This is a genomic window from Ferrimonas marina (assembly GCF_900129905.1).
Lineage (GTDB): Bacteria > Pseudomonadota > Gammaproteobacteria > Enterobacterales > Shewanellaceae > Ferrimonas > Ferrimonas marina.
This window is the reverse complement of record NZ_FQXG01000010.1, coordinates 111,143-163,436: the sequence shown is the minus strand read 5'-3', so window position 1 is coordinate 163,436 and position 52,294 is coordinate 111,143. Positions and strand designations below refer to the sequence as shown.

Below are 52,294 nucleotides of genomic sequence, written 5' to 3'. Positions count from 1 at the left end.
TATCTGCCGTGGGCGTTTGAGAATTGAGAGGGGCTGCTCCTAGTACGAGAGGACCGGAGTGGACGAACCTCTGGTGTTCCGGTTGTCACGCCAGTGGCACTGCCGGGTAGCTAAGTTCGGAATCGATAACCGCTGAAAGCATCTAAGCGGGAAGCGAGCCTCAAGATGAGTTCTCACTTGGACTTTAAGTCTCCTGAAGGGCCGTGGAAGACTACCACGTTGATAGGCAGGGTGTGTAAGCGTTGTGAGGCGTTGAGCTAACCTGTACTAATGACCCGTGAGGCTTAACCATACAACACCCAAGTGGTTTTGTGAGTCGGATATCCGGCGCTTGTAAGAACGAGAATTTAAAAAGCTTTATCCAAATTGATGTTTTTTGCTTGGTGGCAATAGCATCGTGGTCCCACCTGATCCCATGCCGAACTCAGAAGTGAAACGCGATCGCGCCGATGGTAGTGTGGGAGTTCCCATGTGAGAGTAGGTCACTGCCAAGCACCTATTCAGAGAAAGCCCAGCCTAGCGGCTGGGTTTTTTCGTAACATTGCTGATATAGCTCAGTTGGTAGAGCGCACCCTTGGTAAGGGTGAGGTCCCCAGTTCGACTCTGGGTATTAGCACCATATTCGAAGAACCCGGCCTTTGGCCGGGTTTTTTCGTTTCTAACGACCGGGTTTTGTCACTCGTCCTGGCCCATTGTCGCAAAATGACAGCGTCGATTCCGTCGCGGCTTTCCCTGCATTTGCCGACCACTTGGTGCAATTGCCAGCCTGATCGCGTCACTTTATCTGCCTGGCGATCCTGAGTGAGTGGCTCTCTCTTTACTGCGCTTAACAAAGTGGTTACAAAGGGGTTATGGATGCGTTACACCTTCCCGGTGGCATGGATAGCCAGGTAACCCTGAACCAGGGCACCCTGATTGGTGATCTCCAGTACCCCGCCTTCGATCTTCGCTTACTCAGCCACTACCTGGCTGAGCAGCTCGGCGAGGCCTATCGTCAGCGTTTGCTCGAACATCTCTGCCTGACTTCACAAGAGCTGGAGAGTCGCCAGTTCGTGCTGGCCTGGCAGATGCTGGAGGGCTTGAGCCTGGCTGCCCGCTGGTTACCGGGGCCTGCAGCCGGGGTGCGTTTCGGCCAGGGCTTTCGGCCTGGGGATCTGGATCTGTTGCAGGCATCGTTCAGCCGCTGTGCGACCCTGGGCGAGTTGTATCGCACCATCAAGCAGCAACCTACCCTGGTTGGCAGCTTTGCCGATGTGCTGGAGTACAGCTCGGCGCAGCGCTTCAGCGTGCGTAGCCTTAATGTCGCAGACATCGATCCGGTAACCTTCGCGTTCCTGTTTGAGCACAGCATCAGCTCAATGCGCAGCATTGCCCAGAGCCTGTGCCAGCGCGAGGTGCCTTTTCTGCAGGTGCATCTGCCGCTGCCGGATCCCGGGCCCACGGCAACTGCGCTTTACCAGCAGCTTCTGGGCTGTCCCGTACTGTTTGAGCAGCCCGCCTTTGAGTGGCATATCGCCCAAGAGGTGTTGGACTATCCCCTGACCTGGCAACCTGCCCCTGGGGTAGAGCTGAGTCAGGCAGAGTTCTCTGCCCCTTCTTTGATCGATCAGATCCAAAGCCATCTGTTCCAACACCCGGACGCCTTTCCCAGTCAGGAGGCGTTGGCGGCCCAATTGGGGATGTCGACTCGAACCTTCCGCCGCCGGCTCAAGGAGCTGGGCACCTCCTATCAGGGCCTTCAAAACCAGGTGCGCTGCCAGTTGGCGCTGGCCTGGCTGCACGATCACCGCTACCCCATCGAGGAGATCGGCGAACGGCTGGGCTTTCGCGATGTCAGCAACTTCCGCCACGCTTTTAAGCGCTGGCTGGGTCGGGCACCCGGCCAGCTGTTTGAGATCCCCTAACTACTGGCAGGCCCCCAGCTCCGGTGGCATGGCATCAATCCACTCCATCACCAACTCTACTGCTCGGTCGTGTATCAATGCCCGCCCTATCGGCGGCATTCGGTCCTTGGCGTCCAGCTGTGCCATTCGGTAGGGCAGAATAGAGGCCTCTCCATTGCCAGGAACGATGTCGTAATCGAGGCCGGCAGCACCGCCGTCGTAGCCGGGGGGCTGTTTACAGATGCCGTATTCCATGGTGGTGTGATTGACAAAGTAGCCCAATCGAAGTCCCGAGATACTGGCAAAGCCATCGGCCCGGTGGCAGTGGGCGCAATTGATATCCAGGTAGCCTTTGGCCCGATCCGTTAGTGAGGCGCTACTGTCCTCTAAAGCCGGAGCGGTGGGGATCTGCTCCCTGGGTGGGGCCTGGTCGAGCCAACCCTTCGCCAGCCAGTCTTCGAGCTGGTTGTCGCTGTTTGGACCCGGCCGGTTTAGCAACCGAGCCTTGATGCCGATAGGCTGGAACCGAACGGTGTCACCCTGGGTGATCTGGTGGCAGGTTTTGCATTCAGCCTGGGAGGGGACGCTGTAGGTGAAGGTCAGGGTCTGGTCCTGGTGGGTGAGTTGGTGGGCGACCAGGGCACCAGGCAGGCTCAGCTCCGCCTCGCCTTCGCTTTGCCAGACATAGGGCAGGGCGACCCAGCCGGCCTCCCGGTGGATCAGCAGCCGGGTCTCAATCAGGGTTTCATTGCCGGCGCCGCGCTGGGCGGTGTCAAAGGGCAGGGCGAAGCTCTTCACCAATACCGTCCCCACCGGCATGGTTAACACTGACTCCGGCTGGTAGCTCATCTGCTCCCCCTCCGGCAGATAGAGAAAACGGTACTTGCTGGCGTAGTCGGAGAACAGCTCTGTGGTCAGCAGGTAGTGCTGCCCTGGGGTTCGGGGATCTTGGGTTGGATTGGTGGGGTCGATGAAAAGACCGTACTGCGACAACCGCTCGCAATCCTCGTTCATCAGCGCTTCCCAGTTAACCTCACTGGTGGTGCTTGCGCAGGCGCTTAAGGGTTGCTCTGGCTCGGTGGCTGTTGGTGGTGGGTCGCTGGGCGTTGGGGTTACCGGCGGGCTGGGCTCGTCGCCCCCTCCGCCACCACAGGCGGCCAGCAGCAACGCCATCAGGGGTAGGTATCTCATGGGCGCAATCTCAAAAAAAGAAGGCCGGCATCGCGCCGGCCTTCGTTATCGCGGTTTAGCCTGAGCAGGCTGCTGCGGGTAGGCGCTTGATCCACTCGTGGATCAGGGCCACACCGGCATCGTGGGACAGCGAGCGTCCAATCTCCGGCATCATGTCGCCGGGGTTGGTGCTGTCCATGCGGAAGTGGAGGATGGAGCTCTCCGGATCCCCAGGGACGATGTCGTGGCTCAGGTGACCACCACCGTAGGCGGTCGGCGCCTTACAGGTGCCGTGGGCCTGCTCGTTGCCCTCGTAGGGACGCCAGAACTCCAGCACCATGCCGGTGTTGGAGGCGTTACCCTCGGGACGGTGACAGTGGGCACAGTTGATGTCCAGGTAACCCTTGGCCAGGCCCATGATCTCCGCATCGCTCTTGGCCATCAGATCGCCCTCACCCAGCAGTCCGTACTCCGGCACCTTGTCGACGGTGGCCATATCGGCGGGCAGACCGGTGAGGATCCCGTGGCTTACCCACTGGCTCAGCTGGTTGACCGGACCCATGCCGTAGTCATAGTCGCTGTTGAGGTTGCGCGCCTTGGGTCCGATGGGGGCAAAGCGGGCGATGTCGTCCTCACCTTTGAGCTGGTGACACTGCTTACACTGGTTGATGTTGGGCACGCCGTAGCTGAAGGTGAGCTCCTCGCCATCGTGAACGATGGACTGCTGGATGATGCCACCCGCCTTGGTCAGCACCGCATCGCTCTTGTCGCTGGTCCAGATGTAGGGCAGCGCACTCCAACCGGTTTCCCGCAGGATCAGCAGTCGGGTTTCCAGCAGCTCCTCGCCCTCGGCACCGGGCATGGAGGAGTCCACCGGCATGGCGAAGGTTTTCACCAGCACGGAGCCCACCGGGAAGTCGAACGCTTCACGCTCGGTGTAGGCTGCTGCCTCGCCACCCGGTACAAACACATAGCGGTACTTGGTGCTGTAGTCGGTGAACAGCGCGGTGTTCATCTCGTAGGGCAGACCGCCACCGTTGGCAATGCCGGTGGGATCCATGGCATCGGCGAACAGGTTGTAGTCGGACAGGTTGGGGCAGTTGGCGCCTTGCAGGGCCGCCCAGTTCACCTCGCTGCCACTGGCACCACAGAGATCCAGGTTACCGTCGCCGGTCAGGCCGCCGGTGCCTTCGTCGATCCCTTCCTCGTCACCGAGGAACTCGCTGCCGCAGTTCTCCTTACCGTCGTCGATGCCACAACCGAACACCTGATCACCGAAGGTGACGGTGTGCACCGGCAGACTGGTCTGGGCGCAGTTCATCAGTTTGTCCTGCTGGTGCTCCAGCAGCACGTCCGGGGTATCCAGATCGGCAGCGGAGTGATCACCGGCGTAGAGCTGGCCCAGGGTGACGTTGCCGTTGTTGCTGACACAGACGTTGTCGCCGCCGTCCATGGCAAAGGGCGGTTCCTTGAAGTCGACACCGCCATAGGGCATTCCTTCAGTGCCATCGTCGAAGAACAGGCCACTGTTGGCGATCGCCTCACCCAGGCCATCGTAGAGGACAGAGGGGAACACGCCGTGGATGGCATCGTAAGCGGCGATGATGTCGGTGATCAGCTTGCCGTTGGGGTTGCTGCCACTGTTGCTGATGGTGTTGCTGTGGACATGGATATTGCGAGGCACCGCACGCCAGCCATCCTCGATGACGCCACCGGGCAGGGCGTAGTTCATCACGAACGCTCCCTGGATGTCGGGCTCGGCGACAAAGAAGCTGGTCATGGTGACGGCCATGGTGTCGTGATCATCGATGACATTGTTGAAGATCTCCACGTTATCGGTGGAGAGGATGATCACCCCGGTACCCGGCGGAACGATGTGCACACCGGCCGGGTTGGCGCTGGCGTTGGCAAAGTTCGGGGTGTTGTTGCCGACAATGGTGTTGTCGAAGATCCGCACGCTGCTGCCGTAGTAGCCGTTACCGATAGGCAGGTCGAACACCAGCACGCCACCGGTGTTGCCGATCGCTTCGTTGTCGTAGACGTCGGCGTACTTGGAGTTTTCGATCTCAATGCCCGCGACGTTTTCCTTGGCGATGTTGCGGCGCACCACGATGTACTCGGACTGGCCGACGTAGATCCCCGCATCCGCACTGCCACGGACGTAGGTGTCTTCGATCAGGATGTTCTTACACTCCACCGGGTAGAGGCCGTAGGCACCGTTCTCCGGGGTGAGTTCGCCGGCCCAGATGGTGGACAGGCGGCGCAGGATGATGCCATTGGAGTTCTTCAGCTTAATGCCGTTGTTGGCGGCTTCGTTGACCTGCAGATCCTGGATGGTGATGTTGACGGCGTTCTGGACGAAGATGCCGTCGCCACCCACGGAGTCGGAGAAGTCGAGGATGGTCTTGTCCTGGCCGTGACCCATGATGGTCACGTTCTTGGCGAACACCCCGTCGCCGTCGGCATCACCGTCGAACAGCAGGGTCCGGTCCGGCTTAAAGGTACCTTCAGGCAGAACAATCACGTCGTCACTCTGGGCGTTGATGAAGGCATCGAGGATATTCTCAGCTACGTTGCCTTCGGCGCTGACCATGATGGCCCCTTCGGGGAAGGATGGGCCTTCTTCGACCGGCGGTGGTGCCGGCGCGGCCGGCTCGGTAATGGTGACTTCATCGTCATCGTCGCCACATCCAGTCAATGGCAGCACCAGCGCGCTCACCAAGGCCAGAGGCAGCCACCAGCGTGGTTGCTCTCGCATACACTTCTCTCCCTGTGTTTGTTGTAGTTGTCAGGGGATAAATTCGAACAGGTGTTCAATAAAATCAATGTGCGAAGTGGCCAAATCCTGATCACCAGTGTGGTTTTGGTTGCATGGTAATGAAGTTGCGGTGATTTTTGTGTGCGCAATCGTTGGTGTTAGGTTATTGCTCGGCGGATTGCTGATCGGTTGGCCATCATTGTTGTGAGTCGCGTCGATAAACCGGTGAAAGGTCGGGACATTGCTCTTGACTGGTGGCAGTATCCTCTGTTTGAACCAGGTACAAAACCGATAAAAACGGAAATAACTATGAGCTCTCAAGCCGAAAACGGGCGCATGACCCGCATTCTTGATGGCATCGAACGGGTAGGTAACAAACTGCCTGATCCAGCCATCCTCTTCCTCACCCTGATGATCGCCGTCTGGGTACTGTCCGCCATCTTCTCCACCATGTCCTTCGATGCCGTTGACCCGCGCACCGGCGAAGCTGTGGTGATCAAGAACCTGCTGACCCCCGACGCACTGACCCAATTTTTGACCTCCATGGTCACCACCTTCACCTCCTTTGCCCCGCTGGGTGTGGTGCTGGTAGCGATGCTGGGTGTGGGTGTGGCTGAGCATTCCGGCTTCATCAACACTGCGCTGAAGAAGATGCTGAAGATCACCCCGGCCAAGTTCATTACCCCGGCTGTGGTCTGTGTGGGCATCATCTCTCACACCGCGACCGACGCAGGCTACGTAGTGGTTATCCCGCTGGCTGGCGTTATCTTCTACGCCATCGGCCGTCACCCCATTGCCGGTATCATGGCGGCGTTCGCCGGTGTTTCCGGTGGCTTCTGTGCCAACTTCATTCCGTCCGCGATCGATCCGCTGCTGCAGTCCTTCACCCAGGCCTCTGCGCAGACCCTGGATCCGACCATCCAGCTGAACCCGCTGAACAACTGGTTCTTCGCGGCGTCCTCTACCCTGCCGATCATCGCGGTGATCTGGTACCTGACCGATAAGGTGATGGAGCCGCGCCTGAACAAGAACACCCCCATCGATAAGGGTGTTGAGCCGCCGCAGATGGACGAGATCGGTGAGCGTGAGAACAAGGCGTTCCGCTACGCTGGTTTCGCCATGCTGGCCGCTATGGGCTTCATTGCTGCGGTTTCCATTCCGGAATCCTCCACCATGCGTGCGCCGAACGGCGAACTGACCGACTTCAGCGCGCCGCTGATGCAAGCCATCGTTCCGCTGATCTTCGTCTTCTTCGTGATCCCGGGTGTGGTGTTCGGCTACATGAACGGCACCTACAAGCAGTCCGGTGACGTCATCAAGTCCATGACCAAGGCGATGGAAGGCATGGGTGCCTACATCGTATTGGCGTTCTTCTGTGCCCTGTTCATCGCGGCCTTCGCCTCCTCTGACCTGGCGGTACTGCTGGCCGTTAAGGGTGCCGACTTCCTCAAGTCCCTGGGCATGCCGGCGGCAGTGACCATCGTCGGTATGATCCTGCTGGTAGGCTTTGTGAACCTGTTCATGGGTTCCGCCTCTGCCAAGTGGGCGCTGATCGGTGCGGTACTGGTACCGATGCTGATGGAGCTGGGCATCTCCCCGGACCTGGCCCAGGCTGGCTACCGTATCGGTGACTCCTCCACCAACATCATCACCCCGCTGATGCCGTACTTCCCGCTGGTTGTGGTGTACTGCCAGAAGTACGTGAAGAACACCGGTGTGGGTACCCTGATTGCGGCCATGCTGCCGTACTCCCTGGCCCTGCTGACCATCTGGACCGTATGGCTGCTGCTGTACTGGGCCACCGGTCTGCCGCTGGGTCTGGGTGCTTCCTACACCTACGGCTAAGCGCCGTTGTCATGAAGAAGGGTCGCTGCGGCGGCCCTTTTTTGTGCCCGGCGTTTAGGTTGTTAGCTCTCTGGGTCGGTTTGCTTGCGGGTGGGGCGCAGCCACAACGGGCCAAGGTGAAGTGCGCCAGGCAAGGGATGTGGGCTCAGTTCGAGCCGGGGCCGCTGGGCGATGACCAGCTCAACCCGCTGTACCCCACTGTGTCGCCAGTAGTGGCGTGACTGGCTGACGTGGCGGCGATGACGCCAGGCCAGCGCGAACGCATCACGCCAGCGTGCCAACGAGACCCTCAGGGTCTCATCGGCAAAGTGCAGCTCAAGATGAATGTCGGCCTGAGACAGCGCCAGGCATCCCTCAAGCTGGAGGGTGCGCATTCGGGCTCAATCCAGGTTGCGAGCGCGGATGCTGATGGCGCCGTTAACCTTCCACGGCGCATGCTGGGTGCTGTTTTGTGAGTCGCTGGGAACCATCACCTCGATGTTGTCGAAGGCGTAGGTCAGTTCGGCGTTACGCTCGTTGAGCTTGTCGTACAGGGCGGCGGCCAGTTCGGGCCAGTTGGTGGTCGGGTTAGACATGGGTGACTCCTGGGTTTTGTCCGCTGTGTGTCGCGGCTTTAACGCAGGGCATCGCCGCCCGGTTCAGTCAGGCAGTCGCTGTTGCTTGACCCATTCCACCACAGCCTGACGCGCCACCTTCAATCCCGCGCTGTGCAGGGTATCGGGCCAAGCCAGGTAGTGGCGGGGGCGCATAAAGCGCGGCAGTTTCTTCATTACCCGCTTGTTGAGGACCTCGGCTTGCCACTGGCCACGCACCACCGCCACCGGCAGATGGCCAAACTCGGCGTCTTCCACCGCCACCACTACCGCCTCTTCGACCCCATCGCAGCGATTAAGCACCGCCTCGATCGCCTCTGGCTGGACGTTCTCACCGCCGCTGACAAACATGTTGTCGACCCGGCCCAGCACCTTGAGCTGCTCTCCCACCCACTGACCGCGGTCCCGGGTGGCAAACCAGCCGTCGTCATCAAAGGGACGGGTGAGGGTGCCATTGCGATAGTAGCCGAGGAAGCGGCAATCGCCCCGCACCTCGATCTGGTCCTCCTTGAGGCGCACCTGGCGCCCCGCCAGGGGAAAGCCCGACAGCCCCTGGCTGTTGGCGGGACCGGTTGTGATCTGGCTGCCCATCTCGGTCATGCCGTAGCTGGTCAGGGCCCGCAGCGGCAGATTGGCGAGCGGTTCGAGCAGGTTGGGTGCGATGGCACCTCCACCCAGTAGCAGCACCTTGAGATTGGCCAGCAGGGTCAGGCCCTCGGGCTGATCCAACAGGCGCTTGAGCTGGGTGGCCACCAGCGAGAGGTGGGTGGGGTGCTGGCTGGCCAGGCAGAGGGCTGGGTCCTTGTGTTCAGGCAGGACCAGGGTGGCGCCGCAGCCGAGGCAGCGCCACAGGATGGCCAGGCCACCCACATGATAGAGCGGCAGCGACAGCAGCCAGCGGTCACCCAGCGCCAGCGGGGTCTGGTCCTGGCTGCCCTCTGCGGCGGCCAGGTGCTGCAGGGTGTGGTGCATCGCCGCCTTGGGGTGGCCACTGGAGCCGGAAGTGAGCAGTAGGGTCACCGGCTGGCTGGCGTCAAAGCGCCACAGCACCGCCTCGTAGCCCGGGGTCAGGTCCAGCCCCGGCGCCAGCTTGGCGTCGCCTTCCGGCTGCCACAGCCACTGGATATCGAGCTCGGCCACCAGCTGGGCCAGTTGCGCCTCGGGAAAGCGGGTGGAGAGCGGAACGAACACTGCTCCCAGCCGCATGCAGGCGTAGAGCAGCTCAATCGCCTCAACACGGTTCTCCGCTAGGTAACCCACATGATGGCCTGGTTTCACTCCCTGACGCTGCAGATGGTGACACAGGGCGCTGACGCGCCCATCCAGCTCAATGTAGCTGAGTGGGCCCTGGGGGCCGTCTACGGCGATGGCGGCACCGAACCGGCGGGCGGCGGTGTGCAGCGGGCAGGTGATCAGGCTCAAAACAGGCGCTCCAGTTCGGCTTCCGGGATCAGGGGGCGGTCGCGTTGCCATAGGTTGGGCTGACACAGATCCGCGGCGGTGGCGTCCAGGGTATCCAGCCCCGGTGGCTGCTCCGGCGTCAGCTCCCGGGCCAGTGCCGCCAGTGCCGCCAAACCCAGGTTGCTCTCGAAGCTGGAGGAGAGGATGCAATGCACGCCATCAAGCTCGGCTTGTTCGATCAGTTGCTGCAGCTGCGCCAGCGAGCCGATCAGGGTGGGCTTGAGCACCAGGGCGACCACGCCCGGCAGGCTCTGGTATTGGTAATCCGCCGCTTGGGTGGTTTCATCCAGGGCGATGGGCAGCCGATGCTGCTGGTACAGGCGCAGGCTGTCCATCAGATCGGCGCAGGGCTCCTCGACAAAATCGAAGCGATCGGTGGGAACCGAGGCGGCAAAGGTGGCAGCCTGCTCATAGCTCCAGCCGCGATTGGCATCGCCACGCAGGCGCAGGTGAGGGCGCTCGGATAACAGCTGATGTACCAGGGTTATCTCCTGCTCCAGCGGATGGCGGGCCAGCTTGAGTTTGACCCGTTGCGGCGGGGTGTCCAATGCGTTGAGCTGGGCCAGCATCTGCTCTGGCGTGCCGGCCAGCAACGGCACCGGCTCGGGGATCAGCGCCGTGGTGTTGTCGGCCAGCCAGCGGCCACTGTCCAGGGCAAAGCGTGCGGCGGCAGGCAGTGCTTCCGTACTCAGCTCGCCTTTGCAAAAGGCCAACAGGGCGTCGCGGTTCTGCGCCAGCGAGTCCTGGGAAAATCCGGGGAGCGGGCAGCAGTCACCGTAGGCCGTGCGCCCCTGGTGCTCAAACTTGAGCAACAGCCCCTGTCGCTCACTGAGCTGTTGGCCGGCGAAGCGGATTGGGGTATCGAGGGGAAGCTGGTACTGAAACAGGGCGGTGGGTTGCATTGGGATCCACGGTGGCAACTGGCGATGGCCGCAGTGTAGCAAGACCCGAACGGATTCTCAGGTGAAAACCCGTGGATGGTGCAAGGGGCTGAAGGCAGAAGTTTGAGGATTGAACGACTCAGCGTTGCAGCAGTGCCTGAGCGAAGGCTTGTGGGGCGGTGGCATGGATGTTGTGGCCGGCGCCTGTGATCACCCGGTGGTTCAGCGTCGGATATTGCGCTGCCCAGGCTTGGCCCAGGGCGGTGAACTTGCTGTCGCGCTCGCCGGTGAGCAGGGTCAGGGGGCGGGTTGAGGCCAGGGTACGCAAGTCCTGCTGATGGCCGAGACTGGTGCCCAGGTAGAGGGCGGAGAGGGCTTGGGGATCGTTTCCTCGTCGCGCCTGGATCATCGCCTGGCGCCGAGCCGGTGCCAGATCGGCAAACACCCCCTGCCGATACCATTGCTCGAGAAACTTGTGCAGCGGCAGTTGTTGCAATCGGTCATGCCACTGTTGGTCCGCCGTCAGGCGCTGCTGCTTCTGCTCGGCTTCGGTCAGCCCCGGGTGGGCTGACTCCAGGGTGAGGCTGAGTAAGCGTTGCGGTGCCTGTTGGTCCAGCTGCTGAGCCAGGTGCAGGGCGATGCGACCGCCAAGGGAATAGCCCAGCAGATGGAAGGCCGGCAGGGCGGAGAGGCGCGCCAGCAGCCGTTGAACCACCTCATCGAAGGCCGGTGGCGGGCCGAGTTGGATGTCCCGGCTCTGGCCATGACCGGGCAGATCGATGGCATGGCAGTGAAAGTGCTGGCCTAGCTGGCTGGCCACGGGCTGCCAGTCGTCGGCACTGCCGAGAAAGCCGTGCAGCAGCACCAAGGGGGGGCACTCTGGCTGCCCCCAGCGGGTCACGGCCAGCGGCTCAGGCATCGCGGATCTGTTGTGCCAGGGCGACGATCTGCTCGGCGGACTCACCGGCGGGGACGATCACCTCTATCAGGCTGGCACCGGCATGCTGCAGGGCCTGACTGACGCTGTCGGTCAAGGCTTCCAGGCTGTTGGGGCGGTGGTAGGGCAGACCAAACTGCTCTGCGGCCCCGGCGAAGGTGAGGCCGTGACCCAGTCGATAGTAGTCCTGGCGCAGCTGCTCATTGGGTACCGGCAGCAGGTTGAAGATGCTGCCACCGTCGTTGTTCATCGCCAGGATCACCAGGGGGCGGTCGAGCTGGCGAGCCAGCACCAGCGAGTTGAGATCATGCAGCAGCGAGATGTCGCCGATGGTCAGCACCGTCGGGCCGTTGCTGGCCAATGCCACCCCGCAAGCGGTCGCCAGCAGGCCGTCGATGCCGGAGGCACCGCGATTGGTCCAGAGGGTAGGAGCCTGCTGACGCGGTTTGGCCAGCATGTCGTACAACCGGATCGGCAGACTGTTGCCGATAAACAGCTGGGCCTGGTGCGGCAGTTCGGCGGAGAGCCAGCGGGCACAGCTCAGTTCGGTCAGTGGCCCGCGCTCCTGTTGCTGCAACAGGGCTTCGACTCGCTGATTGATGGCCTGCAGATCCTCACCCCAGCCGGCGTGGGCCGAGGGGCCCCAGGGCAGGGTGGGCAACAGGTTCAGGCTGCCAACAAACTGGCGCTTGTGGCGGTGGTTCGGGTCCAGGTTCTGACGCTGGGGCAGGTAGTGCCAGAACGCCCGCCAGGGGTGTTCGCCGATGAAGCTGAGCAGGCGCTTGGACAGCAACCTTCCGCCCACCAACAGCAGGTGCTCGGCCTGACTCAGCAGGTCCTGAACGTCCTGCCGGTGCAGCATCTGGTCGATGTGGTGCACCACCCCGGGCAGCTGGCGCAGCTGTGACTGGGAGTCGGCGAGCAGTGGCCAGCCCAGCTGGCGGGACAGTGCCAGTAGTTGGCGCGGGTCCTGTTCCGGGCCGAGGCTGCCCACCACGATCACCCCCTTGGCGGCGGCAAACTGCTGGCAGGCATCACGATCCGGCAGGGCCGATTGGCTTAAGTTCGGGTTGTCGGTCCAGGGGCGATGATCGCTGCGCCACTGGGCGATGGGGCTGAGGTAGTCGCTGAAGTCGCTGCGGGTGGCGTCCGGGTAGAGCGGCTCGCGGTACATGCAGTTGATGTGCAGCGGGCCGGACAGATCGGCCATCGCCTGATCGATCTGGGCCAACAGCGCCTGGGGTGGCAGGTTGAGATCTGCCGCCGGCAGATCCAGCCGCCGGGCGTAGTCGGCGAAGATGGCGGGCTGGCGGATCGCCTGGTTGGCGCCGCAATCGATCAGCTCCGGTGGCCGGTCGCCGGACAGCACAATCAGCGGCACCTTGGTCTGGGCGGCCTCGATGATGGCCGGGTAGAGGTTGGCCACGGCGGTGCCGGAGGTGGTGATGATCGCCACCGGGGTTTGACTGGCCTTGGCCAGCCCCAGGGCAGCAAAGGCCAGGCCGCGTTCATCCAGGTGAGTATGGCGCTGCATCCCGTCATGACCGGCGGCGGCCAGGGTCAGGGGGGTGGAGCGGGAGCCGGGGGCCAGGCAGAGGTGGCGGACCCCGAGGCGATGGAGCTCTTCGAGCAGCAGGCGTGCCCAGAGCAGATTCAAGTCGGCGCTGTGGCTCATAGGCCGTTCAGTATCCCCAACACGGTGGTGAGTTTGTTGTTCAGTTCCTGCCACTCCGCTTCCGCGTCGGAGTCCGACACGATGCCGGCACCGGCATAGAGGGTGACGTGGTCCGGGGCAAAGCGGGCACTGCGGATCGCCACCGAGAACTCCGATTCGTGGCTGCCCAGATAGCCGCAGGCGCCGGCATACCAGCCGCGCTCAAAGCCTTCACGCTGGCGGATAAAGCTCATCGCCGGATCGCGGGGCAGGCCGCCCACCGCCGGGGTGGGGTGCAGTGCCTGCAGCAGTTGCAGATCGTTGACGCCGGCCTTGAGTTCGGCGCGGATCCCACGGTGCAGGTGCTGGATATGGTTGAGCTTGAGGATGGTGGGACTTTCTTCCACCCCGACGTACTCGGATAGAGGCGTCAGCTGCTGCTCGATGTGTTCGCGCACCAGCTGGTTCTCATGGCTGTTCTTGCCGTCATTGAGCAGGGCATTGGCCAGGGCCTGATCCTCGGCCTCGGAGAAGCCGCGGGTGGTGGTGCCCGCCAACGCCTCGGTGGACAGCTCCCGACCGAGACGATGATAGAGCCGCTCCGGTGAGCAGCTGATGAAGGTATGACCGGGGGCGAACTGGAAACCGTACTGGTAGCTGCCCGGATTTAGCAGTTGCCAGGCGTGCAGCACGGTCCAGGGGTTGGGCAGGGCGCTGGTCTGCAGCTTGGATTCCCGTGCCAGCACCACCTTGGGGGTGTCCTCGGCGAAGCTCGGGTGGGTCACCTGTTGCACCAGGTCCTGCCAACGGGGCCATTGGGGGGTGTCGGCCCGTTGCAGTACGTGGGCCGGTCCCAACGGTGGCAGCGGTGCTACCCGGTCCAGATCGTCCAGAGCCTGGCGTGCCTGGGCCAGCTCGGCCTCCCAGTCTTCGGCGTTGCCGCAGAGGGTCAGGCGGATCTCCGCTTCCTGCTGCTGGCGGCGCAGCTCGATGCGCGGCAGCACGAAGCGTGCCTGGCCAAACTCGGGCCAGGCGGGTTGCTTGGGATCAAAGGCGATGCCGCCGTACAGGCGCAGATCTTCATGGTTATCGGCACGGAGAAAGTCGCCATAGAGGCGGTCCAGCCGCTCGGTGCTGGGCATCTGGGGCAGGTAGAGATCCTGGGCGGCACCGATGGCCGCGATCTCTTCACCGTCACGGCGGCCGCGCCAGTACACCTTGGGCAACTGCTGTTGGGCAGCCAGCCAGGCGATCAATGGCGGGGCATCAACGGCTTCACTCAGCTGCAGACAGCGGAACGCCGGGCGATGGAGCTGGAGTTGATCCAGGCGCAGGCGCAACCGCTCGACCGCTGCGGTCAGTGAGAGCTCCGTCACTTGATAACCACCTTAGAGAAAAAGACTTAACTGGCAGAAAGTAAGAGTCTCGGACGACTGCTGTCAAGTTGACCAGGGTCAGGTTGTGATCCAGTAATCAGACCAGGGCGACCCAGTAAAGGCTGCCAGCACTGAGCATAATGGCCAGGGAAGCGGGCACGCCGGGGCGGCCCAAATGGATGACATTCCACACCACTTTGACGCAGGCGGCGGTGGTCATCAGGATCAGCGCCAGGCGCAGCTGGTGCATCCACAGCAGGTGCAGGATCAGGGTCACGGCGAGCACACCAAAGAGGGCGGTGGCAACCCGTTCCAGTCCGCTTTGCAGCTCCACCATGGCCCGCTCGGTTTGCAGCTGGGCGGACTGGGTCTGTTCGGTATGGAACAGATGCCAGGTCAGGCCACACCAAGCCAGCAGCCCCAACACCATCAGCGGGATCACCTGGAACCAGGCACTGGTGCAGCACAGCACGATCACCAGGGGACGAGCCCAAAAGTGAAGGCGAGCAGCAGGACAGGTAGGTGAGATGGCCATAGGGGCTCCGTATCTGGAAGTGCGGCTATTAGAGCCCCTGATGGTGGAAATGTCGTCGCTAAGGTTCGGTTCTGGCGCTGATTATGTGCACTGGATCGGGCTTGTGATCGAGTCGTGAGTGGAACTTGATTAGGCTGTTGCCCGCGGGTTTGGTCGAAGGGGTGTTTGTTAACTCAAACGACACTGCGCCACCGCCTGGTGCCAGCCCTGGTAGCTGCGTTGACGTTCGTCCTCTGACATCTCCGGCTCAAAGCGCCGTTCGATGGCGTCCGCCAGCTGATCCAGGCTCTGCCAGTAGCCGGTGGTCAATCCGGCCAGGTAGGCAGCACCAGCGGCGGTGGTCTCCCGGTTGTGGGGGCGCAGTACCGGGGTGCCGAGCAAGTCGGCCTGGAACTGCATCAGGAAGTCATTGGCCACGGCACCACCGTCGACCCGCAGCTCGGTCAGCGGGCAGGGACTGTCCTGCTGCATCGCTTCCAATAGGTCACGGCTTTGGTAGGCGATCGCCTCCAGTGCGGCGCGGACGATGTGGTTGCGATTGCAGCCCCGGGTCAGGCCAACCAACGCCCCTCGGGCTTCGGCGTCCCAGTAGGGTGCACCCAGGCCGGTAAAGGCCGGTACCAGGTAGGCCCCGGCGGTATCACTGACCGACTCCGCCATCGCCTGGGATTCGCTGGCATGGCGCAACAGGCCCAGCTCATCCCGCAGCCACTGCACGCAGGCGCCGCCCATGAACACCGAGCCCTCCAGGGCGTAAGCAGCCTGATCCGGGCCGGAGCAGGCCAGGGTAGTGAGCAGGCCATGCTGGGATTGCACCGGTTGGTCGCCGGTGTGCATCAGCATAAAGCAGCCAGTGCCATAGGTGTTCTTGGCCATGCCCGGGTGGGCGCAGCCCTGACCGAACAGTGCGGCCTGTTGATCCCCGGCGATGCCGGCCACCGGTACCGAGGCGTGACCGATCTGGGCATGACCAAACAGCGACTGGCTGCTTTGTACCTTTGGCAGCAGGCTGGCGGGGATATTGAGGGCCTCCAGCATCACCGGATCCCACTGGCGGCGGTGGATATCGAACAACAGGGTACGGCTGGCATTGGTCCAGTCGGTGGCGTGGACTCGGCCACCGGTCAGATTCCAAAGCAACCAGCTGTCGACGGTGCCAAAGCGCAGCTCACCGCGCTCAGCCCGCTCGCGGGCGCCGGGCACATTATCCAGCAGCCAGGCCACCTTGGTGCCGGAGAAGTAGGGATCGAGCACCAGCCCGGTAGTGTCCCTGACGTGCTGCTCCAGGCCCTTTTCTTTCAGTTGCTGACAGAGCGGCTGGGTGCGGCGGCACTGCCAGACGATGGCGTTGTGGATAGGTTCGCCGGTGATGGCATCCCAGATCACCGTGGTCTCGCGCTGGTTGGTGATGCCGATGGCGGCGATCTGCTCGTGCCGGACGTTGCTGCGCGCCAGCACCTCGGTCAGGGTGGCGCGCTGGCTGGCCCATATTTCCATTGCATCGTGCTCCACCCAGCCGGATTGGGGGTAGAACTGCTGGAACTCCCGCTGGGCACTGCCCACCACTTTGCCCTGGGCATCAAACAGCAGGGCACGGCTGGAGGTGGTGCCCTGATCCAGGGCGAGGACGAATTGGGGTTGGCTCATGGGGCGCTCTCAAAGGCGGAACAGATTCCCTCATCTTAGCGAAGGTATGCCGACATATCAGTGCGTTGTCATCACAGCTTGGGGTTAAAAGCGAAAGCTCAAGCCGAGTACCGGGCCCTGCAAGGTAGCATCAAAGCGGTAGAGGTTGCTGTCGCCGCCTTCGTAATCAACCCAGAATGCGCGATAGCCGAGAAACACATTGCCCCACTGGGCAAAGCGAAACTTGGCCAGGGCCTGCAGATTAACGCTGCTGTTATCGCTGCCGCCATAGCCCAGATCGGCGCGGCCACTGAGCTGCCAGCGATCGGACAGTTGATGCCAGACTCGACCACCGACAAAGCCTTGCCACCAGTCGTCACCGCCGTTGGTGGCGGGGATCCGGCCACCATCACCGAAGCTGGCGGAGACACGGACGTCGTGGTCCAGGTAGCGCGCACCGCCGAGCAGGTCCCAGCGGGTGGTGCCGCTGTTGCCCAGGGTCTTGGCCACGCCCAGCTCAAACAGGGTACTCTCAAAGTCGACCCGGGCTTCCAGGTTGTTGATGCGGGTGGCGGGGCTGAGGTCGAAATACTGGTATTCGGCAAACAGCGCCACCGGCCCCACCGGGCCCTCCAGTCTCAGGGTGTAGGCCCCGTCCAGGTTATCCAGTACGTCGTCACGAAAGTCGAGATCCAGCGGGGCATCGCGGCTGCCCAGGGTGGCGTCACCACTGAGGCTGGTGCCCCAGATAAACAGCGGGGCCAGCTCGAATTGGCGGTCGGCCATGGCCGGACCCGTCAACAGGAGTAATGGCAACAGTGATAGGGCCGAGCGAATCATGGCAGCACCTCCAGCTTGGGATGCCACAGCATAGGCCAGTCTTGTCCGGTTGGGGCTCAGTCGGTTTGGTCCGGGGCCAGGTGGGGCAGGGAGCGGGCGTAGAGATCCACGTGCTGGGCCAGCCCCTCCACCACCAGTTGCTGGCGCTGACCCCGGCGGCTGATCTCCACCACAACCGGATTATCACTGCCGAGACTGTCCAGCCGCGCCTCCAGTTCATCCCGGGTAAACAGGGTTTGGCCGTCGATGGCGATCAACCGATCACCGTATTGCAGGCCGGCCTGGCTGGCGGCGGTGTCCTGGGTCACGGCGCCGATGAACAGCCGATTGGGCAGGCCGGCCTCAAACAGTGCCTGGCTGTAGGCGCTGTCGTCCAGATCCCGCCGCGCCTGCTGCCACAGGCTTCGACGCGCCTCCACCAGGCGAGCGTCCATGGCCCAGCCCTCGGCCAGCGCCTGGCGCTGGATCGCCGCATCCGCTTGCTGGATCTGGGCCAGTTGGGCCTTGGCTTGATCCAGTGAGCCGGCAGAAGCACTGGGTGCCGCCGCTGGCTTAGGTGCGGGCTTGGCTGGCGGCCGGCGCTGGCCATTGAGCTCAACATGACGGGCGATGTCGCCCTGGCGGGCGGCCTGGACCATGGCGATCAACAAGTCGACCTCCTGCTCCAACTGTTTGGTTAATCGCTCGCCTTCATCCAGGTCAGCTCGAGCTTGATGGAGCAGAGCCAGGGACTGAGTCCTGGTCAGCGCCTCTACCTGTGGGTATGACAGTTCGGAGAGCGGCGGCAGAGGCTCAGGCAGAAGCTCAGGGGCCTGCCACCACATTGTCAGTGCGCTGCCCATACCCAGCCCCAACATCCAGATCAGAACGGCTCTGATGTTCATTGTTGCCCCCCTGTAGAGATATGCCCTCACGCTACCGCGTCAGCCTCTTACCAAGCCTTGATCTTGGCCAAGGGATGAAAGAAGCCTGGTTCACCGACGGTTAAATGCAAAAAAGGATGGCCTGAGCCATCCTTTTTATTCTTAGCAGCGACTTAACGCGTTAGCGCATGGTCACGAATTCCTCGGCAGAGGTGGGGTGCAGTGCCACGGTGGCATCAAAGTCCGCCTTGGTGGCGCCCATCTTCACCGCCACGGCGAAGCCCTGCAGGATCTCGTCCATGCCAAAGCCGATGCCGTGCAGACCGACGATCTTCTCCTCAGGACCGGCACAGACCAGCTTCATCTTGGTCATCTGGCGGTGGGCGGTAACCGCAGTGTACATGGCGGCAAACGAGGAGGTGTACACCTTGACGTTGTCGTCGCCGTACTGCTCACGGGCCTGGGGCTCGGTCAGACCCAGGGTGCCGATGGCCGGGTGGCTGAACACCACGGTGGGTACCAGGTCGTAGTCCATCTTGGCTTCCGGCTGACCGCCGAACAGGCGCTCAGACAGGGCACGGCCGGCTTTCACCGCCACCGGGGTCAGCTCGATGCCGCCCTCCATGATGTCGCCGACGGTGTAGATCCCCGGAACGTTGGTGTTCTGGTAGGCATCCACCGGGATAAAGCCACGCTCGTTGACCTTCACGCCCGCCGCTTCGATGTTGATCTTGTCGGTGGCCGGCTCGCGGCCGATGGCCCAGATCAGGGTATCGACGTTGAGGCTGTTGCCGTTCTCCAGGTGCAGGGTCAGGCTGCCGTCCGCTTCCTTCACCACCTCTTTCGGGATGGAGTGGGTGTGCAGGGTCGGGCCTTCCTGTTCCATCAGCTCCACCAGGGTCTCGGTGACCATGGGGTCGAAGTTACGCAGCGGAGCGTGCTTGCGCACCAGCAAGTGAGTCTCACTGCCCAGGCTGTGCAGCACACCGGCCAGCTCCACGGCAATGTAGCCCGCACCGATCACTGCAACGCGCTTGGGTTGCTCGGTCAGGGCAAAGAAGCCGTTGGAGTCGATGCCGTGCTCGGCACCCGGGATGGCCGGGATGGTGGGGCGGCCGCCTACGGCGATCAGGATGTTGTCGGCGGTGTAGTGCTCGCCGTTAACCTCAACGGTCTTGCTGTCGACAAACTTGCCGAAGCCTTTCACCAGGGTAACGCCGTTGCTGTCCAGGCCGCGGTTGTAGCCGCCGTGGATCCGCTCGATGTAGGCCTCACGGCTCTGCACCAGCTTGCCCCAGTCGAACTTGTTGACGGTCACATCGAAGCCGTAGTCCGGGCCGTACAGGTTCATCGCCTCGGCGACTTGGGCGCCAAACCACATCACCTTCTTGGGCACGCAGCCGACGTTAACGCAGGTGCCGCCCAGATGTTGGGCTTCGATCAGCAGCACCTTGGCGCCGCGCATGGCGGCGCGGTTAGCGGAGGCGATGCCACCGGAGCCGGCGCCAAGAACGATGTAGTCAAATTGCTGTGCCATGGGAGATCCTTTACTTGGGTTGTGCCGCCGCAGCGGCACCGAAAATTGCGTGGCCTATGTTTTACTCTCAACTGGGGGTCGGGTCCATCGAAAACAAGGGATTGCCCTTATCGGTCTGGGCGGTTAACCATCCCGGCTGACCAGGATGGCGGTGGCCTCGCATTGTGAGGCGTAGTGGCAGCCTGCCACGCCCAGGGCCTGATCCTGACAGCGATGCAGCACGATGCCGTTGCCACCCAGGGCGGCCGCCTGATGCTTGAGTTCGGCGATGGCCCGGCTGCGGGTGCGGTCAAACTCCGGCGGTTGGCGGTCCCCGAGACCGAGACCGGGGCCGCGATCGACGCAGCCCTCGCCCCGCAGGGAACCGAGGATCGCCGTTTCATCCCGATTCAGCTGGGCCTGGCCGTATTCCTTCACCCCGGCGTTGGCAGCCAGGCTGGGGCCGAGTTGGCCCAGGTTGGTGCTGAACTGCACCCCCTGGCAGCCACTGAGCACCAGTGTCAGCCCAAGCAGCAAACCACGGCCGTAGCGCCGCCCCGTTGTCACCTGTTTCATCCTTTTCACCTTCCCTGTGAACTCGCTAACCAGCGTGAGAGTCACCCAGCCTGACAGGGGAGGGGAGCCGAGTCCAGCAGCGCTCAGCCACAGCGGCTGTCGTCTCCGCAGCCCGTGCTGCCGCAGCAGCCGTTGGCTGCCGGCAACGGGGTGCAACGCTGGATGTCTGCCGCCGGTTGGGCCGGTTCACAGCAGGCTGGCTCCAGGCTGTTGGCACTGCAGTCGCAGGACTGGCAATCCCATTGGCAGCGGCCCAGCAGGGTCTTGTCCGACAGGTAGTAATCGGCAAAGGCCCGGTCGAACTCGGCACTGACGCTTCGCTCGGCCAGACCGGTGGTCAGCACCGCCTGCTGCCAGGCCTGCACCTTGGGGAAGCCAGCGAGGAAGTCGTAGCCGCTGTGCTGACGGATGAGGTCGGCCCGGTGCAGCAACGGCAACCAGGCGATGTCCACCATGGAGAGGGTGTCGCTGTTAAAGAAGCGATGCTGATCCAGCACCTGCTCCACCTTGGCAAAGGCCCGGGCCAGCTTTTCGCTGCGCTGCCTCAGGGTGTTGCTGTCTTTGCTGCTCTGGGCGCTGCATTGCACCAGGTACTGCTTGCTGCCCAGGTAGCTCCAGGCCCGGTTCTGCGCCTTTTGCACCGGGCTCAGTTGCGGCTGCAGGGCGGGGTAGGCCTCCTCAAGGTATTCGACGATGGCGTCGGACTCGAACAGCACCTCGCCCTGCTCGGTCAGTAGCAGCGGCACCTGGCCATTGGGGGCGAGATCGAGAAACCACTGGGGTTTGTCACTCAGGCTGATGTATTCCACCTGGTAGGGAATCTGCTTGGCTTCCAGCAAGGCGGTGACGCGCTGGACGAAGGGGCAGATGGTAAAGCTGATCACTTTCAACATGGCAAAACTCCTTAGCTTGTTAGGGCCGAACTGTTGTGTCTGGTTGTAAGACGGGGGCCCGAGCCAAAGGACGCAAAAATGTTCGTCATCGTGTTTGCCGCTGGGATGCGCGTGTTGGGCTGTGATCCGGCGCACACCCTGTGAACGCCGACGCCCTGCAGTGACGGTGATTTGATCTCGATCAGGGATGAAAGAGATTGTGAGAACGATATTGATTCCCAGTTACGTTGCGGTTGCAGGCCGCGTTTGCACGCAGAGGGAAACAGTATGTGTCGAGTTCAAATGGGGGCCGCCCTGGTGCTGGGGCTGGTCAGCGTCAACGCCGCCGGGTTTGAGTTTGCCCTGGGGGCGGACAGTCGCTACGTCTCTGAGGGACGCAATAACCTGGAGCATGGTGGCATTCAGTGGCTGGAGGGCAGCCAGGATCTCGCCTCAGGGTTGGTTGTTTCTGGCGCCTACGGTTCGGCGCTCTCCAGTACCCAGGAGTACGACGAGCTCAATCTCGGGTTGGGCTACGAGTTCGCCCTGGCAGATTGGGCCCTGGGGCTGGGTTACACCCGGTTGGAGATGTTTGAGGACGAGGAGAGTGACAACGAGTTCAGCCTGGGCGTGGCCTGGGAGGGGCACCCCTGGCTGGTACCCAGCCTGGAGCTGGTCTATAGCACCGAGGCCGCCGGTAGCTTCGTTGAGCTGGGGCTATCGAGCGAATGGGCCCTGGGGGCTAACTGGGTGCTGGCCCCCTACCTGGTAGTCGGCCTGGACTATGGCTATGCCGATGAGGTGCACCGGGGCTACAACCACACCGCCATAGGTACCGAGCTGGCCTGGCAATTCAGTCCTCGATTGGGGCTGAACATGGTGCTGGAGCATCAGCAATTGTCAGACAGCGTCGAGTTGGTGGACGAGTCGGAGTATGGCCAGAGCTGGGTCGGTGCCCACCTGGTGATGCGATTCTAAAAAGCCTGTCAGCGGCCCCTTGAGATGCTGCCGTGCACCTCACTGCCGCGCTGGCACAGGCACTGGGTTCGGTCCCACTCATCCTGCCACTGACGGTAGCTGCCGTTGTCGCACTGCTGACGCAGCTGCTTGCAGTTGGCCCGGTCGATACTCCACTGATCCGGTGCCGTGGTTCGGCCGGCCTGGCAGCCAGAGAGCAGCAGGGTCAGCAGAAGGGCGGAAAGGAGGTGACGCATGGCGGCTCCGGTGTCGGCGTGGCCCGCCACTCTAGCAACTTCCCCGCTCCGGCCCAAGCTGTCATTCCCTGCCGTCACCAAGGCCGGCGTAGGGGATCCCGGCCATCGTCACCAGTTCGCGGTCCAGGGTCGCGATGTCCTCCAGGGTGAACTGGGCGAGATGATCGTGGCCACAGGCCCGGGCCAGCATCTGCATCAGCTCGGTGGCGGCCTGCAGGAACCGGCCCACCCGCTCGGCCCCGGCGATGGGATCCAACCGCTGGCGCAGTTTGGGATCCTGGGTGGCGATCCCTGCCGGACAGCGGTTGGTGTTGCACATGCGGGCACCGACGCAGCCCAGGGCCTGGATGGCACTGTTGGCCAGGGCAATGCCGTCGGCTCCCAGGGCCAGGGCTTTGACGTAGTCCGCCGGGGTGCGCAGGCCACCGGTGATGATCAGGGTGATGTCGTCGGCGTTCTGGTTGTCGAGATAGCGCCGGGCCCGTGCCAGGGCCGGAATGGTGGCGACGCTGATGTTGTCACGCAATAACTGCGGGGCGGCGCCGGTGCCACCGCCCCGGCCATCCAGGATCAGGTAATCGGCACTGGCATTGAGAGCAAACTGGATATCCTGCTCGATGTGGTTGGCTGAGAGCTTGAAACCCACCGGGATCCCCCCGGTGATCTCCCGCACCCGATCGGCGCAGCGGCGGAAATCCTCCGGCGTGGCGAGATCGCGAAAGTGAGCCGGTGAGATGGCATCCTGGCCCGGGGCCAGGCCCCGTACCGCGGCGATCGCCTCGGTCACCTTACTGCCCGGCAGATGGCCACCAACGCCGGTCTTGGCCGCCTGACCCGCCTTGAAATGAAACGCTTGGACCCGCTCTAGCAGATCCTCTGAAAAGCCAAACTTGGCGGATCCCAGCTCATACAGGTAGCGGCTGTTGGCGCGTTGTTCGGCCGCCAGCATGCCGCCTTCGCCGGAGCAGATCCCGGTGTTGGCCAGCTCCGCCCCGGTGGCCAGAGCGACCTTGGCCTCTTCCGACAGGGCACCGAAGCTCATGTCGGACACCAGCAGGGGGCGGGCCAGCACCAGCGGCTTTTTGGCCCGGGGACCGATCACCAGTTCGGTGGCCACCGGGGCACCGTCCAGCAACGGCGAGCGGGCCAGCTGGGCGGTCATCAGCTGGATGTCATCCCAACTGGGCAGGCGTTGGCGTGGTACCCCCATCGCCACCATAGGGCCGTGGCTGCCCGCGCCTTCGCGAGCCAGCTTATGGATAAACGCCACGTGGGGCTCTTCCGGGGTTGGCTCGGCACTGGGAGCACCGCCGCCCAGTTGCAGGGGCTGACCAACCTGGACGTCGCTGACCGCCTTGTGGCTGCCATCGCAATAGGGCTCGTCGCCGGTTTGCTTACACTGGCACAGCCAGGCTGCCCCGGTCTCATCCGGGGTAAAGGCCTGGGGTGTCAGACCGGTGCCCTTATGGCTGCCATCACAGAACGGTTGGGTACTGGAGCGGCCGCAGCGGCAGAACCAATACTCCTTGCCCGCTTCCAGTTTGACTTCGATGGGACGATTGGCGGCGACCACCGGCTTTTCCATGGGGTTTGCCTCATTGCTGTAGTGTTGAAATAAAGGGTAGCGAAGGATCCGGCGGTTGAAGTTGTTCCTGTTCGTCCCCAGATCGATTGTATCGTTGCCCCATCGGGCACCCGGGCCCACGACAGAATCAAGGAGCTTTCATGTCCAACCCCCTGCTGGATCCTCAATCCCTGCCGGCGTTTTCCCAGATCAAACCGGAGCATGTACAACCCGCGGTGGAGGCGGCCCTGGAACATTGCCGGGACACCGTTACCCAGACTTTGGCGGCCGGTGGCCCCTTTGACTGGGACAGCCTGATCGCTCCGATTGATGAGGCGGAGGATAAGCTGTCGCGGATCTGGTCGCCGGTCAGCCACATGAACTCGGTGGTCAGCACCGATGAGCTGCGCGCCGCCCACGATGCCTGTCTGCCGCTGCTGTCCGAATACAGCACCTGGCTGGGCCAGCACAAGGGGCTGTACCAGGCTTACAAGGCACTGGCGCAAGGGGAGGGCTATGGCGAGCAGAGCCCGGCCCAGCAGAAGGTGATCGACAATGCGCTGCGCGACTTCGAGCTGTCCGGCATCGGCCTGCCGGAGCAGGAGCAGCAGCGCTACGGTGAGATTGTTAAGCGGCTGTCCGAGCTGTCCAGCCAGTACTCCAACCAGCTGCTGGACGCCACCAACGCCTGGACCAAGCTGATCAGCGACGAGGCGGAGCTGAAAGGCCTGCCGGAGTTTGCCCTGGCCGCGGCCAAACAGGCGGCGGAGCAGCGTGAGATGGAGGGATACCTGCTGACCCTGGAGTTTCCCTCCTACCTGGCGGTGATGACCTACGCCGATGACGCCGAGCTGCGCAAAGAGGTGTACACCGCCTTCAGCACCCGGGCATCGGACCAGGGGCCGCACGCCGGCGAGTACGACAACGGCCCGCTGATGGCGGAAACCCTGCAGCTTCGCCACGAGCTGGCGCAACTGCTGGGCTTCGACAACTACGCCGAGAAGTCCTTGGCCACCAAGATGGCCCAGACCCCGGAGCAGGTGGTCAGCTTCCTCAATGAACTGGCCCTGGCCTCCAAGGCCCAGGGCGAGACCGAGTTCAAGACCCTGGCGGAGTACGCCAGCAGCGAGTTTGGCCACAGCCCGCTCAACGCCTGGGATGTGACCTACTTTGCCGAGAAACAGAAACAGGCTCGCTACGACATCTCCGATGAGCAGCTCAAGCCCTACTTCCCGGAGGATAAGGTGCTGTCCGGCCTGTTCTACACCGTCGAGCGCCTGTTCGGCGTCAAGGTGGTGGAGCGCGAGGGGATCGACAGCTGGCACGATGACGTGCGCTTCTTTGACCTGCTGGAGCAGGATGGCAGTGTGCGCGGCAGCTTCTACCTGGATCTCTATGCCCGCCAGCACAAGCGCGGTGGCGCCTGGATGGACGACTGCCAGGGCCGTCGGGTCACCCTCAAGGGCGATCTGCAAAAGCCGGTGGCCTACCTGACCTGCAACTTCTCCAGCCCGGTGGGGGATCAGCCGGCGCTGTTCACCCATGACGAGGTGGTGACCCTGTTCCACGAGTTTGGCCACGGCATCCACCATATGCTGACCAGGGTTGGTGCCGCCGGTGTCGCCGGGATCAACGGCGTGCCCTGGGATGCGGTGGAGCTGCCCAGCCAGTTCCTGGAAAACTGGTGCTGGGAGGAGGAGGCGCTGGCCCAGATCTCCGGCCACTTCGAGAGCGGCGAGCCGCTGCCCAAGGCGATGCTGGATAAGATGCTGGCGGCCAAGAACTACCAGAGTGCGATGATGATGCTGCGTCAGCTGGAGTTTGGCCTGTTCGATTTCCGCATGCACCTGGAGTACGCCGGTGAGGACAACGTGCAAAGCATGCTGGACCAGGTGCGTGACCAGGTGGCCGTGGTGAAGGCGCCGTCGTTCAACCGCTTCCAGCATGGCTTTGGCCACATCTTTGCCGGCGGTTACGCGGCGGGCTACTACAGCTACAAGTGGGCTGAGGTGCTGTCCGCGGACGCCTTCTCCCGCTTCGAAGAGGAGGGGATCTTCAACCCGGAGACCGGGGCGGACTTCCTCCACCACATCCTCGAGCAGGGTGGCAGCCAGGAGCCGATGGCGCTGTTCACCGCCTTCCGTGGCCGCGAGCCCAGCACCGAAGCGCTACTGCGCCACAGCGGTATCCAGGGCTGAGTTTTCCCCTGAATACCAAGCGAAGCGGAGTCAGAGTGATCTGGCTCCGTTTTTCGTTTTTCACCCTTTGCAATTGTGACGCGGAGGTTGCACTTTGGCCCGTCGACATGAGGTCGTTGTGAGGAAGCTATGGATGCTGTTTGGCGCCGCTGGATAGGCGTGTACAAAGGGATGTATGCCCTCGGGTTGATGCTGGTGGCCTACGCCCTGTTGCTCAGCGTTAACCTGATTGAGCCACTCTACCGGGGGGCGCTGAGCTTCGAGCCGGGGATCCTCGGCGCCGCCGGGCTGCTGATCATGCTGCCCTATCTGGCCATCTCGGCCCTGCCCTGAACCCCTTTTCCCTTTCTTTGCCCCAAACCACAAAGTTGGTTCGTCTGTTCTTCTTGCGCTGCGACCGTTTGCCCTAACACGGTTTTATCCGGACGACCATGACAAAAAAGGCGTACTTTTCCTGAGAATATACTCGCAAGTATATGTAAAAAAAGAATAATTGGTTGATTACTGTGATCGGACCCTCAGATAGATGAAGGTGATTTTGCTTTGATATTCCCGGGTGGACTGCGGAAGGAGTGAGCAATGGACTTCCGCCAGTTGGGTAAACATCGAAAGGAATAATAAAGATGAACAAGTCGGAATTGTTCAAATCCCGTGAGCAAAGGATCCTCACTGCCGCATTGAGCACTGCGCGCAGTAAAGGGGCACTGGATTTTCGTATGGCGGATGTGGCGCGTGTTGCCGAATGTTCCGTCGGTACTTTGTACGGCCACTTCCTCAGCAAAGAGGACATGATGGCCGCGCTGGTCCAGGTGGCCCTGCAGCGTCGTCAGATCTGGTTCAAGCAGGTTCAGGAGATGCCGCTGTCCCCGTTGGAACAGTTCGTGGTTCTGCTGCTGTCTGAGCGTACCCGCCTGGTGCAGGACGAGGTCCTGGCCCAGCTGGAGATGCTGGTGAGCTACAGCGAGCTGTGGCGTCGTGCCGCCGATCAGCGCCAGATTGCGCTGCGTCAGTCGGTCAACGAGCTGGGCGATGCCCTCAAGCAGGTGCTGGCCTCCGCCAACAGTGCGCTGGATGAAGCCCAGCTGGAGCTGCTGGCCGAGCGTGGCCGCGCCCTGATGGTGGGTATCCAGCTGCAAAGCTCTCGCCAGACCCTGGCCCCGGCCAAGGTGCTGGGCGACGACCTGGTGATGATGGAAGCGCTGGTGGCGATGCTGACCGCTGCCGGGCTGCCGAAGCCGGACGCCGGCTGGCAGCAGCGCTGCGTGGAAGCGCTGGCGCATTCGGATCTGCAGCTGGCCAGCCCGCTGTTGTCCGAAGACGCAGCCTAAGGCGAAGCGCAGCAAAAAGGCCGGCATTGTCCGGCCTTTTTTGATCCGCAACCGCCGCAAGCCTTGGGTTATACTCCCCGCCATCATCGCCAAGCCAAAGCCGGACTATGACCCCCATCTACCTTGATCCTGACCACCTTGAAGCCCTGCAACCCATCGCCCAGCGCTGGGGATTGCAGCACGACGCGTCGGCGCGTTTTCAGCTGAGCTTCGACCAGGACCGCCTGGGGGTGCAGGATCGCCAGCAGCCCAAGATGGGCGCGGTGGAGGTGGATTGGGTTGGCGGCGCCTCCGGCCATCGGCGCAAGTTTGGGGGCGGCCGCGGCCAGTCCATCGCCAAGGCGGTGGGGCTGAAAAGCGGTGCCACCCCCACGGTGCTCGACGCCACTGCGGGCCTGGGCCGGGACGCCTTTGTCCTGGCCAGCCTCGGCTGCCAGGTCACCATGCTGGAGCGCCACCCGGTGGTGGCGGCCCTGCTGGAGGATGGATTGCGGCGGGCTGCGGCCGATGCGGAGATCGGCCCCTGGGTGCGAGAGCGCATCACCCTGTTGCCGGGCAACAGCCTGGAGGCATTAAGCCAGCTGACCCTGCAGCCGGAGGTGGTGTACCTCGACCCCATGTACCCGCACCGGGCCAAATCGGCCCAGGTGAAAAAGGAGATGCGGCTGTTCCAGGACCTGGTGGGGGCGGATCCCGATGCCGATGGCCTGTTGGCCCCGGCGTTGGCGCTGGCCAGCAAGCGGGTAGTGGTGAAGCGACCGGATTACGCCGAAGACCTGGCGGGGCAGGCCCCCACCATGGTGATCGCCACCAAGAAGAATCGCTTCGATGTCTATGTCCAGGCCGCCCGTTGAGTGTGAGTGGCTGAAGGCGCCCCAGGCCCCGCTTGCCTCCGCCTTTTACCGCAGCCAGGGCAGCAAGGAGAAGGTACGGGGTGACGAGCAGGTTGCGGTGGCCCGGTTAGATGGGCAGATCATCGCCGCCTTGCGCATCAGCCCTAGGGACGGCCACTGGCTGTTGCGGGCGATGTTAGTATCGCCCGAGCTGCGCCGGCAGGGCATCGCCACCGAACTGCTCAGGTTTGCCCTGGCGCAGCGGGCCGAACCCTTGTGGTGCTTTGCCCTGGCAGCGCTGGCCCCCTGGTACCAGCAGCGGGGATTTGAGCCGGTGTCGGCGGCGCCCGCGGCCATCGAGGGTCCCTACCGTGCTTACGCCCAGCGCCAGCCGCTGACGCTGATGTGTTGGCAGCCGGCTCACGTCAGGCTTTGAATCCCTCCGTCTCCCTTGTCACAATGGCCAATGGATTGATAAAGCAAAGACGAACAAGGAGTTACCCATGCTGTCCCAAGCCATGATCGATAAGCTCAACGAGCAGATTAACCTGGAGTTTTTCTCCTCTAACCTCTATCTGCAGATGAGCGCCTGGTGCGATGACAAGGGATTCGAGGGGGCGGCGGGCTTCCTCAAGGCACACGCTGACGAGGAGATGGAGCACATGCGTCGGCTGTTTACCTACGTAACTGAAGCCGGTGGCATCCCCCTGCTGGGCGCGATCCAGGCGCCGCCGCACCAGTTCGACTCCCTCGCCGGTCTGTTCGAGCAGACCTACCAGCATGAGCAGTTGGTGACCCGTAAGATCAACGAGCTGGCCCATACTGCCTTTAGCAACCAGGACTACTCCACCTTTAACTTCCTGCAGTGGTACGTGGCCGAGCAGCACGAGGAGGAGAAGCTGTTCAAGTCGATCATCGATAAGATCGAGCTTGTAGGCGGTGATGGTCAGGGCCTGTACCTGATCGACAAGGAGCTGGCCAACATGGCCAATGAGGAAAGCGCCAGCATCATGCAGCCGCAGCAAGGGGCCTAAACCGGGATGACCCGCTTGCCCCGTCGGCAGCTGCTCTGGTTTGCCCTGCTCAACCTGCCGCTGTCGATGCTGATGTCGCCCACCGCGGCGATGCTGCCAGCCTTCTACCTGGAGTACACCGCGGTGACGGCGGCAGGGCTGGCAACCGCCACCCTGGTGGCCCGAGTGTTCGACGGCATCACCGATCCGCTGATCGGCTGGCTGTCGGATCGCTCCGGTCGGCGCAAGCCCTGGATGCTGCTGGGGGTGGGGGTGATCCTGCTGGGCCTGTGGCCGCTCTATCAGCCCGGCACAGAGGCGGGCATGGGCCACCTTCTCGGCTGGTACCTACTGGTCACCCTGGGCTGGACCCTGGTGGAGATCCCCCATAGTGCCATGGGGGCGGAGCTGAGCTCCGATTACCATGAGCGCAGCCGGGTGGTACTGTGGCGTCAGCTGCTGGGCTTTGTCGGTGGTCTGCTGTTTATGGCCACCCCCATGCTGGTGCTGGGCCATCATGGCTTTACCCCCGAGGCGTTTCGTATCCTCGCCTGGGTGATTGGCCTGGCGCTGCCGCTGTTTCTTCTCTTGCTCTGGTGGGGCGTGGCGGAGCCGCGAACCCATACGGTGCGCCGCCCCGGTGTGAAAGACCTTTACCGTGTGCTGTTGCAGCTGCCGCTGTTGCGCTACTTCTTGCTGACCCAGGTGCTGTTTGGCCTGGCCACCGGTGCGGTCGCCTCGCTGTTTGTCATCTATGCCAATTTCTACCTGGGTCATGGCGATGCCATCGCCAAGATCGCCATGCCGATGACCCTGGCGATGGCGCTGGGCCTGCCACTGTGGCTGTGGGTGCTGCGTCGGGTGGAGAAGCACCGGGCCTGGACCCTGTCCGGTATCGGCATCATCAGCTGCCTGCTGGCGATCTCGACCCTGCAGCCGGGCCCCGCCTCGCTGGCACCGATGATCGTGCTGATGGCCCTGTTTGGCCTGTTCCTTGGGCTCTCCTCCCTGGTGTTGCCCTCCCTGCTGGCGGATCTGGTGGATTACGACCGCTGGCGTACCGGCGAGGACCGCGCCGCCATCCTGTTTGCCTTCCAGGCCCTGGTGACCAAGTTGTGCCAGGGCGTGGGCGGCGCCATCGCCCTGGCCATCCCCGCGGCACTGGGTTTCAGCGGCAAGGCGGCGGTTAGTGGCAAAGCGGTATGGGGGCTGAAGCTCGGCTTTGTCGCCTGGCCCTGTTTGCTGCTGCTGCCGATGATGGCCCTGGCCTGGCGCTACCCCCTGGGGCGTCACCGACAGGGGATCCTGGCCCGGCGCTTGGCCCGCCGGGATGACAATGACACACTGAAGCCAACCACTGCCCCTGCGAGTGCACCATGAACGACCTGGAATTGATCCGACAGCTGGATCGTCAACTAGTGGACGATTACCAGCTGGCCCGCAACTACTGCCTGGATGTGCCCACCTATGCGCTGGTGCACCTGCGTTCGGTGGCGCACAAGATCACCACCGAGCTGGGGCGCCGGGCCGAGGTGGAGTTTCGCAGCAAGAATTTGTATGACCGGATCGAGCAGCTGGCCAAGGGCAAGCAGATCGACATGCGACTGGCCCGCAAGCTGCACAAGCTGCGCAACGACGGCAACAAGGGCGCCCACCCGGAGAAATACCGGCTGTCGCCTGAGCAGCTGGTCCAGTTGGCGGCCAAGAGCGTCAAGGACACCGCCCGGCTGGCAGCAGAGCTGTTCCCGCTGCTGACCGGCCAGCCCGCCCCCCACTGGCAGTTTGAGCCGGTGGACGCCGAGGCAGGCCGCGAGCTGTGCTACCGCGCAGTGATGCAGGACGACGCCGAGGCGCAATACCTGGTGGGCTTGTCGCTCAAGTCCCGTGGTCTGATGAAGCGTCAGCGCGAACACTCCTTTGCCCTGGCCAACAACAGCACCTCGGTGGATCTGGAGCCGTCCCAGGACGATCTGCGCCAGGCCGCCCACTGGTTCGCTCGCGCCGCCGATCGCCACGCCGGCGCCCGGTTTGAGCATGGGGTGGCACTGCTGCATGGCTACGGCGAAGGGGAGGGCAGTCTGGCCCTGATCCAGGCCGCCGCCGAGGCCGGCAATGCCGATGCCCTGGCGCTGCTGGGCTACTTTGCCCAGACCGGCAGCCATGGCCACGCCCTGGATCCGGCCCTGGCGGAGCGCTACCTGCTGGCGGCGGTGGAGCAGGATCAGCCCGAAGCGATGGCCAACCTGGCGGTGCTCTACTACCAAGGCAGCCTGGGGCAACCGGACTGGCAACGGGCCCGGCACTACGCCGAGCAGGGGGCTCAGGCGGGCTATCCCCATGCCCAGTACCAACTGGCGGTGATGCTGTTTGCCGGCGAGGGCGGTAACGCCGAGCCGGAATCGGCGCTGCAATGGCTGCGCCAGGCGGCGGAGCAGCACTACCCGGAGGCGCTGGCGGATCTGGCTCAGCGCACCCTTGATGGTGATGGGGTGGAGGCCAACCCGGCGGCCGCCGCGTCGCTCTACCGCGAGGCGATCCGTTTCGGCCGCCTGCCCCGGGCGATGTTCGAGCTGGCCCTGGCCCACTTCGACGGTGAGGTACCGGACCGGGACCTGGCGGAAGCAGCACAGCTGCTGCATGGCGCCTACCGCTATGCCCCCAAGGGCAGCGAGCTGGCGGAGGCGATCTGGCAGCTGGCGCCGGAGCTGGTACGCCAGCTAGATCGGGCCGAGCCGGAGGATGAGGGCGCCGCCGAGGCCTTGGCCCAGGGCCGGGCGCTGTTTGACCCGGTGGGCTATCCACTGGGAGATCGGCACTGATGGCCGGCTTGCGGGTGGCCCAGGGGCCAAGGTTGAGTCTGCACCGATTCGACCCGGCCGACGCAGAGGGCTTTCTGGCGATGAACGCCGATCCCGAGGTGATGCGCTTCACCGGCGATCCGCCCTTTGCCAGCCTCGCCCAGTGCCAGGCGTTTCTGCGCGATTATGACCACTACCGCCGCCACGACTTTGGCCGCTGGACCCTCTACCTCAGCGACGGCCGCTATGCCGGCTTCTGTGGATTAAGACACTGTGAGGGCGAGGTCGACTTAGGGTTCCGCTTGCCCCGGGCGCTGTGGGGCCAGGGGCTGGCGGGGGAAGCCGCCAGGCTGTCGCTGCAGCTGGCCTTTGCGCATTACCGGCTGGATAAGGTGGTGGGCCGCGCCCGCTGTGAGAACCAGGCCTCGCTGCGCCTGCTGGCCCGGCTGGGCTTTTCTCAGATAGGTGAGTTTGAGGATCAGCATGGTCGCTGGCAGTGCTGGGAACTGAGCCAGAAAGATTGGCTTAAAGACTGAGATAGAACGTTTTTCCGGTAGTTGGGTCAGACTAAAGAGACCCGGTACCGCTGCTGTACCCACAAGTAGAATATTTCGTAGGAGACGATTATGGGGATCCGCTCTGCCCTGGTGGGCGTGGTGGCTTTGCTGGCACTGCCCCTCGGTGCCGTCGAAGACACCACCCAGACCTTTACGCTCGACAACGGCATGACCGTGATGGTGGTGGAGAACGACACCATCCCGAATGCCAACATGTACCTGTTCTGGAAGGTCGGCTCCCGTGACGAGGCGCCGGGCACCACCGGCCTGGCCCACTTCTTCGAACACATGATGTTCAACGGCTCCAGGAACTACGGTCCCAAGATGTTTGACCGCACCATGGAAGCCGCCGGGGGCGCCAACAACGCCTACACCACCGAGAATCTGACGGTTTACACCGACTGGTTCCCCGCCAACGCGCTGGAGGTGATCTTCAGCCTTGAGGCCGATCGCATCGGTCACCTGGATATCGACCCAGAGGTGGTAGAGAGCGAGCGCGGTGTGGTGGTGTCCGAGCGACTGACCGGATTGGAAAACTCCAACTGGCGGATGCTGCAGGAGGAGGTCAAGGCCACTGCTTTCCGAGCTCACCCCTACAGCTGGCCGGTGATCGGCCATGAGTCCGACATCCACGCCTGGACCCTGGAAGACCTGACCGAGTTCCACCGCATCTATTACGCCCCCAACAACGCGGTGGTGGTGATCGTCGGCGCGGTGGACACCGCCGAGGTGAAGCGCCTGGCCGAGCAGTACTTCGGCCCGATCCCGGCGCAGACCCCACCGCCGGCCATTCGCACGGTGGAGCCCAAGCAGAGCGGCGAGCGCCGGGTCTATGTGCAGAAGCCGTCGGCGTCCACCCCCAACCTGATGTTGGCCTACAAGGTACCGGCCACCCGTCATGAGGATTACTTCGCCCTGGAGATGGCCCTTTCCATCCTGGTGGATGGCAACTCCGCCCGCCTCAACCGGGCGCTGGTGGATGAGCAGCCGCTGGCCCTGTCGGTGGATGGCTACATGCCGATGAGCTTCGATCCCAACCTGTTTTACCTCTACGCGGTGACCAACCCCAGCGCCGATGCCACGGCCCTGGAGCAGGCGATGATCAACGAGGTGAATCGTCTGGCCACCGAGCCGGTGAGCGAGATGGAGCTGGCCAAGGTGAAGAACCGCAAGCTGATGGCCTTCTACGAGAGCATGGAGACCATCAATGGCCAGGCCAACACCCTGGGCACCTACGAGCTGTTCTTTGGCGATTACCGCAAGCTGTACGCGACTCCGGAGGCCTACCAGGCGGTGACCGCCGCGGATATCCAGCGCGTCGCCCAAACCTACCTGATCAAATCCCAGCGCACCGTGGGTGTGCTGGCCGCACAAGAGGACAGTGACCAATGAAGCGCGTATGGATTGGTTTAACCACCCTGGCACTGACCGCCTGTGCCGCCACCCAGGCGCCCTCCGGTGAGAGCGTCGCCACCAATGCCCCGGCCGCTGAAGCAGCCCCCTTTGTTGCGCCCAAGCCCAAGGCCGAGGGCCCGGCCTTTAACCTGCCGGAATACGAGGTGGTGACCCTCAGCAACGGCCTGACCCTCTACCTGATGGCGCGCCACCAGGTGCCGATCATCACCGCCTCGGCGGTGGTGCGGGCCGGGGCGGTCAACGACAGCGAGCCGGGCATGGCGGCCCTGACCGCCGAGGGCCTGCTGCTGGGCACCACCACCACCAACAAGGTGGTGCTGGAGCAGGCGATTGAAAGCCTGGGTGCGGATCTGCAGGCCTACAGCGGCAAGGAGGGCACCACCCTCAATGGCCGCTTCCTGGCCAAGGATATGGAGACCATGCTGCCGCTGATGGCGGAGGTACTGACCCAGCCGCGCTTCCCCAGTGGCGAGGTGAAGAAGGCCCGGGATCGTTACGTCGCCCAGCTGGCCCAGCAAAAGGAGCAGCCGCGGGCCGTGGTGGGCAGCTACTTCGATAGCCTGTTCTACGGCAGCCACCCCTACGCCAATGCGGCGATGGGGGAAGCGGAATCGGTCTCGGTGCTGGACGCCTTCGATCTGAAGATGTTCCATGGCAGCTGGTATCAGCCCGGTAACACCGCCCTGGTGGTGGTGGGTGACTTTGACCGGGACGAGATGCTGGCCCTGGTGGAACGCAGCTTTGGTCGCTGGCGCGATAACGACACCCCGACCCCGCCGGATCTGACCCAGCCGGTATCGACCCCGGAGCAGGCCCGGGTACTGCTGGTGAACAAGTCTGATGCCCGCGAAACCACCTTTATGATCGGCGGCCCGGGGATCCCCCGCACCGATCCCGACTACGTCGGTTTGCAGGTGGTCAACACCGTGCTGGGTGGGCGCTTCACCTCCTGGCTCAACGATGAGCTGCGGGTCAATGCCGGCCTGACTTACGGTGCGCGCTCCCGCTTCAGCACCCTGGGGCAGCACGGCAGCTTCGTGATCAGCACCTTCACCGCCACCGAGACCACCAAGGAGGCGGTGGATTTGGCTCTCACTACCTACCGTCGGCTGTGGACCCAGGGGCTGGACCAGGCCACCCTGGATTCCGCCAAGGCCTACGTGAAGGGCCAGTTCCCGCCTCGCTTTGAGACCTCGGATCAACTGGCGGGGCTGCTGTCCCAGATGCACCTCTATGGCCTGGGGCCGGAGCAGATCAACGCCTTCCAGGCCGAAGTGGACGGCCTGACCTTGGATAAGGCCCAGGCGCTGATTGAGCGTCACTTCCCCAAGGACAACCTGCAGTTTGTGATGGTGGGCAAAGCGGAGGCGATCCGCCCCATTGCTGAGCGCTATGGTCAGGTGGAGCAGGTGGAGATCACCGACAGCGGTTTCCAGTTCTAAACCTGAGCCGTTGTTAACGCTGGGCCTGTTTACTACGGTGAACAGGCCCTTTTGTTTGTTGGGGCGTGACGCTCGATACGAGGCCGGTTCAGTGTCGGTGGTATACTGTCGGATTGTTTCCCCCATATTTGTTGGAATCCCATGAGCCTGAAACAGGAACTGCACCAACTGAGCAACAAGCTCAGCGCCGCCAAGCGCAAACTGGACGCCGCCCACGGTCGCGGTGACCAACCGATGATCGATCGCTTTAACGAGGAGGTGAAGGCCCTCAACAAGCGCATCGACAGCATCAAGACCACCCAGAACCGTCGCCTGGACCAGGAAGGCAAGAAGACCACCTCGCTGCCTTTTAAGCGGGTGCTGACCAAGGCCGAACAGGCTGATCTGGGCAAGCTGAAGAAGTCGGTCCGTGGCCTGGTGGTGGTGCACCCGATGACCGCGCTGGGCCGTCAGCTGGGTCTGGAGCAGATGACCGGCTTTGCCCCGAAGAAGTTCTAACAGGAAGTCTCGCGCCGACGCAGGCTGAGTCACAGGGGGCGGCACTGCGCGGTGTTTGCAGGAAAGCACTGGAAGCAAAGGAGTGTCGCCATGACGCCACTGATCCTCGGACTGTTGCTGTTTTTTGTGCCCCACCTGCTGGTGGGAACGCCGCCAATGGTTCGGCTCAAAGCCGCCATCGGTGAGGGGCCCTACAAGGGGCTGTTCTCCCTGCTCAGCGTGGCGGGGTTGGGCCTGATGATCTGGGCCATGCCCAAGGCGCCGGATGGGCTGCTCTGGTACCCACCCTTGTGGACCCGCCATATCGCGCCCTTGCTGATGCTGCTCTCCTGCTACCTGATCCTGGCGTCGGTGCTGGGGGGCAAGATCACCGCCCGCACCGCCCACCCTCAATCCCTGGGTATCCTCTGTTGGGCCAGCGCCCACCTGCTGGCCAACGGCGAGGAGAACGCCTTTCTGCTGTTCGGCAGCTTCGCCCTGTACAGCCTGATCAGCATCTGGCGCCAGGATCGGCGCGGGGTGCGGGCCCGGCTGCGGCGGGGACGATTGGGCAGCCGCCACGAGCTGTGGCTGGCAATGCTGGCACTGGGGCTGTACCTGACGCTGCTGGCGGCCCATCCCCACCTGTTCGGTGCCGCCCTGGCCTAACCGTGCCGCCAGCCTCGCTAAGGCCGATGACTTTGGTATAGTGGCGGCAATGTCCTTATTGGAGAACCGCTATGGCCATCATCCCGAAGAATTACGCCTCGCTGGAGCAGGGCTACCGCGACAAGGCGTTGAAGCTGTTTCCCTGGGTGTGCGGCCGCTGTGCCCGGGAGTTCCAATACTCCAACCTGCGTGAGCTGACGGTGCACCACATCGATCATGACCACACCAACAACCCCAGCGATGGTTCCAACTGGGAGCTGCTGTGCCTGTTCTGTCATGACAATGAGCATGAGAAGTACACCCAGGCGGCCCAGTATGGCAGCACCCTGGAGGCCGGCGAGGATCTCAAGCGCGACGCCGCCACCCACAACCCCTTTGCCGATCTCAAGGCGATGATGGCGAAGAAGGGTTAAGGGCTAAGGCTCAGAAAACCAAAAAGGCACCCATTGGGTGCCTTTTTCGAACATTGCTGGCGCTATGGCGAGAGCGCACCCAGCAGCAGGGCGATGAGGGCCAGATAGGGCAGGGGGCTGGCCCACCAGCGCAGCGGTTGCCGGGCCTTAACGGCCACCTGCTCGCGGCTGTCGTACTGAATGGGATAGCGGTGTGCCAGCGCCAACAGCAGCGCCAGCACGACTATTCAAAGCGGCTTCATCGGGGCGAACATCAAGCCCAGCAGGGCTGCGATCATCGCCATCACTAACAGGGCCTTCATCCATGGCTCCCATGCGGTGTCTTAGTGCCAAGCTCCCACAGCGCAGAGCCGGTCGCAACCGCTACTGGGTTTCCACCTTGATCAGATCGCGGGCTGCGGGCAGGCCACCGGCCCCTTCGGCCTGCTCGATGGCGTTATGGATCGCCTGCTCCATCACCTCGGCGGCGATCACCCCCAGGCTGTTGACGTTGACCGGGCCGATCTCACCGGTACCGGCAGCGAAGATGGCGTCGCCGTCGTTCAAGGTGTGCACCGGGCGGATTGCCCGACCGTATCCATCGTGGGCCATCTGCGCCACCTTGAGGGCCTCGGACTTGGTCAGGGTGGCGTTGGTGATGATGGCGCCGATGGTGGTGTTACGCCCGACAAAGCCGGGCTCGGCCGCACCCTGGATGATCAGCTCGGTGCCGGAGACATAGCCGGTGCCTTCGTCATTGCGGGTGCCTGCCAGGATCTGGCCCTGACGGTCGTAGACATCGCCCCAGGCATTGACCGCCACCACAGCGGAGACCACCAGGCCGTTGTCCAGTGCCAGGGTGGCGATCCCCAGGCCAGCCTTGGTGGCGTGGGCCATGCCACGGATCTTGCCGACGCTGGCACCGGTGCCGGCACCGACGTTGCCCTGTTGGGCGCTCTCCCGGTTGGCCGCGCGGGTGGCGGCGGCGCCCATGGCGAAGTCCGGGCGGGATTTGGCGTCACCCAGGCCAAGATCAAACAGCACCGCGCCGGTGACGATGGGCACAAAAGCCACGCCGGTATCGAAGCCGATCCCCTCTTTCTCCAGCTGGTGGGCGACGCCACTCATGGCGTCCAGGCCGAAGGCGCTGCCACCGGTGAGCACGATGGCGTGGACCTTATCCACCAGGTTCTCTGGCTTGAGCAGATCGGTTTCCCGGGTGCCGGGGGCAGCACCGCGCACGTCCACCGAGGCGGTGGCGCCGGCGTCGAAGCGCAGCACGGTGATCCCGGTGAGGCCCTCGTCGTCGCTCATCTGGCCCAATTTAACCCCTTTGATCTGGAACAGATCGGCGCTGTTGGCCCAGCTCAGCGGGCTGAGCAGAACCAGCATGGCCATGATTAGCCAATGTTTCATATTGATTCTCATGCGAAAAAGCGTGGCCAAAGGGTAGTGGCCCGGGAAGGGGAAAACAAGCGGCGGCCCTGGGGCCGCCGTCTCTTCACCAGTGAGATCAGTGCCTGGCTAACTGCTGCTGGACGTTATCCGGCACCACGTCGTAGCGGGCAAAGGCCATGCTCATCTGTCCTTCACCGCCGGTCATCGCCTTAAGGCGGGTGGCGTAATCATCCAGGGCCGCCAGGGGCGCCTCGGCATTGATGTCCACCTGCTGGTTGGCCAACGCCTGGGTGCCGCACACCATGGCCCGGTGAGCACTCAGGTCGCCGGTGATGTCACCCACCTTGTCCTGCGACACCTGCACATGCATGTCGACGATGGGCTCAAGGATCACCGGATGAGCCTGGTGCACCGCTTCCAGGAAGGCCTTCTTACCGGCCATATGGAAGGCGATCTCCTTGGAGTCTACCGGGTGATGTTTGCCATCCAGCACCGTGACCCGGATGTCCTGCATGGGGAAACCACCGATCACTCCTTCATTCATGGCCTCCAGCACGCCCTTTTCCACGGCGGGGATAAACTGACTGGGGATGGCACCCCCCACAACCTTGGAGGCGAACTCAAAGCCCGCGCCCCGAGGCATCGGCTCGATGCGCAGCTCCACCTCGCCAAACTGGCCGGCACCGCCGGTCTGTTTCTTGTGGCGGTAGCGGGCTTCGCTGGCCTGGCAGATGGTTTCCCGGTAGGCCACCGCGGGCTTCTCGGTATCCATATCCAGGTTGAACACCTTCTCGGCCTTCTCCAGGGCGATCTGGACGTGCAGATCCCCCAGCCCCTGCAGCACCGTCTGGTTCTCTTCGGCGGCATGGTGGATGTTGAGGCTGGGATCCTCGCTCACCAGTTTGTGCAGCACCTCGGCCAGCTTCTGTTCGTCGCCGCGCTTCTTGGGACGCACGGCCAGGCCGAACAGCGGCTGGGGCAGGGTGGTCTCCACCATGTGGAAGTTATCCTCCTCATGGTTGTCGTGCAGGATGGCCCCCACTTCCAGGCCATCGATCTTGGCCAGGGCGACGATGTCGCCGGGCAGTGCCTCGGGCACCTCAACCTGCTTCTTACCCTGCAGCTTCACCAGGTGGGTCACCTTGATGGGCTTGCGCTCGGTGCCAACGAAGATCTTCTGACCGGTGAACATCCGCCCCTGGTGGATGCGGAATACCCCCAGTCGACCCAGGAAGGGATCGATGGCGATGCGGAACACGTGGGCCAGAAGATGGGCATCGGCCTCGGCGCTGATCTCCACCGGTTGGGCGTCGTCGCCCCAACCATTGATGAACTGCGGCGGGTTGGCTTCCATCGGGTTGGGCATCACCTCGGCCAGCACCTTGAGCAGGTGGCCGATGCCGATGTCGCCCTCGGCGCTGGCAAAGCAGACCGGTACCAGTTCACCTTGGCGCAGGGCCTGCTCAAGCGGCGCATGCAACTGGGCCGGCTCGACTGACTCGTCCTGCTCCAGGTAGAGTTCCATCAGGGCTTCGTCCTGCTCGACCACGGTGTCGATCAGCTCGTCGTGGCTGCTCTTTACATCACCAAACAGGGTGGCGGCGTTGTCGTCCGGCTCGAAGTAGCAATCCACCACGGATTTGCCATCTTCGGCGGGCAGGTTCAGCGGCAGGCAGCCGTGTCCGAACTGCACCTGGATCTGGTCCAGCACCCCGGCCAGCTGCGCTTCGTTGCCGTCGATGTGGTTGATCACAATAAGGATCGACTTGCCGTTGCGACGGGCGTCTTCGAAGGCGCGTTGGGTAATGGGTTCGATGCCTCGACCGGCGTTGATTACCAGCAACACACTCTCCACTGCCGGCAGCACCATCTGGGCGCGGCCAAAGAAGTCGGGCAGTCCGGGGGTGTCGATAAGGTTGATGTGGTGATTCTGGTGGTCGAGTGAGAGGAAGGATGCTTCTAGGCTATGGTGATGCTGGATCTCTTGGGCGGTGAAGTCGGCATGGTTGGTGCCGTCGTCGACCCTGCCACGGTGATGGATTGCCTCCGCACGGAAGAGTAGGGCTTCGATTAGACTGGATTTGCCACTGCCGGTGTGTCCCAGCAGGGCGATATTCCTAATCTGTTCGGTGTGTTGAGCGGGCATACGCGCCTCCTTGGTCCTGATTCCCGTCCCTTTCGACTATAGGAGCGCGGCGTAGGACAAGAGTTGACCGGGATCAGTTTCAGGTTCGATTCGTTTCGGTCCCACGTGTAATGTGGTGAAGATCCAGAATAGACCCCACGACAAAATTTGGGAGGAAAGCGCGATGACCGAGGGCCCCTATTTCTCGTCCGCCAGCCTGGGCTTTCTGCAAACCCTGGCCAGCCATAACGAAAGGGAGTGGTTCAACCAGCACAAGGCGGATTACGAGGCCCTGGTGCGCGGGCCGGCGCTGGATCTGATCGCCAGCTTTGCGCCAAGGCTGGAACAGTTTGCTCCGCGCTTTCGCGCCATCCCCAAGAAGGTGGGCGGCTCGCTGATGCGCCCCTACCGGGACACCCGCTTCAGCAAGGACAAGGCCCCCATCAAGCTCAATGTGGGCATCCAGTTTCGCCACGATCTGGGCAAGGATGTGCACGCTCCCGGCTATTACCTGCATGTTCAGCCGGGCCAGTCTTTCCTGGGCGTCGGCACCTGGCGGCCGGAGCCCAAGGCGTTGGCGGCGATCCGCGAGGCGATCGACACCAGCCCCATCCCCTGGCTGGCGGCCCGGGATGACGGTGAGTTCATTACCCGTTTTGAGCTGCAGGGCGACAGCCTGATCCGCCCCCCTAAGGGTTACGACAAGGACAACCCGATGCTGGAGGATCTTAAGCGTAAGGATTTCATCGGAGTGATGGCGCTCAGTGATGAGCAGGTGCTGGGGGATCCACTGCTGGACCTGATGGAAGAAGCCTTCACCGGTGCCGACCCCTTTATGCGCTTTCTCTGTCGCGCCATGGGGGTGCCGTTCTAGTATCCAAGCGCGCTGAGCAATCAACAAATAAACGCCGGCACAAGGCCGGCGTTTTGGATGGCAATGATCTTAGTGCACCGGCAAGGTGCCCTGGATTAGGGAGTTCTGGTAGGCCTCTGGGTAATCCTTCAGGTTCATCGGTCGCAGGAAATTGATGCGCGGTGCGAAGTAGATCTCGGCTGTGTCTGCGACGCCGTCTCGGTCTTGATCTTCGTAGGCGGTCTCCGATTCGAGGATCACCTGGTAGCCGTCCGGAGTGACCGACAATGGCCACCAGTGGCGCTCATATACGACCCCTTCGGCATAATCCCAACGTCGCTCGATCTGCACCTTGCCGCTATCGTCTCTCGACCAGGAGTAGATGTTTGAGCTAGAAGCGTGGCCCGAGACGAACACGTCTAGATCATCAATTTGGTCATCACTGATGTAATGAAAGGTGCCGTCCGCCAAAAAGCGGTAGGTCCAGAGGTAGTCGAAATTCAGCAGTTCACCCTGCCAGCGGTCGGCAATCCAGGCTAAGGGGTAGGAGGCCAGCACCAGGGGCAGCTCCTGCTCCAGTTCCACGCCCCAGGGTGTGTCGGTCTCGACCTGCTGGGCCATCAGGGCGACCAGGCGATGCTCCACCTCGTCCCGCTGGGCATGCTGCAGGGCGTTCAGCAGTGGCGCTTCCCCCTGCAGCGGGGTGTAGGTCAGCTGCCAGCCATCCAGTGACTGCACGCTCAGTACGCCCTCTGCGGCACTGTAGCTGCCGTAGGGGGTACCATCCTCAAACAGCACGTTGCCATCGTCGGTCAGGGTGACCAGTCGCTGACTGAACCAGGATATATTGCCAAATTCGTTTTCGATGGGCAGATTGAGGGCCCAGTTGCCAACTGCCTCGAACGGTACCTCTGACTGCGGCGAGAGAATCACCCGGTAGAAGATCTCCTCCTCCAGGGCAACGGGATTGGTCCCCTGCCAGTCAAACGGTGGATCGTAGAGGGCCGGCTCCACCTCGAGCTCGGTGAGACTGCGGTGTACCACCCAAGGAGCAAGGTCCAGGCGGCTGAAGGATTCGCTCAGGGGGCGAAAATGTATCACCACCTGGTCGCTGGCTGAGTTGTTGATGTGTTCCCAAAGGACGGCTTCTACGTCTTCTCCAAAACGTTGATCGATAAGGGCGTATCTCAACATGAACCCGGACCAATAGTCTTCTTTTTGGTTTTCCAGGGTCAGGGTCGAGCCGCTGCTGCTCATCATGCTGACCGTGGTGGGGAACAGGTGCTTGGAGGTGTTGGTCTCGTCGAGGCTGCCGTTGCCCTCCTCGTCGAGCTGCAGCACGGTGGCCTGCTCGGCCAGCCAGCCGTATTGCGAAGCCGGACTGAACAGTTGCGGTGCGTCGGGGGTGATGGCCAGCGGCATGCCGTGGCGCTCCAGCTGGGCCTCGATGCTTTGAGTGATGAGCGGAACAACCTGCTCCTGCCACTGCTCGGTGCCGTATCCGTCCATCGCCTCGAGCTGTGCCTGGGCACTGTGGTAGGGCATGGTCAGGTCAAACAGGGTCAGCAGGGTTTGGCCTTCGTCCATCGGCAGCAGTTGCTGCTGGGCGGTAAGGTCCAGGTAGGCGGCAAGGGTCACTGCCTGTTCCGGATCGGTATGGGTGGCCAGTTGATCCAGTTGCTCGACTGAGTTCAGTTCCTGCTGGAACCGACCGGTCATCAGATAGTGCGCCGTAGTCAGTGGCGTCAGGTGAACCCGGGCTTGTTCGTCGTGGTTAAGGATCAGATCCTCGCCGGAGTTCTCCATCGCTTCCTGCAGCGTGGCGATGTGGCTGGCCCAGGCGATGTGGGCTTGATCTCCCTCTCCTTGGGCGCGCAGCACGACCCAGGATTGGGGATCCAGATCGCCCTCTTGAAATTCCTCAATGGCGACCTCGAATTGACCCTCTTCGTCGATGGTTGAGCTGAAGCCGGTCATGCGGGTGTCTTCCCCTGCGCCGGTGAGCAGCAGCAGATCGATGGTGCCACCGCTGAGCTGATCTACCTGTCCCTGGACAGTCCAGGTGATGGTCGGTGGTGGTGGCGGCTCGGGTGTGGGGGTTGGTGTGGGGGTTTCGTTGTCGGAACCTGAGCCGCCGCATCCTGCCAGGCCCAGTATGGTTGCCAGTAACATCCTTGTTTTCATATCAACATTTTCCTGATTGCGATTCCATTGCAGTCACTGCGGTATCTAATCTAGGGATTCGCACAGCCTGGAGCAATGGCTTTGTTTGAGCGGCATTCAGTGCTGGTTGAGTCAATTCGAAAGGATGGCGTTAACGCCTTGGTGTTGTGGCACTATGCTAAGAAGGCAGGGTATGGGATTTTGGACAAAGGAGAGGACGATGATCAGGTTTGGGATGGCACTGTTGCTGGCGGCACTGTTGGCTGGCTGCGGTGGCCCGCAGGTGCAGGTGTATCAGGCCAAGAACACCAGTGACGAGTTTGTGGACTCCAGCACCCTCGATGGTGAGGTGTTCTATCGGGAGCGGATCCTGTTGGCACCCGGCACCGTGATGAAGGTGATCCTGGCGGATGTCTCCAAACAGGATGTGCCGGCCCAGGTGCTGGCCAGTCAGGCTTTCGAGGTGCAGGGCGCGCCGCCGTTCCCCTTCGAGCTGAGCTTCGATCATGACCTGATCGAATCCGGCCGCACCTATGCCGTCTCGGTACGAATCGAAGAGAAGGGGGAGCTGCGCTTTATCACCACCTCCCACAAGTCGCCGTTCAACGACGAGTACCTTGAGATCTTTGTGGAGGCGGTGGCGGAGGTGACGCCCTAGTCACCGCGTGATAGCCAACGCCAGAAACCAGCGCGCCGCCCATTGGGCGGCGCGTTGCGTTTACCACATCAGATCATCGGGGATCTGGTAATCGGCGTAGGGGTCGTCCTCGTCCACCGCGTCCTTGGCCTTGTCGTTGAGCAGCACGATGGCGCTGGCGTCCCGCTGGGCCACCTTCTCCGCTACGGCAGTGGCGATCAGGTGGTATTTGTCATCCAGGGTGGCGATGGCCAACTGGCCATTGACCAGGCCTTGCTGCAGCGCCGGGGTGACGAAGATCTTGGTGATGCGACCATTGTCGGAAAAGTTGTAGGCCAGCTCGCCCTTGTCCCGGGACTGGGCGTTGACGGTGATCAGCTGGCGGATCTGCGCCTGGACCGCCTTCTTATCCGCCTCAGCCTTGCGCTCAGCATTGAGCTGACGATCGCGCTCAGCCTGATCAACCCGCTTCTGAGCGGCGTCAGCCTTGGCTTCGTTGATCACCTTCTTACCGGACTTGAGGGCGCGATGCTTGGCCTTGTTGGCCTTCTTCGCGTCGTGCTTGCTGACCAGGCCAGCCTTCATCAATTGATCTTGCAGAGACATGGTGCACTTACCTTTTCGAATATCTCAATGATTGTATCAGGGCTGGGCGCCTAAAGGGCACCGTCAAAGTCCAGCTGGCGCCAGGCCTCGTAGCTGACGATGGAGACGGCGTTGGCCAGGTTGAGGCTACGGGCGCCGGCTTTCATCGGGATGCGGACCCGCTGCTCGGTGGGGATCGCCTCACGAACCGCCTCCGGCAATCCGCGGCTCTCCGGGCCAAACAGCAGCACATCGCCCTGCTGGTAGCTGGGCTCGGTATGGGGCCGCGAGCCCTTGGTGGTGAGGGCGAAGACACGACGGCCCGCCATTGCCGCCAGGAAGCTGGGGTAATCGGGGTAGCGGGTGACGTTGGTCAGCTCCGCGTAGTCCAGACCGGCGCGGCGCAGCTTCTTCTCCTCCATATCGAACCCCATAGGCTCAATCAGGTGCAGCCGGCAGCCGTTGTTGGCGCAAAGCCGGATGATGGCACCGGTATTGGGGGCGATTTCAGGTTCGTACAGGGCGATTTCAAACATGGTTGAGTTCCAGCGTCGGTTTCGCCGCTCGTTGTACCTTTCCGGCGAGGGGATCGCAAGCATAGAAGCGGTAAATCGATTAGGCTAAAACTATCCCCAACTCACAAGGAGTTCCAGTGACCGACGCGTTCCATCTGCCTGATCTGGTCAGTGCCGACTGGCTGCAACAACACCTGCATCACCCCGGTTTGAAGCTGCTGGATGCCAGCTGGTACCTGCCTGGCAGCGATCGGGATCCAGTGGCTGAGTGGCGTGCGGCACGATTGCCAGGGGCACGCTATTTCGATTTTGACCAGCGCCTGGCGGCGCCGGGGCCCTTGCCTCACATGCTGCCGGAGCCGGCGCAGTTTGCCGCTGAGGTGGCGCGACTGGGGATCAGCAACGATGACGCGGTGGTGGTCTACGATGGCAGTGGCATCTTCTCCTCGCCACGGGCCTGGTGGATGTTCAAGGCGATGGGACACAATGGGGTCGCGGTGCTGGACGGTGGCTTGCCTGCCTGGCGCGCCGCAGGTGGTGAGTTGGAGTCCGGTCCGGTCTCGGCTCCCCAGCCTGGCCGCTACCTGGCTCATCGGGTCGAGGCCTGGTACGCCGATCAGCGCCAGGTGGTGGCCTCATTAACCCAACCGGGACACCGTGTGGTGGATGCCCGCAGCCCGGCCCGGTTCCTGGGACAGGCGCCGGAGCCCCGGCCCGGGGTACGGCGCGGACGGATGCCCGGTGCGCTGAATCTGCCCTATGACCGGGTGCTGGAGGGCGGCCATCTGCGCAACCAAGCCGAGCTGCGAGAATGTTTTGCTGCGCTGGGCCCGGCCCAGACCGAGTGGGTGTTCAGCTGCGGCTCCGGCGTCACCGCTTGCGTGCTGGCCCTAGCGGCGACGCTGGCGCAACAGAGCAAGGTGCGGGTGTACGACGGCTCCTGGGCCGAATGGGGGGCAAACCCGAAGCTACCCCTGGTGGTGGGCTAGCTCGGTGGCTAAGCGCGGTGGATTCGCGTGACTGAGTCAAAACCTGTTGGTTCAAACCGCCATAGCGGATGGATGCTGGTCGAATAGTGCTTAGCTGTGTCCATTACCGTAGGCCGGCAAATAAAAGCTGACGCAGAGCCCATTGGGCGGACGGTTCTGGGCGTCGATCCGCCCCTGGTGGGCCTCGATCGCCGCCTGGGCGATGGCCAGCCCTAAGCCCCAGCCGCCACTGTCGCGATGGCGGGCTTCATCGACCCGGTAGAAGGGCTTAAAGATGGTGGCCAGATCTGATTCCGGCACCCCAGGCCCATCGTCCTGGATATCGATGACGATCTCTTCTTCCTCAACCTTCATGCTGACCACCACCCGGCTTTCGGCGTAGCGCAATGCGTTGCGCAGGGGATTTTCCACCGCCCGTTGCAGCAGGGTATCCAGGCCGTAATAGCGCACCGAGTCCGGCAGCTCGACGGTGAGCAGCTTGCCCATCTGCTCCGCCTCGAAGCGGGCATCGTCGAGGATGGGGGTCAGGGTCTGGACCAGGTCCAGCTCGGTTTTTTGTTCGGTGATCTGCATGTTGAGCCGGGACAGCGCCAGCAGCTCGCGGATCATGTCTTCCAGGTTGCCCGCTTCCCGGGCGATGCGTTGCAGCTCCGGGGTGTCGCCCTGCTTCTTGCGGGTCAGGGCCATCGCCAGCTGCATCCGGGTCAGCGGCGTACGCAGCTCATGACTGATGTCGGAGAGCAACCGCTGCTGGCCCTTGAGCATGGTGCTGACCGAGTCGGCCATGTGGTTGAAGCTGGCACCCAAGTGGCCCAGTTCATCCCGCCGTTTCAGGGTGGCGGGGGCGACACGGGCATCCAGGTCCCCCATGGAGAGTGCATTGGCGGTCTGGCGCAGCTGGCGCAGCGGCTTGCCCAGGTGCCAGGACATAAAGCCAAACACCACACCGGAGAAGGCGATGGAGACCAGCAGGAAACTGCCCGGGTGCTCCATCAGGTAGAACAGCATAGGGCGGGTGTTGACCGCTTCCTGCAGGCCAATCAGGTAGTACTCGCTGTCCTTGAGATAGACGATCTGGGGGCCAAACACCACGGCATTGGGGAAGCGCCAGCTCATGGCGCTGCGGTAGCTCTCTTCGGCCAGCAGGAAGTGGCGCACCTCTTTGGGGACGTTGCGCGGCGCGGTGCTGACCGGCTGGCCATTGGCGTCCAGCACGAAGTATTGGATCCGTTGCTCCCGGTCCTGCCGGGTCAACTGTTGGCGCAGCAACTGACCGATGCTGTTGAGGGCACGGCCGTCGGCGATCTCCATGTCGGTGGCGATGCGCTCCAGGGCCTGGGCCTGATAGGGCTGGATCGGCTCCCGCTCAAGCTGTTCCTGCAGGTAGGGCAGGCCGATCACCAACACCAGGATCAGTGAGGTGGTCAGCCAGAATGCCAGGAGCAGTTTGAAGAAAAGGTGATTGGGCAGTTGCATCAATCGAGCCAGATGTAGCCTTTACCCCGTACGGTTTTCACCCGGGGGCGGCCATCCTTGCGCTCTGGCAGTTTGCGGCGGAGGTTGGAGAGGTGCATGTCGAGGCTGCGATCGAAGGGCATCAGCTTCTTGCCGAGCACCTCCTCGGACAGCATCTCCTTGCTGGCCACTTCACCGCTGTGGCGCACCAGCTCCAGCAGCAGATTGAATTCGGTGGCAGTCAGGACCAGCTGTTCGCCATTGGCCCAGGCTTCCTGGCGACGGGGATAGAGGGTGAGATCGCCCTGCTCCAGGGTGTCGGTTTCGCCCTTGGCGCCGTCTCGATTGCGCTCACCGGTGCGGCGCAAGATAGCGCGGATCCGGGCGATCAACTCGCGGTCGTTGAAGGGCTTGGGCAGGTAGTCGTCGGCGCCGATCTCCAGCCCGACCACGCGGTCAATGTCATCGCCTTTGGCGGTCAGCATCAGCACCGGCACATCGCTGGATTGGCGTAGCTGGCGCAGCACGTCAAAGCCATTCATGCCCGGCAGCATCACGTCCAGCAGCACCAGGTCGTGCTCGCCGGTCTGGGCCGCGGCCAGCCCGGAGGGGCCGTCCTGGCAGATGGTGGGGTTGAAGCCCTCCAGCTCCAGCAGCTGTCCGAGCAGCTCGCACAGGTCGTGATCGTCCTCAACCAGCAAAATCCGACTCATGACATTCATCTCTTCAATCAATTCGGGGCCAAGCCTAACTGATGCTTAAAAGTCACCCAAGCGCCATTTACACTGTTTTACCTGAAATTCTTTGGTAGGTCATGCCTTTCTATTGGCTATCCGGGGCCAAGCGCCGCTGGCCTAAGTCAATGTTAGACCATGGCGATCTGCCGCTTTGACAGTGGCAGATAAACGAAAAACGGTGCCCCAAATGGGGCACCGTTATGGTGTTGACAGAGTCGATGGTTATCCACTGCCGGCTCAGCTCTCCATATCCAGCTCCTTGAGCTTGCGGGTCAGGGTGTTACGGCCCCAGCCCAACAGCCGGGCGGCATCCTGCTTATGGCCCTGGCTGTGGCGCAGTGCCACCTGCAGCAGGGTGCGCTCAAACGCCGGTTGAGCCTGGCTGAGCAGGTTGGCTTCACCATTGGCCAGGGCCTGTTCGACCCAGCTGGCCAGCTGCGCGGTCCAATCATCCAGCTCGCCGACGCTGCCGGGCTGTACCGTGCTGGTCAGCTCCGGCGGCAGATCATCCACCAGGATCTCCTGGCCTGAAGCCATCACCGTCATCCAGCGGCAGGCGTTCTCCAGCTGGCGTACGTTGCCGGGCCAACTGAACTGGCTCAGGCGCTTTTCTGCTTCGCTGCTGAGCCGTTTGGGATCGCCCCCCAGCTCCTTGGCGGCCCGGGCCAGGAAGTGGCGGGTTAGCGCGGGGATGTCCTCGCTGCGCTCCTTCAGGGCCGGCAGCTGGATGCGGATAACGTTGAGGCGGTGGAACAGGTCCTCCCGGAATTGACCCTCGGCCACCCGCTGCTCCAGGTTCTGGTGGGTAGCAGCAACGATGCGCACATCCACCTGCACCGGGCTGTGGCCGCCGATGCGGTAGAACTGGCCGTCCGCCAGGACCCGCAGCAGCCGGGTCTGTACGTCCAGCGGCATGTCACCGATCTCATCCAGGAACAAAGTGCCGCCGTTGGCCTGCTCGAAGCGGCCGATGCGCTGGCCGCCGGCGCCGGTAAAGGCGCCTTTCTCATGGCCAAACAGCTCGGACTCAATCAAATCCTTGGGGATAGCCGCCATGTTCAGCGCCACAAAGGGGTGTTCGGCCCGGGGGCTGTGCTTGTGCAGCGCGCTGGCCACCAGCTCTTTACCGGTACCGGACTGGCCGTTGATCAGCACGCTGATGGAGGAGCGGGCCAGGCGGCCGATGGCGCGAAACACCTCCTGCATCGCCGGGGCTTCGCCGATGATCTCCGGCATCGCCTCGGTGCTGGCCTTGGCCTTGCGCACCCGGCTTTGGGCGTGCTCCAGGGCACGGCGCACCAGGGAGAGGGCATCCTCAATGTCGAACGGCTTGGGCAGGTACTCGAAGGCGCCGGACTGGTAGGCCCCGACGGCGCTGTCGAGATCCGAGTGAGCGGTCATGATCAGCACCGGCAGATCCGGGAACTCCGCCTTGACCCGCTGCAGCAGCGTCAGGCCATCGGTGCCGGGCATGCGGATGTCGGACAGGATCACTCCAGGCTGGCTGGTGCCCAAAGCCTGCCAGAGGGATTCGGCATTGGCAAAGCTGGCGCAGCTGATCTCGGCGCGCTTGAGGGCACGCTCCAGTACCCAGCGGATGGAGCTGTCGTCATCCAGGATCCAAACTTGTTCGCTCACGGCGCCTCCTTACGAAAAATCAGTGGCAGTAGCAGAGTGAATTCGGTGTGCCCGGGCCAGCTCTCCAGATCGATCCGCCCTTGGTGTTGGCTAACGATGTTTTGGGCGATGGAGAGCCCCAGGCCGCTGCCCTCGGCTTTGCTGGTGACCATGGGGTAGAACAGGGTGTCGCGCACATCGCCGGGGATCCCCGGACCGTTGTCGATGATGCTGATGGCCACCACCTGGCGGTGGCGCACTCCGGCGATGGTGGTGGCGCCCTGGCTGCGGGTGCGCAGCACCAGCTTGCCGCGGTTGTTCATCGCCTGCAGGGCGTTGCGCATGATGTTGAGCAGGGCCTGTTGCAGCTGCTCGTGGTCCATCAGGAAGTCCGGGATGGAGGGATCGTAGTCGCGCTCCACCTCCACCTGGCCATTGGATTCCAGCTCACACAGGGTGCTGGTTTGCTCCAGCAGGCGGTGCACGTTATTGAGCGACCACTGGCCCGGATGCTGCGGCCCCAGCAGGCGGTCTACCAGGTTTCGCAGCCGGTCAGCCTGCTCGATGATGATGCCGGTGAACTCCTTCAGCTCCTGGCTCTCCAGCTCCATGTTGAGCAGTTGGGCGGCACCGCGCAGGCCACCGAGCGGATTCTTGATCTCATGGGCCAGGCCCCGCACCAGCAGTTGGGCGGCATGGTGCTGGGCGTACTGCTGCAGCTCCTGGCTGATCCGCAGTTGCTGATCGACGGTGCGCGCCTCCAGCAGGCGTTGGCCCTGTTCCAGCGGGGTGACGGTCAGGTCAACGGTGTGGTGCTGATTATCCAGGGTCACCAGGGAGAGGGCATGGAGCGCCTGGTTGCTGTGGCCGTCGAGGGCCTGGGCCAGGGTGGCAGGGTCGGTGGCGATCTGGCTGTAGAGCTCGGCAAAGACACAGCCCATCATGCGACGGCTGCTCAGCCCCAGCAGCTGCTCCGCTGCCAGGTTGCAGTAGGTCACCCGCTGCTGCGGGTCCAACACCAGTACGGCGGTATTGAGATGGTCGAGTAATGAGGGTTCGTTGGCCTGAACCATAGTGATGCATCCTTCCCACAATGCTCCGTGATGATGCACCACCATAGCACTGCACCAAAATGGTGCATAGCCTTTATCGCACGATCAGGGGGCTCCATTGGGCAATGGCTTTGGAGTAGGCCCTGGCGGCGTAAACAGGCGCGAGTGGCGGTGCAGGTACACGGTCCTTGAGGCAGTAGATGCAAGGACTTTGCCGTTTTTGTCGATCACCTGGGCCTGCAGCTGATGTTCGCCCCGAGTGAGGTTATCCAGGGCGTAGGAGCCACCGCCACCGAGGGTGCGTACCACCTCGCCATCCAGTAACAGTTGCACCCGGTGGCCATCCTGCAGGTCGGGCTCGAGCTGGATCTGCAGGTCCAGCTGGCCGTTGTTGTCGCGGATGGTGGCTTCATCCTGGGGATCGAGCAGGGCAATGCGGTAGTCCGGCTGGGTGCTCTCTGGTTCGGCCTGGGCTACCACCGGGCGTGGGGCGGGCAACTCCACCGTACTGATCTTGCTGGGGTCCACCTCTACCTGCTCGGCGCCCTCCCGGGGTTTGTCCGAGTAGTGCACCTGACCGTGTTCGTCGGTCCACTTATAGACCGAGGCCGACAGCGGCAGGGTGATCATCAACAGGAAAAGTACTGACCAACGCATGGGCTTGCTCCGTAGTATCCACTCACTTTCGAGTGTAGTGGTTTGGCGGCCAGAAAAAAACCCACCCCCGAGGGGGTGGGTTCTGAGCATGCCTCTGAAGCTATTATTGTTTTTCAGGGTACAGAGGGCTGGTTCTACCTTACGTAGTCGTTGCGTGATTACACGCTGTAGTACATCTCGAACTCAACCGGGTGAGTGGTCATGTCCAGACGCTCAACTTCACC

General features: G+C 62.9%; 50 protein-coding genes, 1 tRNA gene and 2 rRNA genes (1 of these 53 only partly in view). 23 read left to right on the top strand and 30 right to left on the bottom strand.

Annotated features, from left to right (window positions below):
- The 4 genes from BUC04_RS21255 to BUC04_RS21240 form a co-directional block, all read left to right on the top strand.
- Positions 1-292 (top strand): 23S ribosomal RNA (locus BUC04_RS21255); the annotation flags it as partial.
- A gap of 87 nt (positions 293-379) precedes the next feature.
- A 5S ribosomal RNA gene (rrf, locus tag BUC04_RS21250) occupies positions 380-494 on the top strand.
- A 49-nt stretch (positions 495-543) separates the two neighbouring features.
- A tRNA-Thr gene (locus BUC04_RS21245) sits at positions 544-619 on the top strand.
- Positions 620-851: 232 nt separating this feature from the next.
- The gene (locus BUC04_RS21240; RefSeq protein WP_082766704.1) at positions 852-1,904 is read left to right on the top strand and encodes an AraC family transcriptional regulator; all 1,053 of its coding nucleotides are present in this window, start codon (positions 852-854) and stop codon (positions 1,902-1,904) included.
- On the opposite strand, the gene BUC04_RS21235 is transcribed toward BUC04_RS21240, so the two are convergent.
- Positions 1,905-3,074, bottom strand: a complete 1,170-nt coding sequence (locus tag BUC04_RS21235; protein WP_067661278.1) for an SO2930 family diheme c-type cytochrome — start codon at positions 3,072-3,074, stop codon at positions 1,905-1,907.
- Positions 3,075-3,129: 55 nt separating this feature from the next.
- Complete coding sequence (locus tag BUC04_RS21230; protein WP_067661280.1) at positions 3,130-5,811, bottom strand: parallel beta-helix domain-containing protein; 2,682 nt, start codon at positions 5,809-5,811, stop codon at positions 3,130-3,132.
- Positions 5,812-6,120: 309 nt separating this feature from the next.
- Between BUC04_RS21230 and BUC04_RS21225 the strand changes: the two genes are divergently transcribed.
- A complete protein-coding gene (locus tag BUC04_RS21225) occupies positions 6,121-7,656 on the top strand; it encodes an AbgT family transporter (protein WP_067661283.1) in 1,536 nt (511 codons plus the stop codon).
- 62 nt (positions 7,657-7,718) lie between these two features.
- On the opposite strand, the gene BUC04_RS21220 is transcribed toward BUC04_RS21225, so the two are convergent.
- The 14 genes from BUC04_RS21220 to BUC04_RS21155 all read right to left on the bottom strand — a co-directional run bounded on the left by BUC04_RS21220 (position 7,719) and on the right by BUC04_RS21155 (position 21,407).
- Positions 7,719-8,030, bottom strand: coding sequence for a hypothetical protein (locus tag BUC04_RS21220; protein WP_067661285.1), 312 nt, complete (start codon positions 8,028-8,030; stop codon positions 7,719-7,721).
- Between the two features lie 6 nt (positions 8,031-8,036).
- Positions 8,037-8,231 carry a hypothetical protein gene (locus BUC04_RS21215; protein ID WP_067661287.1) on the bottom strand — a complete coding sequence of 65 codons (195 nt, stop codon included), beginning with the start codon at positions 8,229-8,231 and terminating at the stop codon, positions 8,037-8,039.
- 63 nt (positions 8,232-8,294) lie between these two features.
- Positions 8,295-9,671 (bottom strand): AMP-binding protein, encoded by a 1,377-nt coding sequence (locus BUC04_RS21210; RefSeq protein WP_067661289.1) that lies wholly within the window; start codon positions 9,669-9,671, stop codon positions 8,295-8,297.
- A complete protein-coding gene (gene menC / locus BUC04_RS21205; RefSeq protein ID WP_067661291.1) occupies positions 9,668-10,612 on the bottom strand; it encodes an o-succinylbenzoate synthase in 945 nt (314 codons plus the stop codon). Before menC ends, BUC04_RS21210 begins: the two co-directional genes overlap by 4 nt.
- 118 nt (positions 10,613-10,730) lie before the next feature.
- On the bottom strand, positions 10,731-11,510 hold the full coding sequence (gene menH, locus BUC04_RS21200; protein WP_067661293.1) for a 2-succinyl-6-hydroxy-2,4-cyclohexadiene-1-carboxylate synthase: 780 nt from the start codon (positions 11,508-11,510) through the stop codon (positions 10,731-10,733).
- The gene (menD, locus tag BUC04_RS21195) at positions 11,503-13,203 is read right to left on the bottom strand and encodes a 2-succinyl-5-enolpyruvyl-6-hydroxy-3-cyclohexene-1-carboxylic-acid synthase (protein WP_067661296.1); all 1,701 of its coding nucleotides are present in this window, start codon (positions 13,201-13,203) and stop codon (positions 11,503-11,505) included. The genes menH and menD overlap by 8 nt, the downstream gene beginning before the upstream one ends.
- Positions 13,200-14,558 (bottom strand): isochorismate synthase, encoded by a 1,359-nt coding sequence (locus BUC04_RS21190; protein WP_067661297.1) that lies wholly within the window; start codon positions 14,556-14,558, stop codon positions 13,200-13,202. The genes menD and BUC04_RS21190 overlap by 4 nt, the downstream gene beginning before the upstream one ends.
- 97 nt (positions 14,559-14,655) lie before the next feature.
- Positions 14,656-15,093: a hypothetical protein gene (locus BUC04_RS21185; protein WP_067661299.1), complete on the bottom strand. Its 438-nt coding sequence runs from the start codon at positions 15,091-15,093 to the stop codon at positions 14,656-14,658.
- 168 nt (positions 15,094-15,261) lie between these two features.
- On the bottom strand, positions 15,262-16,740 hold the full coding sequence (glpK, locus tag BUC04_RS21180) for a glycerol kinase GlpK (protein ID WP_067661301.1): 1,479 nt from the start codon (positions 16,738-16,740) through the stop codon (positions 15,262-15,264).
- An 84-nt stretch (positions 16,741-16,824) separates the two neighbouring features.
- Positions 16,825-17,505, bottom strand: a complete 681-nt coding sequence (locus tag BUC04_RS21175; protein WP_143165832.1) for a hypothetical protein — start codon at positions 17,503-17,505, stop codon at positions 16,825-16,827.
- A gap of 110 nt (positions 17,506-17,615) precedes the next feature.
- Positions 17,616-18,443, bottom strand: a complete 828-nt coding sequence (locus tag BUC04_RS21170) for a PDZ domain-containing protein (RefSeq protein WP_067661305.1) — start codon at positions 18,441-18,443, stop codon at positions 17,616-17,618.
- A gap of 160 nt (positions 18,444-18,603) precedes the next feature.
- Positions 18,604-19,959, bottom strand: a complete 1,356-nt coding sequence (gorA, locus tag BUC04_RS21165; RefSeq protein WP_067661307.1) for a glutathione-disulfide reductase — start codon at positions 19,957-19,959, stop codon at positions 18,604-18,606.
- 123 nt (positions 19,960-20,082) lie between these two features.
- Positions 20,083-20,514: a hypothetical protein gene (locus BUC04_RS21160; RefSeq protein ID WP_067661309.1), complete on the bottom strand. Its 432-nt coding sequence runs from the start codon at positions 20,512-20,514 to the stop codon at positions 20,083-20,085.
- An 83-nt stretch (positions 20,515-20,597) separates the two neighbouring features.
- Positions 20,598-21,407: a glutathione S-transferase family protein gene (locus tag BUC04_RS21155; protein WP_073326139.1), complete on the bottom strand. Its 810-nt coding sequence runs from the start codon at positions 21,405-21,407 to the stop codon at positions 20,598-20,600.
- A 267-nt stretch (positions 21,408-21,674) separates the two neighbouring features.
- Here BUC04_RS21155 and BUC04_RS21150 point away from each other — a divergent pair, with 267 nt between their 5' ends.
- Positions 21,675-22,364 carry a hypothetical protein gene (locus BUC04_RS21150; RefSeq protein WP_143165831.1) on the top strand — a complete coding sequence of 230 codons (690 nt, stop codon included), beginning with the start codon at positions 21,675-21,677 and terminating at the stop codon, positions 22,362-22,364.
- An 8-nt stretch (positions 22,365-22,372) separates the two neighbouring features.
- Here BUC04_RS21150 and BUC04_RS21145 read toward each other — a convergent pair whose 3' ends face one another.
- Together BUC04_RS21145 and BUC04_RS21140 are read right to left on the bottom strand one after the other, a co-directional pair.
- The gene (locus BUC04_RS21145) at positions 22,373-22,600 is read right to left on the bottom strand and encodes a lipoprotein (protein ID WP_067661313.1); all 228 of its coding nucleotides are present in this window, start codon (positions 22,598-22,600) and stop codon (positions 22,373-22,375) included.
- Between the two features lie 61 nt (positions 22,601-22,661).
- A complete protein-coding gene (locus BUC04_RS21140) occupies positions 22,662-24,185 on the bottom strand; it encodes a glutamate synthase-related protein (protein ID WP_067661315.1) in 1,524 nt (507 codons plus the stop codon).
- Between the two features lie 140 nt (positions 24,186-24,325).
- Here BUC04_RS21140 and prlC point away from each other — a divergent pair, with 140 nt between their 5' ends.
- From prlC to BUC04_RS21075, 14 genes are all read left to right on the top strand, one after another.
- Positions 24,326-26,362: an oligopeptidase A gene (gene prlC, locus BUC04_RS21135; RefSeq protein WP_067661316.1), complete on the top strand. Its 2,037-nt coding sequence runs from the start codon at positions 24,326-24,328 to the stop codon at positions 26,360-26,362.
- A 129-nt stretch (positions 26,363-26,491) separates the two neighbouring features.
- Positions 26,492-26,695: a hypothetical protein gene (locus tag BUC04_RS23795; protein WP_143165830.1), complete on the top strand. Its 204-nt coding sequence runs from the start codon at positions 26,492-26,494 to the stop codon at positions 26,693-26,695.
- A 290-nt stretch (positions 26,696-26,985) separates the two neighbouring features.
- Complete coding sequence (locus tag BUC04_RS21130) at positions 26,986-27,690, top strand: TetR/AcrR family transcriptional regulator (protein ID WP_067661318.1); 705 nt, start codon at positions 26,986-26,988, stop codon at positions 27,688-27,690.
- A 107-nt stretch (positions 27,691-27,797) separates the two neighbouring features.
- Positions 27,798-28,544, top strand: a complete 747-nt coding sequence (locus tag BUC04_RS21125) for a class I SAM-dependent methyltransferase (RefSeq protein WP_067661319.1) — start codon at positions 27,798-27,800, stop codon at positions 28,542-28,544.
- Positions 28,519-28,959 (top strand): GNAT family N-acetyltransferase, encoded by a 441-nt coding sequence (locus BUC04_RS21120; protein ID WP_082766706.1) that lies wholly within the window; start codon positions 28,519-28,521, stop codon positions 28,957-28,959. The genes BUC04_RS21125 and BUC04_RS21120 overlap by 26 nt, the downstream gene beginning before the upstream one ends.
- Before the next feature lie 67 nt (positions 28,960-29,026).
- Entirely contained in the window at positions 29,027-29,557 is a 531-nt protein-coding gene (gene ftnA / locus BUC04_RS21115; RefSeq protein ID WP_067661323.1) for a non-heme ferritin, read from the top strand.
- A 6-nt stretch (positions 29,558-29,563) separates the two neighbouring features.
- Complete coding sequence (locus BUC04_RS21110) at positions 29,564-30,916, top strand: MFS transporter (protein WP_067661325.1); 1,353 nt, start codon at positions 29,564-29,566, stop codon at positions 30,914-30,916.
- A complete protein-coding gene (locus tag BUC04_RS21105; RefSeq protein ID WP_067661327.1) occupies positions 30,913-32,355 on the top strand; it encodes a DUF4145 domain-containing protein in 1,443 nt (480 codons plus the stop codon). Before BUC04_RS21110 ends, BUC04_RS21105 begins: the two co-directional genes overlap by 4 nt.
- 32 nt (positions 32,356-32,387) lie before the next feature.
- Complete coding sequence (locus BUC04_RS21100; RefSeq protein WP_159437716.1) at positions 32,388-32,870, top strand: GNAT family N-acetyltransferase; 483 nt, start codon at positions 32,388-32,390, stop codon at positions 32,868-32,870.
- Between the two features lie 90 nt (positions 32,871-32,960).
- On the top strand, positions 32,961-34,283 hold the full coding sequence (locus tag BUC04_RS21095; RefSeq protein WP_067661331.1) for a M16 family metallopeptidase: 1,323 nt from the start codon (positions 32,961-32,963) through the stop codon (positions 34,281-34,283).
- Positions 34,280-35,749, top strand: coding sequence for a M16 family metallopeptidase (locus BUC04_RS21090; protein WP_067661333.1), 1,470 nt, complete (start codon positions 34,280-34,282; stop codon positions 35,747-35,749). The genes BUC04_RS21095 and BUC04_RS21090 overlap by 4 nt, the downstream gene beginning before the upstream one ends.
- A 141-nt stretch (positions 35,750-35,890) precedes the next feature.
- Positions 35,891-36,247, top strand: coding sequence for a YibL family ribosome-associated protein (locus BUC04_RS21085; RefSeq protein WP_067661335.1), 357 nt, complete (start codon positions 35,891-35,893; stop codon positions 36,245-36,247).
- Between the two features lie 90 nt (positions 36,248-36,337).
- Positions 36,338-36,895 (top strand): NnrU family protein, encoded by a 558-nt coding sequence (locus BUC04_RS21080; protein ID WP_067661337.1) that lies wholly within the window; start codon positions 36,338-36,340, stop codon positions 36,893-36,895.
- Between the two features lie 71 nt (positions 36,896-36,966).
- Entirely contained in the window at positions 36,967-37,308 is a 342-nt protein-coding gene (locus BUC04_RS21075; protein WP_067661339.1) for a YajD family HNH nuclease, read from the top strand.
- Between the two features lie 62 nt (positions 37,309-37,370).
- Here BUC04_RS21075 and BUC04_RS24055 read toward each other — a convergent pair whose 3' ends face one another.
- The 3 genes from BUC04_RS24055 to fusA all read right to left on the bottom strand — a co-directional run bounded on the left by BUC04_RS24055 (position 37,371) and on the right by fusA (position 40,831).
- A complete protein-coding gene (locus BUC04_RS24055) occupies positions 37,371-37,529 on the bottom strand; it encodes a hypothetical protein (RefSeq protein WP_156480010.1) in 159 nt (52 codons plus the stop codon).
- Positions 37,530-37,671: 142 nt separating this feature from the next.
- Entirely contained in the window at positions 37,672-38,703 is a 1,032-nt protein-coding gene (locus tag BUC04_RS21070) for a P1 family peptidase (RefSeq protein ID WP_082766707.1), read from the bottom strand.
- A gap of 97 nt (positions 38,704-38,800) precedes the next feature.
- Positions 38,801-40,831, bottom strand: coding sequence for an elongation factor G (fusA, locus tag BUC04_RS21065; protein WP_067661341.1), 2,031 nt, complete (start codon positions 40,829-40,831; stop codon positions 38,801-38,803).
- Between the two features lie 163 nt (positions 40,832-40,994).
- Between fusA and BUC04_RS21060 the strand changes: the two genes are divergently transcribed.
- Positions 40,995-41,684: a DUF2461 domain-containing protein gene (locus tag BUC04_RS21060; RefSeq protein ID WP_067661343.1), complete on the top strand. Its 690-nt coding sequence runs from the start codon at positions 40,995-40,997 to the stop codon at positions 41,682-41,684.
- Between the two features lie 69 nt (positions 41,685-41,753).
- On the opposite strand, the gene BUC04_RS21055 is transcribed toward BUC04_RS21060, so the two are convergent.
- The gene (locus BUC04_RS21055; protein ID WP_143165829.1) at positions 41,754-43,847 is read right to left on the bottom strand and encodes a hypothetical protein; all 2,094 of its coding nucleotides are present in this window, start codon (positions 43,845-43,847) and stop codon (positions 41,754-41,756) included.
- 199 nt (positions 43,848-44,046) lie between these two features.
- Between BUC04_RS21055 and BUC04_RS21050 the strand changes: the two genes are divergently transcribed.
- Positions 44,047-44,484: a YbaY family lipoprotein gene (locus BUC04_RS21050; protein ID WP_067661347.1), complete on the top strand. Its 438-nt coding sequence runs from the start codon at positions 44,047-44,049 to the stop codon at positions 44,482-44,484.
- 60 nt (positions 44,485-44,544) lie between these two features.
- On the opposite strand, the gene BUC04_RS21045 is transcribed toward BUC04_RS21050, so the two are convergent.
- Both BUC04_RS21045 and BUC04_RS21040 read right to left on the bottom strand, forming a co-directional pair.
- Complete coding sequence (locus BUC04_RS21045) at positions 44,545-45,069, bottom strand: DUF2058 domain-containing protein (protein ID WP_067661349.1); 525 nt, start codon at positions 45,067-45,069, stop codon at positions 44,545-44,547.
- Between the two features lie 50 nt (positions 45,070-45,119).
- The gene (locus BUC04_RS21040; protein WP_067661351.1) at positions 45,120-45,584 is read right to left on the bottom strand and encodes a tRNA (cytidine(34)-2'-O)-methyltransferase; all 465 of its coding nucleotides are present in this window, start codon (positions 45,582-45,584) and stop codon (positions 45,120-45,122) included.
- A 116-nt stretch (positions 45,585-45,700) separates the two neighbouring features.
- On the opposite strand from BUC04_RS21040, the gene BUC04_RS21035 reads away from it, so the two are divergent.
- Entirely contained in the window at positions 45,701-46,552 is an 852-nt protein-coding gene (locus BUC04_RS21035) for a sulfurtransferase (RefSeq protein ID WP_067661353.1), read from the top strand.
- Between the two features lie 90 nt (positions 46,553-46,642).
- Here BUC04_RS21035 and BUC04_RS21030 read toward each other — a convergent pair whose 3' ends face one another.
- The 6 genes from BUC04_RS21030 to glnA all read right to left on the bottom strand — a co-directional run.
- Positions 46,643-48,028, bottom strand: coding sequence for an ATP-binding protein (locus BUC04_RS21030; RefSeq protein ID WP_067661355.1), 1,386 nt, complete (start codon positions 48,026-48,028; stop codon positions 46,643-46,645).
- Entirely contained in the window at positions 48,028-48,720 is a 693-nt protein-coding gene (locus BUC04_RS21025; RefSeq protein ID WP_067661562.1) for a response regulator, read from the bottom strand. Before BUC04_RS21025 ends, BUC04_RS21030 begins: the two co-directional genes overlap by 1 nt.
- 261 nt (positions 48,721-48,981) lie before the next feature.
- Positions 48,982-50,382 carry a nitrogen regulation protein NR(I) gene (gene glnG / locus BUC04_RS21020; RefSeq protein WP_067661357.1) on the bottom strand — a complete coding sequence of 467 codons (1,401 nt, stop codon included), beginning with the start codon at positions 50,380-50,382 and terminating at the stop codon, positions 48,982-48,984.
- Positions 50,379-51,434 carry a nitrogen regulation protein NR(II) gene (gene glnL, locus BUC04_RS21015; RefSeq protein WP_067661361.1) on the bottom strand — a complete coding sequence of 352 codons (1,056 nt, stop codon included), beginning with the start codon at positions 51,432-51,434 and terminating at the stop codon, positions 50,379-50,381. The genes glnG and glnL overlap by 4 nt, the downstream gene beginning before the upstream one ends.
- A gap of 84 nt (positions 51,435-51,518) precedes the next feature.
- Positions 51,519-52,070 (bottom strand): DUF4124 domain-containing protein, encoded by a 552-nt coding sequence (locus BUC04_RS21010; protein WP_067661364.1) that lies wholly within the window; start codon positions 52,068-52,070, stop codon positions 51,519-51,521.
- A 158-nt stretch (positions 52,071-52,228) separates the two neighbouring features.
- Positions 52,229-52,294, bottom strand: partial view of a glutamate--ammonia ligase gene (gene glnA, locus BUC04_RS21005; RefSeq protein ID WP_067661366.1) — the end only. Its footprint extends 1,344 nt past the window's final position; 66 of the gene's 1,410 nt are visible here — the last part of the coding sequence; its start codon lies off the right edge, out of view; the stop codon is at positions 52,229-52,231.

What these genes read in the sequence shown, in the direction of transcription:
- BUC04_RS21240 (WP_082766704.1), top strand. Translation starts at nt 852, where the DNA reads ATGGATGCGTTACACCTTCCCGGTGGCATGGATAGCCAGGTAACCCTG.
- BUC04_RS21235 (WP_067661278.1), bottom strand. Translation starts at nt 3,074, where the DNA reads ATGAGATACCTACCCCTGATGGCGTTGCTGCTGGCCGCCTGTGGTGGC.
- BUC04_RS21230 (WP_067661280.1), bottom strand. Translation starts at nt 5,811, where the DNA reads ATGCGAGAGCAACCACGCTGGTGGCTGCCTCTGGCCTTGGTGAGCGCG.
- BUC04_RS21225 (WP_067661283.1), top strand. Translation starts at nt 6,121, where the DNA reads ATGAGCTCTCAAGCCGAAAACGGGCGCATGACCCGCATTCTTGATGGC.
- BUC04_RS21220 (WP_067661285.1), bottom strand. Translation starts at nt 8,030, where the DNA reads ATGCGCACCCTCCAGCTTGAGGGATGCCTGGCGCTGTCTCAGGCCGAC.
- BUC04_RS21215 (WP_067661287.1), bottom strand. Translation starts at nt 8,231, where the DNA reads ATGTCTAACCCGACCACCAACTGGCCCGAACTGGCCGCCGCCCTGTAC.
- menC (WP_067661291.1), bottom strand. Translation starts at nt 10,612, where the DNA reads ATGCAACCCACCGCCCTGTTTCAGTACCAGCTTCCCCTCGATACCCCA.
- menH (WP_067661293.1), bottom strand. Translation starts at nt 11,510, where the DNA reads ATGCCTGAGCCGCTGGCCGTGACCCGCTGGGGGCAGCCAGAGTGCCCC.
- menD (WP_067661296.1), bottom strand. Translation starts at nt 13,203, where the DNA reads ATGAGCCACAGCGCCGACTTGAATCTGCTCTGGGCACGCCTGCTGCTC.
- BUC04_RS21185 (WP_067661299.1), bottom strand. Translation starts at nt 15,093, where the DNA reads ATGGCCATCTCACCTACCTGTCCTGCTGCTCGCCTTCACTTTTGGGCT.
- glpK (WP_067661301.1), bottom strand. Translation starts at nt 16,740, where the DNA reads ATGAGCCAACCCCAATTCGTCCTCGCCCTGGATCAGGGCACCACCTCC.
- BUC04_RS21175 (WP_143165832.1), bottom strand. Translation starts at nt 17,505, where the DNA reads ATGGCCGACCGCCAATTCGAGCTGGCCCCGCTGTTTATCTGGGGCACC.
- BUC04_RS21170 (WP_067661305.1), bottom strand. Translation starts at nt 18,443, where the DNA reads ATGAACATCAGAGCCGTTCTGATCTGGATGTTGGGGCTGGGTATGGGC.
- gorA (WP_067661307.1), bottom strand. Translation starts at nt 19,959, where the DNA reads ATGGCACAGCAATTTGACTACATCGTTCTTGGCGCCGGCTCCGGTGGC.
- BUC04_RS21160 (WP_067661309.1), bottom strand. Translation starts at nt 20,514, where the DNA reads ATGAAACAGGTGACAACGGGGCGGCGCTACGGCCGTGGTTTGCTGCTT.
- BUC04_RS21155 (WP_073326139.1), bottom strand. Translation starts at nt 21,407, where the DNA reads ATGTTGAAAGTGATCAGCTTTACCATCTGCCCCTTCGTCCAGCGCGTC.
- BUC04_RS21150 (WP_143165831.1), top strand. Translation starts at nt 21,675, where the DNA reads ATGTGTCGAGTTCAAATGGGGGCCGCCCTGGTGCTGGGGCTGGTCAGC.
- BUC04_RS21145 (WP_067661313.1), bottom strand. Translation starts at nt 22,600, where the DNA reads ATGCGTCACCTCCTTTCCGCCCTTCTGCTGACCCTGCTGCTCTCTGGC.
- BUC04_RS21140 (WP_067661315.1), bottom strand. Translation starts at nt 24,185, where the DNA reads ATGGAAAAGCCGGTGGTCGCCGCCAATCGTCCCATCGAAGTCAAACTG.
- prlC (WP_067661316.1), top strand. Translation starts at nt 24,326, where the DNA reads ATGTCCAACCCCCTGCTGGATCCTCAATCCCTGCCGGCGTTTTCCCAG.
- BUC04_RS23795 (WP_143165830.1), top strand. Translation starts at nt 26,492, where the DNA reads ATGGATGCTGTTTGGCGCCGCTGGATAGGCGTGTACAAAGGGATGTAT.
- BUC04_RS21130 (WP_067661318.1), top strand. Translation starts at nt 26,986, where the DNA reads ATGAACAAGTCGGAATTGTTCAAATCCCGTGAGCAAAGGATCCTCACT.
- BUC04_RS21125 (WP_067661319.1), top strand. Translation starts at nt 27,798, where the DNA reads ATGACCCCCATCTACCTTGATCCTGACCACCTTGAAGCCCTGCAACCC.
- BUC04_RS21120 (WP_082766706.1), top strand. Translation starts at nt 28,519, where the DNA reads ATGTCTATGTCCAGGCCGCCCGTTGAGTGTGAGTGGCTGAAGGCGCCC.
- ftnA (WP_067661323.1), top strand. Translation starts at nt 29,027, where the DNA reads ATGCTGTCCCAAGCCATGATCGATAAGCTCAACGAGCAGATTAACCTG.
- BUC04_RS21110 (WP_067661325.1), top strand. Translation starts at nt 29,564, where the DNA reads ATGACCCGCTTGCCCCGTCGGCAGCTGCTCTGGTTTGCCCTGCTCAAC.
- BUC04_RS21105 (WP_067661327.1), top strand. Translation starts at nt 30,913, where the DNA reads ATGAACGACCTGGAATTGATCCGACAGCTGGATCGTCAACTAGTGGAC.
- BUC04_RS21095 (WP_067661331.1), top strand. Translation starts at nt 32,961, where the DNA reads ATGGGGATCCGCTCTGCCCTGGTGGGCGTGGTGGCTTTGCTGGCACTG.
- BUC04_RS21090 (WP_067661333.1), top strand. Translation starts at nt 34,280, where the DNA reads ATGAAGCGCGTATGGATTGGTTTAACCACCCTGGCACTGACCGCCTGT.
- BUC04_RS21085 (WP_067661335.1), top strand. Translation starts at nt 35,891, where the DNA reads ATGAGCCTGAAACAGGAACTGCACCAACTGAGCAACAAGCTCAGCGCC.
- BUC04_RS21080 (WP_067661337.1), top strand. Translation starts at nt 36,338, where the DNA reads ATGACGCCACTGATCCTCGGACTGTTGCTGTTTTTTGTGCCCCACCTG.
- BUC04_RS21075 (WP_067661339.1), top strand. Translation starts at nt 36,967, where the DNA reads ATGGCCATCATCCCGAAGAATTACGCCTCGCTGGAGCAGGGCTACCGC.
- BUC04_RS21070 (WP_082766707.1), bottom strand. Translation starts at nt 38,703, where the DNA reads ATGAAACATTGGCTAATCATGGCCATGCTGGTTCTGCTCAGCCCGCTG.
- fusA (WP_067661341.1), bottom strand. Translation starts at nt 40,831, where the DNA reads ATGCCCGCTCAACACACCGAACAGATTAGGAATATCGCCCTGCTGGGA.
- BUC04_RS21060 (WP_067661343.1), top strand. Translation starts at nt 40,995, where the DNA reads ATGACCGAGGGCCCCTATTTCTCGTCCGCCAGCCTGGGCTTTCTGCAA.
- BUC04_RS21055 (WP_143165829.1), bottom strand. Translation starts at nt 43,847, where the DNA reads ATGAAAACAAGGATGTTACTGGCAACCATACTGGGCCTGGCAGGATGC.
- BUC04_RS21050 (WP_067661347.1), top strand. Translation starts at nt 44,047, where the DNA reads ATGATCAGGTTTGGGATGGCACTGTTGCTGGCGGCACTGTTGGCTGGC.
- BUC04_RS21045 (WP_067661349.1), bottom strand. Translation starts at nt 45,069, where the DNA reads ATGTCTCTGCAAGATCAATTGATGAAGGCTGGCCTGGTCAGCAAGCAC.
- BUC04_RS21040 (WP_067661351.1), bottom strand. Translation starts at nt 45,584, where the DNA reads ATGTTTGAAATCGCCCTGTACGAACCTGAAATCGCCCCCAATACCGGT.
- BUC04_RS21030 (WP_067661355.1), bottom strand. Translation starts at nt 48,028, where the DNA reads ATGCAACTGCCCAATCACCTTTTCTTCAAACTGCTCCTGGCATTCTGG.
- BUC04_RS21025 (WP_067661562.1), bottom strand. Translation starts at nt 48,720, where the DNA reads ATGAGTCGGATTTTGCTGGTTGAGGACGATCACGACCTGTGCGAGCTG.
- glnL (WP_067661361.1), bottom strand. Translation starts at nt 51,434, where the DNA reads ATGGTTCAGGCCAACGAACCCTCATTACTCGACCATCTCAATACCGCC.
- BUC04_RS21010 (WP_067661364.1), bottom strand. Translation starts at nt 52,070, where the DNA reads ATGCGTTGGTCAGTACTTTTCCTGTTGATGATCACCCTGCCGCTGTCG.